Annotated in this window: 55 protein-coding genes (2 of these 55 running past the window's edge); 16 read left to right on the top strand and 39 right to left on the bottom strand. The window is 66.4% G+C overall.

Annotation, left to right across the window (positions count from 1 at the left end):
* Positions 1–326: the 3' portion of an FMN-binding glutamate synthase family protein gene (locus ACYVB7_RS09990; RefSeq protein ID WP_460506953.1), read on the top strand. It extends 1,333 nt beyond the left edge of the window; only the last 326 of its 1,659 coding nucleotides appear in the window; its start codon lies off the left edge, out of view; its stop codon occupies positions 324–326.
* Positions 327–726: 400 nt separating this feature from the next.
* Here the strand turns inward: ACYVB7_RS09990 and ACYVB7_RS09985 are convergent, their stop codons facing one another.
* The 4 genes from ACYVB7_RS09985 to ACYVB7_RS09970 all read right to left on the bottom strand — a co-directional run bounded on the left by ACYVB7_RS09985 (position 727) and on the right by ACYVB7_RS09970 (position 4,627).
* Positions 727–1,821 carry a sulfate/molybdate ABC transporter ATP-binding protein gene (locus ACYVB7_RS09985; protein WP_460506951.1) on the bottom strand — a complete coding sequence of 365 codons (1,095 nt, stop codon included), beginning with the start codon at positions 1,819–1,821 and terminating at the stop codon, positions 727–729.
* A 65-nt stretch (positions 1,822–1,886) separates the two neighbouring features.
* Positions 1,887–2,801 carry a sulfate ABC transporter permease gene (cysW, locus tag ACYVB7_RS09980; RefSeq protein ID WP_460506949.1) on the bottom strand — a complete coding sequence of 305 codons (915 nt, stop codon included), beginning with the start codon at positions 2,799–2,801 and terminating at the stop codon, positions 1,887–1,889.
* On the bottom strand, positions 2,798–3,628 hold the full coding sequence (cysT, locus tag ACYVB7_RS09975) for an ABC transporter permease (RefSeq protein ID WP_460506947.1): 831 nt from the start codon (positions 3,626–3,628) through the stop codon (positions 2,798–2,800). Before cysT ends, cysW begins: the two co-directional genes overlap by 4 nt.
* Positions 3,629–4,627: a sulfate ABC transporter substrate-binding protein gene (locus tag ACYVB7_RS09970; protein ID WP_460506945.1), complete on the bottom strand. Its 999-nt coding sequence runs from the start codon at positions 4,625–4,627 to the stop codon at positions 3,629–3,631.
* A 406-nt stretch (positions 4,628–5,033) separates the two neighbouring features.
* Between ACYVB7_RS09970 and ACYVB7_RS09965 the strand changes: the two genes are divergently transcribed.
* Entirely contained in the window at positions 5,034–5,597 is a 564-nt protein-coding gene (locus tag ACYVB7_RS09965; protein ID WP_460506944.1) for a hypothetical protein, read from the top strand.
* A gap of 319 nt (positions 5,598–5,916) precedes the next feature.
* Here the strand turns inward: ACYVB7_RS09965 and ACYVB7_RS09960 are convergent, their stop codons facing one another.
* The 3 genes from ACYVB7_RS09960 to cysK form a co-directional block, all read right to left on the bottom strand.
* Complete coding sequence (locus tag ACYVB7_RS09960) at positions 5,917–6,849, bottom strand: Tim44 domain-containing protein (RefSeq protein ID WP_460506942.1); 933 nt, start codon at positions 6,847–6,849, stop codon at positions 5,917–5,919.
* A gap of 104 nt (positions 6,850–6,953) precedes the next feature.
* The gene (locus tag ACYVB7_RS09955; protein WP_460506939.1) at positions 6,954–7,526 is read right to left on the bottom strand and encodes an RBBP9/YdeN family alpha/beta hydrolase; all 573 of its coding nucleotides are present in this window, start codon (positions 7,524–7,526) and stop codon (positions 6,954–6,956) included.
* Between the two features lies 1 nt (position 7,527).
* Positions 7,528–8,508, bottom strand: coding sequence for a PALP domain-containing protein (cysK, locus tag ACYVB7_RS09950; protein ID WP_460506937.1), 981 nt, complete (start codon positions 8,506–8,508; stop codon positions 7,528–7,530).
* A gap of 212 nt (positions 8,509–8,720) precedes the next feature.
* On the opposite strand from cysK, the gene ACYVB7_RS09945 reads away from it, so the two are divergent.
* Entirely contained in the window at positions 8,721–10,079 is a 1,359-nt protein-coding gene (locus ACYVB7_RS09945; protein WP_460506935.1) for an LLM class flavin-dependent oxidoreductase, read from the top strand.
* A gap of 219 nt (positions 10,080–10,298) precedes the next feature.
* Here ACYVB7_RS09945 and ACYVB7_RS09940 read toward each other — a convergent pair whose 3' ends face one another.
* From ACYVB7_RS09940 to ACYVB7_RS09895, 10 genes are all read right to left on the bottom strand, one after another.
* Positions 10,299–10,514 carry a TOBE domain-containing protein gene (locus ACYVB7_RS09940; protein WP_460506933.1) on the bottom strand — a complete coding sequence of 72 codons (216 nt, stop codon included), beginning with the start codon at positions 10,512–10,514 and terminating at the stop codon, positions 10,299–10,301.
* 50 nt (positions 10,515–10,564) lie between these two features.
* Positions 10,565–11,392: a P-loop NTPase family protein gene (locus ACYVB7_RS09935; protein WP_460506931.1), complete on the bottom strand. Its 828-nt coding sequence runs from the start codon at positions 11,390–11,392 to the stop codon at positions 10,565–10,567.
* Between the two features lie 10 nt (positions 11,393–11,402).
* Positions 11,403–12,344, bottom strand: a complete 942-nt coding sequence (gene ssuC / locus ACYVB7_RS09930) for an ABC transporter permease (protein WP_460506929.1) — start codon at positions 12,342–12,344, stop codon at positions 11,403–11,405.
* Positions 12,345–12,383: 39 nt separating this feature from the next.
* Positions 12,384–13,529, bottom strand: coding sequence for an FMNH2-dependent alkanesulfonate monooxygenase (gene ssuD / locus ACYVB7_RS09925; protein WP_460506927.1), 1,146 nt, complete (start codon positions 13,527–13,529; stop codon positions 12,384–12,386).
* A 55-nt stretch (positions 13,530–13,584) separates the two neighbouring features.
* Complete coding sequence (locus tag ACYVB7_RS09920; protein ID WP_460506925.1) at positions 13,585–14,616, bottom strand: type 2 periplasmic-binding domain-containing protein; 1,032 nt, start codon at positions 14,614–14,616, stop codon at positions 13,585–13,587.
* A gap of 26 nt (positions 14,617–14,642) precedes the next feature.
* Positions 14,643–15,614, bottom strand: a complete 972-nt coding sequence (locus tag ACYVB7_RS09915; protein ID WP_460506923.1) for a sulfonate ABC transporter substrate-binding protein — start codon at positions 15,612–15,614, stop codon at positions 14,643–14,645.
* A 106-nt stretch (positions 15,615–15,720) separates the two neighbouring features.
* Positions 15,721–16,305 (bottom strand): NADPH-dependent FMN reductase family protein, encoded by a 585-nt coding sequence (gene ssuE, locus ACYVB7_RS09910; RefSeq protein ID WP_460506921.1) that lies wholly within the window; start codon positions 16,303–16,305, stop codon positions 15,721–15,723.
* A gap of 14 nt (positions 16,306–16,319) precedes the next feature.
* The gene (locus ACYVB7_RS09905) at positions 16,320–17,342 is read right to left on the bottom strand and encodes a sulfate ABC transporter substrate-binding protein (protein WP_460506919.1); all 1,023 of its coding nucleotides are present in this window, start codon (positions 17,340–17,342) and stop codon (positions 16,320–16,322) included.
* A gap of 109 nt (positions 17,343–17,451) precedes the next feature.
* Positions 17,452–18,360 (bottom strand): DMT family transporter, encoded by a 909-nt coding sequence (locus ACYVB7_RS09900; protein ID WP_460506917.1) that lies wholly within the window; start codon positions 18,358–18,360, stop codon positions 17,452–17,454.
* Positions 18,357–19,247 (bottom strand): delta(1)-pyrroline-2-carboxylate reductase family protein, encoded by an 891-nt coding sequence (locus tag ACYVB7_RS09895; RefSeq protein ID WP_460506915.1) that lies wholly within the window; start codon positions 19,245–19,247, stop codon positions 18,357–18,359. Before ACYVB7_RS09895 ends, ACYVB7_RS09900 begins: the two co-directional genes overlap by 4 nt.
* Positions 19,248–19,330: 83 nt before the next feature.
* Between ACYVB7_RS09895 and ACYVB7_RS09890 the strand changes: the two genes are divergently transcribed.
* The 6 genes from ACYVB7_RS09890 (at position 19,331) to ACYVB7_RS09865 (ending at position 24,698) form a co-directional block, all read left to right on the top strand.
* A complete protein-coding gene (locus ACYVB7_RS09890) occupies positions 19,331–19,567 on the top strand; it encodes a cysteine-rich CWC family protein (protein WP_460506914.1) in 237 nt (78 codons plus the stop codon).
* A gap of 23 nt (positions 19,568–19,590) precedes the next feature.
* A complete protein-coding gene (locus ACYVB7_RS09885) occupies positions 19,591–20,355 on the top strand; it encodes a class II glutamine amidotransferase (protein ID WP_460506912.1) in 765 nt (254 codons plus the stop codon).
* 28 nt (positions 20,356–20,383) lie between these two features.
* A complete protein-coding gene (locus ACYVB7_RS09880) occupies positions 20,384–21,409 on the top strand; it encodes a type 2 periplasmic-binding domain-containing protein (protein WP_460506910.1) in 1,026 nt (341 codons plus the stop codon).
* A 2-nt stretch (positions 21,410–21,411) separates the two neighbouring features.
* Positions 21,412–22,227, top strand: coding sequence for an ABC transporter ATP-binding protein (locus tag ACYVB7_RS09875; protein WP_460506908.1), 816 nt, complete (start codon positions 21,412–21,414; stop codon positions 22,225–22,227).
* Between the two features lie 7 nt (positions 22,228–22,234).
* A complete protein-coding gene (locus ACYVB7_RS09870) occupies positions 22,235–23,062 on the top strand; it encodes an ABC transporter permease (RefSeq protein ID WP_460506906.1) in 828 nt (275 codons plus the stop codon).
* Between the two features lie 217 nt (positions 23,063–23,279).
* Positions 23,280–24,698, top strand: a complete 1,419-nt coding sequence (locus ACYVB7_RS09865; protein WP_460506904.1) for a reverse transcriptase family protein — start codon at positions 23,280–23,282, stop codon at positions 24,696–24,698.
* Positions 24,699–24,703: 5 nt separating this feature from the next.
* Here ACYVB7_RS09865 and ACYVB7_RS09860 read toward each other — a convergent pair whose 3' ends face one another.
* The 6 genes from ACYVB7_RS09860 to ACYVB7_RS09835 form a co-directional block, all read right to left on the bottom strand.
* Positions 24,704–25,021, bottom strand: coding sequence for a hypothetical protein (locus ACYVB7_RS09860; protein WP_460506902.1), 318 nt, complete (start codon positions 25,019–25,021; stop codon positions 24,704–24,706).
* A 196-nt stretch (positions 25,022–25,217) separates the two neighbouring features.
* Positions 25,218–26,198, bottom strand: coding sequence for a glutathione synthase (gshB, locus tag ACYVB7_RS09855; protein ID WP_460506900.1), 981 nt, complete (start codon positions 26,196–26,198; stop codon positions 25,218–25,220).
* Positions 26,199–26,316: 118 nt separating this feature from the next.
* Entirely contained in the window at positions 26,317–28,704 is a 2,388-nt protein-coding gene (locus tag ACYVB7_RS09850) for a polysaccharide deacetylase family protein (protein ID WP_460506898.1), read from the bottom strand.
* A gap of 87 nt (positions 28,705–28,791) precedes the next feature.
* Positions 28,792–30,660 (bottom strand): potassium transporter Kup, encoded by a 1,869-nt coding sequence (locus ACYVB7_RS09845; protein ID WP_460506896.1) that lies wholly within the window; start codon positions 30,658–30,660, stop codon positions 28,792–28,794.
* A gap of 138 nt (positions 30,661–30,798) precedes the next feature.
* Positions 30,799–32,082, bottom strand: coding sequence for a glutamate--cysteine ligase (gene gshA, locus ACYVB7_RS09840; protein ID WP_460506894.1), 1,284 nt, complete (start codon positions 32,080–32,082; stop codon positions 30,799–30,801).
* 65 nt (positions 32,083–32,147) lie between these two features.
* Positions 32,148–33,455, bottom strand: coding sequence for a glutamate-5-semialdehyde dehydrogenase (locus tag ACYVB7_RS09835; protein WP_460506892.1), 1,308 nt, complete (start codon positions 33,453–33,455; stop codon positions 32,148–32,150).
* Between the two features lie 86 nt (positions 33,456–33,541).
* On the opposite strand from ACYVB7_RS09835, the gene ACYVB7_RS09830 reads away from it, so the two are divergent.
* A complete protein-coding gene (locus tag ACYVB7_RS09830; RefSeq protein WP_460506890.1) occupies positions 33,542–33,937 on the top strand; it encodes a YHYH domain-containing protein in 396 nt (131 codons plus the stop codon).
* 100 nt (positions 33,938–34,037) lie between these two features.
* Here the strand turns inward: ACYVB7_RS09830 and ACYVB7_RS09825 are convergent, their stop codons facing one another.
* Positions 34,038–35,231 carry an AGE family epimerase/isomerase gene (locus tag ACYVB7_RS09825; RefSeq protein ID WP_460506888.1) on the bottom strand — a complete coding sequence of 398 codons (1,194 nt, stop codon included), beginning with the start codon at positions 35,229–35,231 and terminating at the stop codon, positions 34,038–34,040.
* A 168-nt stretch (positions 35,232–35,399) separates the two neighbouring features.
* Between ACYVB7_RS09825 and ACYVB7_RS09820 the strand changes: the two genes are divergently transcribed.
* The gene (locus ACYVB7_RS09820) at positions 35,400–36,326 is read left to right on the top strand and encodes an MBL fold metallo-hydrolase (RefSeq protein ID WP_460506886.1); all 927 of its coding nucleotides are present in this window, start codon (positions 35,400–35,402) and stop codon (positions 36,324–36,326) included.
* Between the two features lie 3 nt (positions 36,327–36,329).
* Here the strand turns inward: ACYVB7_RS09820 and holA are convergent, their stop codons facing one another.
* The 7 genes from holA to ACYVB7_RS09785 form a co-directional block, all read right to left on the bottom strand.
* A complete protein-coding gene (holA, locus tag ACYVB7_RS09815; RefSeq protein ID WP_460506884.1) occupies positions 36,330–37,385 on the bottom strand; it encodes a DNA polymerase III subunit delta in 1,056 nt (351 codons plus the stop codon).
* Between the two features lie 16 nt (positions 37,386–37,401).
* On the bottom strand, positions 37,402–37,998 hold the full coding sequence (locus ACYVB7_RS09810) for an LPS-assembly lipoprotein LptE (protein ID WP_460506882.1): 597 nt from the start codon (positions 37,996–37,998) through the stop codon (positions 37,402–37,404).
* A gap of 5 nt (positions 37,999–38,003) precedes the next feature.
* The gene (leuS, locus tag ACYVB7_RS09805; protein ID WP_460506880.1) at positions 38,004–40,709 is read right to left on the bottom strand and encodes a leucine--tRNA ligase; all 2,706 of its coding nucleotides are present in this window, start codon (positions 40,707–40,709) and stop codon (positions 38,004–38,006) included.
* Between the two features lie 63 nt (positions 40,710–40,772).
* Complete coding sequence (locus tag ACYVB7_RS09800) at positions 40,773–41,189, bottom strand: ExbD/TolR family protein (RefSeq protein ID WP_460507039.1); 417 nt, start codon at positions 41,187–41,189, stop codon at positions 40,773–40,775.
* 47 nt (positions 41,190–41,236) lie between these two features.
* Positions 41,237–41,908 carry a MotA/TolQ/ExbB proton channel family protein gene (locus tag ACYVB7_RS09795; protein WP_460506878.1) on the bottom strand — a complete coding sequence of 224 codons (672 nt, stop codon included), beginning with the start codon at positions 41,906–41,908 and terminating at the stop codon, positions 41,237–41,239.
* Positions 41,909–41,930: 22 nt separating this feature from the next.
* Positions 41,931–42,734: a 4-hydroxy-tetrahydrodipicolinate reductase gene (gene dapB / locus ACYVB7_RS09790; RefSeq protein ID WP_460506876.1), complete on the bottom strand. Its 804-nt coding sequence runs from the start codon at positions 42,732–42,734 to the stop codon at positions 41,931–41,933.
* A 6-nt stretch (positions 42,735–42,740) separates the two neighbouring features.
* Positions 42,741–43,319, bottom strand: coding sequence for an outer membrane protein assembly factor BamE (locus ACYVB7_RS09785; RefSeq protein WP_460506874.1), 579 nt, complete (start codon positions 43,317–43,319; stop codon positions 42,741–42,743).
* A 142-nt stretch (positions 43,320–43,461) separates the two neighbouring features.
* On the opposite strand from ACYVB7_RS09785, the gene fur reads away from it, so the two are divergent.
* Positions 43,462–43,887: a ferric iron uptake transcriptional regulator gene (gene fur, locus ACYVB7_RS09780; protein WP_460507037.1), complete on the top strand. Its 426-nt coding sequence runs from the start codon at positions 43,462–43,464 to the stop codon at positions 43,885–43,887.
* 27 nt (positions 43,888–43,914) lie between these two features.
* Here the strand turns inward: fur and hprK are convergent, their stop codons facing one another.
* The 3 genes from hprK to hpf all read right to left on the bottom strand — a co-directional run bounded on the left by hprK (position 43,915) and on the right by hpf (position 45,810).
* The gene (hprK, locus tag ACYVB7_RS09775; protein ID WP_460506872.1) at positions 43,915–44,865 is read right to left on the bottom strand and encodes an HPr kinase/phosphorylase; all 951 of its coding nucleotides are present in this window, start codon (positions 44,863–44,865) and stop codon (positions 43,915–43,917) included.
* Positions 44,862–45,332 (bottom strand): PTS sugar transporter subunit IIA, encoded by a 471-nt coding sequence (locus ACYVB7_RS09770; RefSeq protein ID WP_460506870.1) that lies wholly within the window; start codon positions 45,330–45,332, stop codon positions 44,862–44,864. The genes hprK and ACYVB7_RS09770 overlap by 4 nt, the downstream gene beginning before the upstream one ends.
* Positions 45,333–45,480: 148 nt before the next feature.
* A complete protein-coding gene (gene hpf, locus ACYVB7_RS09765) occupies positions 45,481–45,810 on the bottom strand; it encodes an HPF/RaiA family ribosome-associated protein (RefSeq protein WP_460506867.1) in 330 nt (109 codons plus the stop codon).
* Between the two features lie 221 nt (positions 45,811–46,031).
* Here hpf and ACYVB7_RS09760 point away from each other — a divergent pair, with 221 nt between their 5' ends.
* Positions 46,032–47,273: a patatin-like phospholipase family protein gene (locus ACYVB7_RS09760; RefSeq protein ID WP_460506865.1), complete on the top strand. Its 1,242-nt coding sequence runs from the start codon at positions 46,032–46,034 to the stop codon at positions 47,271–47,273.
* Positions 47,274–47,310: 37 nt separating this feature from the next.
* Positions 47,311–47,712, top strand: coding sequence for a DUF3717 domain-containing protein (locus ACYVB7_RS09755; RefSeq protein WP_460506863.1), 402 nt, complete (start codon positions 47,311–47,313; stop codon positions 47,710–47,712).
* Between the two features lie 30 nt (positions 47,713–47,742).
* Here ACYVB7_RS09755 and ACYVB7_RS09750 read toward each other — a convergent pair whose 3' ends face one another.
* The 3 genes from ACYVB7_RS09750 to purB form a co-directional block, all read right to left on the bottom strand.
* On the bottom strand, positions 47,743–48,516 hold the full coding sequence (locus tag ACYVB7_RS09750; RefSeq protein WP_460506861.1) for an oxygen-binding di-iron domain-containing protein: 774 nt from the start codon (positions 48,514–48,516) through the stop codon (positions 47,743–47,745).
* 39 nt (positions 48,517–48,555) lie between these two features.
* A complete protein-coding gene (locus tag ACYVB7_RS09745; RefSeq protein WP_460506859.1) occupies positions 48,556–49,116 on the bottom strand; it encodes a YaeQ family protein in 561 nt (186 codons plus the stop codon).
* Between the two features lie 64 nt (positions 49,117–49,180).
* Entirely contained in the window at positions 49,181–50,593 is a 1,413-nt protein-coding gene (gene purB / locus ACYVB7_RS09740) for an adenylosuccinate lyase (protein ID WP_460506858.1), read from the bottom strand.
* Positions 50,594–50,718: 125 nt separating this feature from the next.
* Between purB and ACYVB7_RS09735 the strand changes: the two genes are divergently transcribed.
* The gene (locus ACYVB7_RS09735) at positions 50,719–51,336 is read left to right on the top strand and encodes a glutathione S-transferase C-terminal domain-containing protein (RefSeq protein ID WP_460506856.1); all 618 of its coding nucleotides are present in this window, start codon (positions 50,719–50,721) and stop codon (positions 51,334–51,336) included.
* A 228-nt stretch (positions 51,337–51,564) separates the two neighbouring features.
* On the opposite strand, the gene ACYVB7_RS09730 is transcribed toward ACYVB7_RS09735, so the two are convergent.
* Together ACYVB7_RS09730 and glnE are read right to left on the bottom strand one after the other, a co-directional pair.
* Complete coding sequence (locus ACYVB7_RS09730) at positions 51,565–52,173, bottom strand: rhomboid family intramembrane serine protease (RefSeq protein ID WP_460506854.1); 609 nt, start codon at positions 52,171–52,173, stop codon at positions 51,565–51,567.
* A 14-nt stretch (positions 52,174–52,187) separates the two neighbouring features.
* Positions 52,188–54,959 (bottom strand): bifunctional [glutamate--ammonia ligase]-adenylyl-L-tyrosine phosphorylase/[glutamate--ammonia-ligase] adenylyltransferase, encoded by a 2,772-nt coding sequence (glnE, locus tag ACYVB7_RS09725; RefSeq protein WP_460506852.1) that lies wholly within the window; start codon positions 54,957–54,959, stop codon positions 52,188–52,190.
* Between the two features lie 61 nt (positions 54,960–55,020).
* On the opposite strand from glnE, the gene ACYVB7_RS09720 reads away from it, so the two are divergent.
* Positions 55,021–55,290: the start of a YhdP family phospholipid transporter gene (locus tag ACYVB7_RS09720; protein WP_460506850.1), read on the top strand. It continues 3,864 nt past the right edge of the window; 270 of the gene's 4,134 nt are visible here — the first part of the coding sequence; it begins with the start codon at positions 55,021–55,023; its stop codon lies beyond the right edge, outside the window.

Genomic DNA, 55,290 nt, shown 5'->3' with positions numbered 1-55,290 from the left:
TGACCACGCAGGACCCCGTGCGCCAGCGGGCGCTGGACGTGGGCAACAAGACGCAGCGGGTGTTCAACCTGCACCAGAACACCCTCAAGGCCCTCAAGGAGCTGGTGGAAGCCGCCGGGCTGACCCACCCCAACCAGATCGGCCCGCAGCACATCGTGCGCCGGGTGGACGGCCAGCAGGTGGCCCAGCTGGACCGACTGCTGCCCCGCGTGGCCCCGGGCGCGCTGCTGGCCCCCGACGCCGAGGTGGCCGCCAACACCGAGCTGCACCCGGTGTTCAGGCTCTACTGGGGCAGCGCAACGGCGCGGGCGTTTGGGCAGGTGTGAGGCCAGACTCCACCGGGGCCGCAGGGGCCGCGCCCAGGCCCGGGCCGTGGCCCTCGCCGGTGGTCCGCTTTGCGGACTGCGCTGCGGTGCTCGACCGCGGGGCGGTGTCGCGGAACTCACGCCGCTTTGCTGCGCAAAGCTCTGTTCAAACAACCGCGACAAGCCAGAGCTTGAGGGTGCGCTTTCGCGCACCCGCCCCGCAGTCTGTGCGCCTCGCCACCGGCCAAGGGGCCACGGCCCGGGCCTGGGCGCGGCCCCTGCGGCCCCGGTGGGGACAGACAGGGTTGGTGAAGATGGCTGCGAACCGGCGAATTCTTTCAATGAAAACTGCCTCTACCGCTTGTATTTAAAGCACAAGCAGCTACAAAATTTAAAGCACCCCTGCAACTCAATCCGCCCCTTAAATCCCCCGCCCTTCGTCCAGAAACACCCGTGCCCGCCGGGGGCTGACCACCACGGTGTCACCCTCGCGCAGGCCCAGCTCGCGCAGGCGTTCGGCGGGCATGTGGGCTTCGATCACCGGGTCTTGCCCTCCGGGGGTCAGGGGCTCCACGGGCAGCAGCTCCAGACGGGCCAGCGGGCCCACCACGTTGACGCGCTGCAGCGCGGCCACAATGCCCTCCGCACCGGGGGTGTGGCGCTGCACCTCCAGGTCGTGCGGGCGCACGTAGGCAAAGGCGCGGGCGTCTTGCGCCAGGGGGTGCTCGGGTGCGGCCAGCGCCACACCCTCGCCCAGGTGCAGCTGGCCCTCGTGGGCGCGGCCATGGAACAGGTTGACGTCACCCAGAAAGCCGTACACAAACGGGCTGGCCGGGTGCTCCCACACCGCCTGCGGGGTGCCGATCTGCTCGATCTGGCCGCGGTTCATCAGCACCACGCGGTCGGCCACTTCCAGGGCTTCTTCCTGGTCGTGGGTGACGAAGATGCTGGTCACGTGCAGCTCGTCGTGCAGGCGGCGCAGCCAGCGGCGCAGCTCTTTGCGCACCTTGGCGTCGAGTGCGCCAAAGGGTTCGTCCAGCAGCAGCACCTTGGGCTCCACCGCCAGGGCGCGGGCCAGGGCAATGCGCTGGCGCTGCCCGCCCGACAGCTGCGAGGGGTAGCGGTCGGCCAGCCAGTCCAGCTGCACCAGCTTCAGCAGGTCGGTCACCTTGGTTTTGATCTGCGCCTCGCTGGGGCGCAGGCCTCGGGGCTTCATGCGCAGGCCAAAGGCCACGTTGTCGAACACCGTCATGTGGCGAAACAGCGCGTAGTGCTGGAACACAAAGCCCACGTTGCGGTCACGCACGTGCACGTCGGTGGTGTCTTCACCGCTGAACAGGATGCTGCCGGCGTCCGCCGTTTCCAGCCCGGCGATGATGCGCAGCAGCGTGGTCTTGCCGCAGCCCGAGGGGCCCAGCAGGGCCACCAGTTCGCCGGATTCAATGTCCAGGTTAACCTGGTTCAGCGCCTGGAAGGCCCCGAACTGCTTGCTGACGTTGCGGATGGCGATGCTCATGAGGTCACTCTCAATTCAATAGCTGCTTGCGCTTATATAAAAAGCGCTAGAGGCCAATTTCTTCATCAAACCGCAGCCCCAGCGGGCGCGGTGGAGGCGGGGGTGGAGGGCGCGGGGGCCAGGGGCTCGGGCGGCAGCTCGGCGGCGGCGTGGCGCTCGCGCTCGTGCCGCCACTCCACCCAGGTCTTCAGGGCCAGGGTGACCAGGGCCAGCAGCGCCAGCAGCGAGGCCACGGCAAAGGCGGCGACCGACTGGTACTCGTTGTACAGAATCTCCACGTGCAGCGGCATGGTGTTGGTGTGCCCGCGGATGTGGCCCGACACCACCGACACCGCCCCGAACTCACCCATGGCCCGTGCATTGCACAGGATGACGCCGTAGACCAGCCCCCACTTGATGTTGGGCAGCGTCACGTGCCAGAAAGTCTGCCAGCCGTTGGCGCCCAGCACCTGGGCGGCCTGCTCCTCGTCGCTGCCCTGGGCCTGCATCAGCGGGATCAGCTCGCGGGCAATGAAGGGAAAGGTCACGAAGATGGTGGCCAAAATGATGCCGGGCACCGCAAACACCACTTTGATGTCGTGCGCCGCCAGCCACGGCCCAAGCCAGCCTTGGGCGCCGAACACCAGCACGTAGATCAGCCCCGCCACCACCGGCGACACCGAAAACGGCAGGTCGATCAGGGTGATGAGGAAGGCCTTGCCCCGGAACTCGAACTTGGCCACGGCCCAGGCCGCCGCCACGCCAAACACCAGGTTGAGCGGCACGGCCACCGCCGCGGTGAGGAAGGTGAGGCGGATGGCCGACCATGCATCGGGCTCGCGCAGCGCCTCCCAGTACACGTCCCAGCCCTTGCGCAACGCCTCGGTGGCCACGGCGGCCAGCGGCAGCACCAGGAACAGCGCCATGAAGGTCAGCGCCAGAACAATCAGCAGCACCCGCACCCAGCGGGCCTCGGTCGTCACGATGGTGCGATGTGTCATACAGCCCCCGAACGGCGGCGCTGCCAGCCTTGCAGCGCGTTGATGACCAGCAGCAGCACGAACGACAGGCCCAGCATCACCGTGGCCACCGCCGTGGCCCCGGCGTAGTCGTACTGTTCCAGCTTGCCGATGATGATGAGCGGGGTGATTTCCGATACCAGCGGCACGTTGCCCGCAATGAAAATCACCGAGCCGTATTCACCAATGGCCCGTGCAAACGCCATGGCAAAACCCGTGACCAGCGCGGGCGCAATGGCCGGAAAAATCACGTTCACAAAGGTCTGCCAACGGGTGGCACCCAGGCAGGCGGCGGCCTCTTCCAGCTCCTTCTCGGTGTCTTCCAGCACGGGTTGCACCGTGCGCACCACAAACGGCAGGCCGATGAAGATGAGCGCAATCACCACCCCGTTGGGGTTGAACGCCAGTTGGATGCCGTGCGGCTCCAGGTACTGGCCCACCCAGCCGTTGCCCGCCAGCAGCGCGGTGAGCGAAATGCCGGCCACCGCGGTGGGCAGGGCAAAGGGCAGGTCCACCAGCGCGTCGGCCAGGCGCTTGCCCGGAAAGTCATACCGCACCAGCACCCAGGCCACCAACAGCCCGAACACCACGTTGACCAGCGCCGCCAGGAAGGACGCGCCAAAGGTCAGCCGGTACGAGGCCAGCACACGCGGCGCGGTCACCGCCTCCCAGAACTGAGGCCAGGTGAGCGAAAAGGTTTTGAACAGCAACGCCGACAGTGGGATGAGCACGATCAGCGCCAGGTAGAACAAGGTGTAGCCCAGCGTCAGGTGAAAGCCGGGCAGCACCCGTTTGGCAGAAGCGCTCATTCACTTGCCCACGGTGTAAAGCTTGTCGAACTGGCCACCGTCGTTGAAGTGCACCTTCTGCGCCTCGGCCAGCGAGCCAAAGTAGTCGGACACCGCAAACAGCTTGATGGGGCGCAGCGCCTGGCTGTACTTCTTCAGCACCGCCTCGTTGCGGGGGCGGATGTTGTGCTTGGCGGCAATTTCCTGCCCCTCGTCGCTGTACAAAAAGTCCAGGTAGGCCTTGGCCTCGGCGGCGGTGCCCTTCTTGGCCACGGTGCGCTCCACCACGGCCACCGGGTTCTCGGCCACGATGCTCACGCTGGGGTGGATGGCATCGACCTTGCCCGCGCCAAACTCCTTGTCCACCGACACCACCTCGCTCTCAAACGTGACCAGCACGTCGCCAATGTTGCGCTGCAGGAAGATGCCGGTGGCATCCCGCCCGCCGCGGGCCAGCACCGGCACGTTCTTGAACAGCTTGCCCACGAACTCGGCCGCCTGGGCGTCGGTGCCGCCCTTGCTGCGCACATAACCCCAGGCGGCCAGGTAGGCCATGCGGCCGTTGCCGCCCGTCTTGGGGTTGACCACCACCACCTGGATGCCGGGCTTGATCAGGTCGTCCCAGTCCTTGATGCCCTTGGGGTTGCCGTTGCGCACCAGAAACAGCATGGTGCTGCTGGTGGGCGCGGCGTTGTTCGGGAATTTCTGCCGCCAGTCCTTGGCCACCACACCCTTGTCGGCCAGGAAATCGACGTCGGTGGTGGTGTTCATGGTCACCACGTCGGCGTCCAACCCATCGGCCACGGCCCGCGCCTGGGCGCTGGAGCCAGCGTGCGACTGCTGCACCGCAATGTCCTTGCCCGTGGTCTTCTTGTACTGGGCCACAAAGGCGGTGTTCAGGTCCTTGTAGAACTCGCGGGCCACGTCGTAAGACACGTTGAGCAGCGAGGTCTGGGCCTGGGCCAGGCTGCCCGCCAGCAGGGCCAGGGCCACACAGGTGGAGCGGAAGGGAATGCGCATGTCGTTCTCCGGTGTTCGGGGGGATGCGGCATTCTCAAAGTCAGCCCACAAAACACAAACGACTTTATTTTTCTATTTTTATTCCACAGGGGAATATGCGGCGCTCGCATGGAGGTGGCGGCTCGGGGCAGGGGCAACAGCCAGAACCCGGGTTGGTGGACAGCCACCGTCTCGGTCTGTAGGCTGTGGTGCAGGTGGCGAACCCGTTCGCGCACCTGATCCAGCCGCTTGACGGACCGGGGAGGGCCCTGTCAGATTGCGGGATCTGCGATGCCTGCACATGCATTCAGAATTTTGCGGCACAGGTTTGATTTCAAACACTTTTTTAGAATGCCATGCCGCTTTTTTTGCGACGACAGTTGTGGGTATCCGGTGTTTGGTTGGATAAACCACAAGTTAGACCTCTATGGACGCCCTCCCTGTTTTCCTGCGCCAAGTCAGAAATCGGTCGAAAGAGCACGAACGCGCAATGCAGGTTCTGGCGCGTGAAGGACTCGCTGGTCAAATGGTCGCCGTTCTCCGCCAAGAACTCGACTCAATGGTTCGCGTCATCTACCTACTGACGCAAAACACCGAGCGACGTACTGCATTAATCGAAGCTTCTGTTCGCGGGGACAAGTGGACCCAAGCAGCCTCACGAGCTTCCGTAACCGACAAAGAAATGGTCGATCTCGCTCAAGACCTTCAAGGTTGGACACGCTCGGTTTACAAGTTTGGCTGTGCCTTCATTCATCTTTCCGGTCTCCACGATTACAACGACCGCGACCCATTGCAACAACTACCGCCACAAGAGCGAGAAGACATTCTTGAACATTGCTGTCACTACCATGGCGGTCCTATTGGTGGCGATGCAAAGTTCGCTGAACTTGTGCCGTACCTGCCAAGCGTTCTCTCAAAAATTGCAGGGAATCTTGAGTGCTACCTCGAAGACCTTGAGCAAGGCCATGTTCATGTTGCGTCCGAGGTCTAAGATGATGGCCGTCCTCGCCCCTTCATTCATTGAACGCCGTGCAATGAAGCCGCATAGCGCCAGCCGCCACGCTTGGCCATTCAAACCCCATACCAACGACCCACGATGACCCGCAATCACATCGCTCTCATTCTGTGGGCGTTTGCAGGCTGCGGAGTCGGTGCCCTTGTTGCTCAACACTCCGGCATCACGTCCTGGTCTGAAGCGAAGCTCTACCTTGCTGTAGGTGTGGCTGGAGGAATCGGCATTGGCACGATATCCACCAGGCTCTTCAAGTGAGAGGTCTAACGTCCCCTCACCCACACGGAAGCGCCGAACGTCAACCCCCCTGCTGAATCCCCGCCAGCAACCAGCCACTGTGGCCAAAGCGGGACTTGCTGAGGTGCCAGAACTCGTCCAACGGCTCGGGCACGCCCCGGTCTTCCACCACCGTGGCGGTGAAGCGCACCGTCACCACATGGCCGTTGGCATCTTCCTGCACGTCCACCACGGTGGCCTGGAGGTCGCGCACCTCGGTGGCCGCCTGGGGGCCGCGGTCGGCCACCTCGTGGCGCAGGGCGTCGTACATCTCGTCGGTGGTGCAGCGGCGGATTTCGGCCAGGTTGGCGGCGTCGTGCGCGGCCTGCAAGGCCAGGAACTGCTGGCGGGCGTTGGCTTCGAACGCGGCGGCGTCAAAGCCCTGCGGCCACACCCGGCCCGCCGTTGCGCCCCCGGCCAGGTTGGAGCCAATCAGCGAACCACCCGCACCCATGCCACCCGCCGCACCGAGCTGGCCGCGGTCATCAGTGTTGTAGCGGGTGGGCTCCACGCCTGCCCCTGCACCGGCCCCCGCCCACGCGGGTTGCGGCTGCGCCGACGCCAAACGCTTGCGCATGAACCAGCCCGCCACGGCGAGCACCGCCACGCCGATCAGGGCCAGCATCATGAAGGTGGCCAGTTCCTGCCCAAAACCCAGGTGGGAGGCCAGGGCCGCCAAACCCAGACCCGCGGCGATGCCCGCAATGGGGCCCAACCACGAGCGCTTGGGTGCCGCAGCAGCGGCAGGCGCGGCGGCGGCGTTGGCCGGTTTGGGGGCTGAAGCCACCGAGGGGTTGGACGACGGTGCGTTGGGCGTGTGTGGCTGCGTGACCGACTCACGCTGCATGCCGGTGGACCGGCCACCGCCCAGGCGTTTGGCGGCATGGGCATCGCCCACCACCAGCGCCAGCCCGAGCGTTGCGCCCAGGACCATCAGGGATAACGTTTTCAACATGGTTGGAACCTTCAGAAAGAAGTCAGAAGGTCCCGACTGTGGGTGAACAAACGCTTCGATGGAAGCGGATTTTTAATGAGGAACCATCCCTTTTTACAAGAGGCTCAAGCCGCCAGTGCTTCCTTGGTGGCCGCACCGGGAATGCCCGCCGCGCCACACTCGCTCAGCAGGCCTTGCAGCAGGCCCCAGCCCAGCGGCCAGTCGCCATGGCCGGAATCGACGTTGATGTGCCCGGCACCATGCAGCTTGACGAAATCGCTGCCCCAGGCCCGCGCATAGGCCGCGGCCAGGCGCACGGGGCAGAAGGGGTCGTTGTCGCTGGCCACCAGCAGGCTGCGGTAGGGCAGCGGCTGGTAGGGCACGGGGGCAAAGTCGGCCAGTTGGCCCCGCCGCTCGGGGTCCGCCGGGGCCACCAGCAGGGCGGCCCGCACATGGGCGGCGGCTTCGGGCGGCAGCTCCACGCTGGCAATGCAGCCCAGGCTGTGGGCCACCAGCACCACGGGCTGCGGTGACGACAGGATGGTGTCCGCCAGCCGCGCCACCCAGGCGCGGCGGGTGGGGGTGATCCAATCGTCCTGCTCCACACGCTGGGCGTTGGGCAGGCGGGACGCCCACAGGCTTTGCCAGTGGCGGGGGCCGGAGTTGCGCCAGCCAGGAACGATGATCACGCGGGGCATGTCAGGCAGCCAAGCCGGTGGCCCCGTCAAACACCCCTTCGAACAGCACCGAGCTGAGGTAACGCTCGCCCGAGTCAGGCAGGATGACCACGATGGTCTTGCCCGCGTTTTCGGGCTTGTGCGCCCAGCGCACCGCTGCGGCTGCGGCTGCCCCGCAGGAGATGCCGGACAAAATGCCCTCTTCCCGCGCCAGGCGGCGGGCGAACAGCACCGCGTCGTCGTTGCTCACCTGCTCGATGGCGTCCACCAGCGACAGGTCCAGCACGTCGGGCACAAAGCCGGCACCAATGCCTTGGATTTTGTGGGGGCCGGGTTTCACTTCTTCGCCATTGCGCGTCTGTGTCAGCACCGGGCTGGCCGCGGGCTCCACCGCCACCGAGGTGATGGCCTTGCCCTTGGCCTTCTTGATGAAGCGCGAAATGCCGGTGATGGTGCCGCCCGTGCCCACGCCGGACACCAGGATGTCGATGCCACCGTCGGTGTCTTCCCAGATTTCGGGGCCGGTGGTGGCCTCGTGGATGGCGGGGTTGGCCGGGTTCTTGAACTGTTGCAGCAGCACGTACTTGGCGGGGTCGCTGGCGGCAATTTCCTCGGCCTTGGCAATGGCCCCCTTCATGCCCTTGGCCCCTTCGGTCAGCACCAGCTTGGCACCGTAGGCCAGCAGCAGCTTGCGCCGCTCGATGCTCATGGTGTCGGGCATGGTGAGGGTGATGGGAATGCCCCGCGACGCGGCCACAAACGCCAGCGCAATGCCGGTGTTGCCGCTGGTGGGCTCCACGATTTCCTTGCCCGGGCCGAGCACGCCGCGCTTTTCGGCGTCCCACACCAGGGCGGCGCCAATGCGGCACTTGACCGAGTAGGCGGGGTTGCGGCCTTCGATCTTGGCCAGGACGGTGGCCGCGGCCCCGTCGGTGATGCGGTTGAGCTTGACCAGCGGGGTGCGGCCAATGGACAGCGAGTTGTCGTCGAAGTAGCGGGTCATGGGGAATCGCTCCAATGCGTGGGTGTTTATGCGGTGGACTGTAGGACCACACGCCCCCAGTGCCAACGAATAAAAAATTGGAACCTTAGAACGCACAAACATATAGAACCCCCGGCATTTTCCGCAGATGCATATGCAAAAGGCATCGTTCACGCGCCCTCGGCCCGTGCCTAGAGTGGGACGCCTGTTCCACACCGTTGAGGAGTTTTCCCATGAGCCGACAACTTCGCCTGGGGGCGTTTCTGCCCGGCGCAGGCCAACACATTGCCGCGTGGCGGCACCCCGGGTCCAACGCCTTCGGGCCGCTGAACTTCGAGCACTACAAACGCCTGGCCCAGACCGCCGAGCGCGGGTTGTTCGACGCCTTCTTCCTGGCCGACGGCCTTGGCGTGAACTTCAGCGGCGTCATCGGTTCGGGCTCCAGCGCCAAGGCGGTGGACTTCGAGCCGGTCACGCTGTTTTCGGCGCTGTCCACGGTGACCCGCCGCATCGGTTTCATTGCCACGGCCTCCACCACCTACGAAGAGCCCTACAACCTGGCGCGCAAGTTCGCCTCGCTGGACGCGCTGAGCGACGGGCGTGCGGGCTGGAACGTGGTCACCACCATCGGGGACGAAACCGCCAAGAACTACGGCTTTGAGCAGCAACTGGCCGCCACCGACCGTTACGAACGCGCCAACGAGTTCGTGGACACCGTGACCGCCTTGTGGGACAGCTGGGAAGACGACGCCTTTGTGCGCGACACCGCCAGCGGGCGCTATTTCGACCCCGCCAAGGTGCACCCCCCGCGCCACCAGGGCAAACACTTTGCGGTGGCCGGGGCGCTCAACGTCTCTCGCTCGCGCCAGGGCCACCCGGTGGTGGTGCAGGCCGGTCAGTCCGAACCCGGGCTGGAGCTGGCCGCCCGCACCGCCGAGGTGGTGTTCACCGCCCAGCAAAGCCTGGAAGACGCCCAGGCCTTCTACAAGAACCTGAAAGGGCGGCTGGCCAAGTACGGCCGCTCGCCCGACGAGCTGAAGATCATGCCCGGCGTGTCGGTCTACGTGGGCCGCACCGAGGAAGAAGCCCGCGCCAAGTTGCAAGAACTGAACGACCTGATCGCCCCCGAAGACGGCCTGGACCTGCTGGCCCGCCTGTCGGGCGGCGTGGACCTGTCGGGTCACCCGCTGGACGGCCCCCTGCCCGAACTGCCCCGCACCGAGGGCTGGGTGAGCCGCCAGCAGATGATGAGCGACATCGCCAAGAAGCACGGCTTCAGCATCCGCCAGCTCTACCAATGGGTGGCCACCGCCCGTGGCCATTGGACGCTGGTGGGCACCCCCACCCAGATTGCCGACCAGTTGCAGCTGTGGTTTGACAACGGTGCCGCCGACGGCTTCAACGTGCTGCCCCCGGTGCTGCCCGCCAGCCTGGACGAGTTTGTGGACCTGGTCATCCCCGAGCTGCAACGCCGCGGCCTGTTTCGCACCGCCTACACCGGCACCACGCTGCGCGAACACCTGGGGCTGGCCCGCCCGGAAAACCGCCACACCTTGCAACGCCAGGCGCAAGAACAGCAGCGGGCCGCCTGAGGCGGACGGGCAGGCCCTTCAAGCGGGCAGCCCCTTCAGGCCAGGGGCTGCAAGGCCCTCAACACCTCGTCGCGTGTGAGCGACGGGGCTTTTTTGTTGCCACGTCCCCCGCGGAACAACGGCAAGGCCGCAGTGCACCATGCACGGCGGCCCCAAACTCAAGCAATCAAATCGATAGCACTTACATCAAACAATGAAAGCGCTAGTTGCCATTTTTTCTCACAACTTGGCAATGGACACCTCGGTGGACTTGACCAGGGCCACCACCTCGGAGCCCACCTGCAGGCCCAGGTCGTTGACCGAGCGGGTGGTGATGACCGAGGTGACGACGCCCCAGGGCGTCTCGACATCGACCTCGGACACCACGTCGCCGCGGATGATTTCTTTGACCTTGCCTTTGAACTGGTTGCGCACGTTGATGGCTTGGATGGACATGGTGTTTCTCCTTGAAACGAGGGGTTGAAAATCGGGTGGATGCGGGAAAGTCAGACGGCCCAGCGCAGGCCGTGGGCGGGCACGCCCCAATGCGGGTCGGGCGGGTCGGCCACGTCGTCGGTGCCGGGGCGTTGCAGCACCCGGTCCAGAATGCGTTTTTCCAGCGCAGCAAAGGCGGCGTCGCCGTGGGCACGGGGGCGGGGCAGGTCCACCACCTGGTCGAGCGCAATGCGCCCGTCTTCGATGAGGATCACGCGGTCGGCCAGGGCCACCGCCTCTTGCACGTCGTGCGTGACCAGCAGCGCGGTGAAGCCGCTGGCGCGCCACAGCCCTTCGATGAGGCGGTGCATCTCGATGCGGGTGAGCGCATCCAGTGCGCCCAGGGGTTCGTCCAACAGCAGCAGGCGGGGCTGGTGCACCAGGGCACGGGCCAGGGCCACACGCTGGCGCTGGCCGCCCGACAGGCGGGCAGGCCACTCGGGGCCGCGGTCGCCCAGGCCCACGCGGCTGAGCACATCCAACGCGGCCTGCCGTTGCGCAGGTTTCAACCCCAGCGCCACGTTGTCCAGCACCCGTTTCCAGGGCAGCAGGCGCGAGTCCTGGAACATGATGCGTGTCTGGCCCGACAGGCCCTGGATGCGCTGGCCATCGGCCTCGATGTGGCCACTGGTGGCCTCTTCCAGCCCGGCCACCAGGCGCAGCAGCGTGCTTTTGCCGCAGCCGCTGCGGCCCACGATGGCCACAAACTGGCCCGGTTCAATGGTCAGCTCGGTGTCGCGCAACACGTCGCGGCGACCGTAGCGCTTGCCCAGGCCGCGCAGCACCAGGCGCACGCCGCCCGCGGCGGTGGGGGTGGGGTTGTTCACGGGGGTGTTCATGGGGTGCCTCTCAGGACTTCTGGGCGTTGGTGCCCTGGTAACCGGGGTGCCAGCGCAGCCAGTGCCGCTCCAGCGCCTTGGCGAACACGTCGGCCAGCTTGCCCAACGCGGCGTACAGCAGGATGCCCACCAGCACCACGTCGGTCTGCAAAAACTCGCGGGCGTTCATGGTCAGGTAGCCAATGCCGGCCTGGGCCGAAATGGTCTCGGCCACGATCAGAATCACCCACATCAGCCCCAGCGAGAACCGCAGCCCCACCAGGATGGACGACAGCGCACCGGGCAGCACGATCTGGGTGTACAGCTGCCAGCGGTCCAGGCCGTAGGTGCGGCCCATTTCCACCAGCCCGGGGTCCACGTTGCGGATGCCGTGGAAGGTGTTGAGGTAGATGGGGAAGAACACCGACACGGCGATGAGGAACAGCTTGGCCTCTTCCTCGATGCCGAACCACAGGATCACCAGCGGAATGAGCGCCAGCGCCGGGATGTTGCGCACCATCTGCACGCTGGAGTCCAGCAGCGTTTCGGCCAGCTTGCTGGAGCCGGTCAGCAAACCCAGCACCAGCCCCAGGCCGCCACCGATGGCCAGGCCGGTCAAGGCCCGCCAGGCGCTGACCTTCACGTGTGTCCACAACTCACCGCTGCTGGACAGGGCCCAGAACGCTTCCACCACCTGCCAGGGCGAGGGCAGCACCCGGGTGGACAGCCAGCCCAGGCTGGACGCGGCCTGCCACACCACCAGCAGCAGCACCGGCACCAACCAGGGCAGCACACGCTGCACCGCGGCCCGCCACCAGCGGCCCCAGGCCAGCCAGACGGCGGACGGGGTGGCCGACGCGAACGACTCGGACAAGGTGGACGGCCCGGCCGACCAGGCGAGGCCGGAGGACAGCTCGGGGCTGAGGTCGGCCACCGCGGCCGCGGGGGGAGAGGAAGAAAGGCTTGAACGCATGGAAGGGCTCCTGGGGTGGCGGGGTCAGCTGTTGGCGGGTCAACTCTGAGCGGCCTGCCGGGCGGGCACCAGGGTGTTGCCCACCACCTCGCCAAAGGGGCTGACCAGGTTGGGCTGCTCGGTGGTGCCGGGGGCCTGCACGCCGATGTGCGGGAACACCAGCTCGGCAAAGCGGTAGGCTTCCTCCAGGTGGGGGTAGCCCGAGAGCACGAAGGTGTCGGCCCCCAGGTCCTGGTATTCCTTGAGGCGGCGGGCGATGGTTTCGCCATCCCCCACCAGGGCGGTGCCTGCACCGCCGCGGGCCAGGCCCACCCCGGCCCACAGGTTGGGGCTGATTTCGAGCTTGGAGCGGTTGCCCCCGTGCAGGGCGCGCATGCGGCGTTGCCCCTCCGAGTCCATGCGGGCAAAAGCCGCCTGGGCCTTGGCCACGGTGTCGTCGTCCAGGTACTTGATGAGGTCGTCCGCCGCGGCCCAGGCCTGGTCGTTGGTTTCGCGGGGGATGACGTGCAGCCGCACCCCGAACTTGACCTTGCGGCCCAGCGCTTCGGCGCGTTTGCGCACGTCGTTGAACTTCTTTTCCACCTCGGCGGGCGGTTCGCCCCAGGTCAGGTACAGCTCCACCTTTTCGGCGGCCAGGTCGTGCGCGGCGTCGGACGAGCCACCGAAGTACAGCGGCGGGTGCGGACGCTGCACCGGCGGGAACAGCTGCTTGGCCCCTTTGACGTGGATGTGCTTGCCCTCGTAGGTCACCTCCTCGCCCGCCAGCAGGCGGGTCCACACGTCCAGGAACTCGCGGGCGTGTTCGTAACGTTCGTCGTGGCTCAGGAAGGTGCCGTCGGCCTCCAGGTCGCCCGCGTCACCACCGGCCACCACGTTGACCAGCAGGCGGCCTTCGCTCAGGCGGTCCAGCGTGGCGGCCTGGCGGGCCGACACCGTGGGGGAAATGGTGCTGGGCCGCAACGCCACCAAAAACTTGAGCCGTTTCGTGACGGGGATGAGGCTGGAGGCGACGATCCACGAGTCCTCGCACGAGCGCCCGGTGGGGATCAACACGCCGCCATAACCCAGCCGGTCGGCGGCCTGGGCAATTTGTTGGAGGTAGTGGTGGTCCACCGCACGCGAGCGGTGGGCGGTGCCCAGGTGGTGGCCGTCGCCGTGGATGGGCAGGAACCAGAAAATGTTCATCATTTACTCCTGAATTAATAGCTGCTTGCGCTTTTTGAATAAGCGCTAGATGGGTTTATTTCTTCAAACTTCCGCGCCACACCGCCTCACTCACCTTCACCGGTTTGGGGATGAGGTTGAGCCGGGCAAAGGCATCGGCCACGCGCTGCTGGTCGGCCTCCGTGGCGGGCTGGAGCGCGAGCACCGGCGACGCCGGGCGGCGCTGCAAAAACAGGCTGACCACCCCGGCGTCCAGCCCCGCAAAGTCGGCAATCAGCCTGATGGCGGCGGGGCGCTGCTGCTGCACAAAGCGGTCGGCCAACGTCAGTTCGTCGAACAGGGCATCCAGCACCGCGGGGTGCTGGGTCACCAGGGCACGGGAGGCCAGGTAGAAGGAGTTGTTGCCCGACAGGCCCTCACCCGTGGTCAGCACCCGGGTGGGCAGGGCCAGCTCGGTCACGGCGTAGAACGGGTCCCAGATGGCCCAGGCGTCCACGCTGCCGCGCTCGAAGGCGGCACGGGCATCGGCAGGCGCCAGGTACACGGGCTGGATGTCGGCCCACGCCAACCCGGCCTTTTCCACCGCCCGCACCAGCAGAAAGTGCGCACTGGAGCCCTTTTGCAAGGCCACCTTGCGGCCCTTGAGGTCGGCCACGGTCTGCACTGGTGAGTCCTTCAGCACCAGGATGGCCGAGCTTTTGGGTTTGGGGGGTTCGGCCCCCACGTACAGCAGGTCCTTGCCCGCGGCCTGGGCGAACACCGGGGGCGAGTCGCCCGTCAGCCCGAACTCCAGGCTGCCGGTGGCCAGGGCCTCCAGCAGCTGCGGCCCGGCGGGAAACTCCAACCAGGTGATCTTGGCCTCGGGGTAGCGTTTTTCCAGCGCCCGCGTCTGCTTGACCACCACCAGGTTGACCGCCGCCTTCTGGTAGCCAATGCGCAACAGCTTGAGCGGCTGCGCATCGGTCACCGGAGCCTGGGCCTGGGCCCATGCGTCGCGCATCACCACCGGCCCGGCCAGACACCACTGGGCCGCCGTGAGCGCCATCAGGCGCAGGGTCTGGCGGCGGTGGTTGGGGTGCGGGGCGGGCTGGGGCGTGGGGTGGTTCATGGCGGACTCCGTGAGGCCAAGGGCCTTCAGTTCAGGTTGACCGGCGCGGCGTGGCGCAGGTTGAGCGGCTTGGGAATGAGCTTGAGCTGGTAGAAGGTGTCGGCAATGGCCTGCTGCTCGGCCAGGATGTCGCCGTTGACCGGCACCAGGCCGTGGTCGGTGCGCTGGAGGAAGGACTCGGTGACCGACACGTCCAAGCCCAGCACCTTGGACAGCTCCTGCGCAGCCTCGCGCGGGTTCTTGGCAATCCAGGTGTCCACGGCCTTGATTTCCTCCAGGGCCACCTTCAGCACGTCGGTGTGGCGGGTGGCGAAATCGCGCGAGGTGAAGTAGTACGCCCGGTTGTTGGCCACGCCGCTGGCGTCGGCCAGCACGCGGGCGTCCAGCGACTTTTCGGCAGCGGACAGGAAGGGTTCCCAGATCAGCCAGGCGTCCACCGAGCCCTTCTGGAACGCCGCCCGGGCGTCGGGCGGGGGCAAAAAGACGGACTGCACGTCGCTGTACTTCAGGCCGTGTTTCTCCAGCAGCTTGACCAGGAAGTACTGCACGTTGGAGCCCTTGTTGTAGGCCACCTTCTTGCCCTTGAGGTCGGCCACCGACCGGATGGGCGAGTCCTTGGGCACCAGCAGGGCTTCCAGCCGAGGGCGGGGCACGGTGGCCCCGGCGTACACCAGCGGCGCGCCCGCGGCCTGGGCGAAGATGGGCGGGGCTTCGCCCACGTCGCCAAAGTCGATGGAGCCCACGTTCAGCGCCTCCAGCTGCACCGGCCCGGCCACAAACTCGGTCCAGGTGACGTTGACGCCCAGCGGGGTGAGGCGTTTTTCCAGGGTGCCCCGGTTCTTCAGGATGGACAGCCAACCCTTCTGGTAACCGATGCGCAAGGTGCGGGTGGTTGACTGCGCCGCGGTCTGGGCTTGTGCGGTGGCGGGCAGCAGCGACGAGGCAGCGGCCCCGGCAACGAAGGTGGACACAAAGTGGCGGCGGCTCCAGGCGGTCATGTTCAGGTTCTCCAATCGAGACAAATCAGGTGAATTCGGGCAAGGCCTCCCCCGGCCGGGTTGCACGGCACTTCAGTGGGGAAGGGGTCAGGGGGTGGTGGTGCGGTCAGACGCTGCAGCGCACCTGACCAAAGGGAATGGGCGCAAACCCCGGGGTGATGGGTTGCCGCAAGCCCTGGGTGGCCACCAGGTGGGCGGCTTCGTCCAGGCGGCGGGACACGTCCTCGTCAAAGTCGTACCCACCTTCGGCGTTGCGGGGCAGCTGTTTTTCGCTGGCGTACACCCCGGGCAGGATGTGCAGCGCCCCCAGCGACTGCAGCACCGGGCGCAGCGCATAGTCCAGCGCCAGCATGTGGTGCGGGCTGCCGCCGGTGGCCAGGGGCAGCACCGTCTTGCCCTTGAAGGCGTCTTGCGGCAACACGTCCAGAAACACCTTGAGTGCGCCGCTGTAGGCGGCCTTGTACACAGGGGTGCCCACCACAATCACCTCGGCCCGCTCCACCTGCAAGGCGGCTTTGATGATGGCGGTGTTCCCCGCGTCAGCCAGCAGCAGCGCCTGCGGGGGTAGGGAACGCACGCTGAGGCGGTCCACAAAGGTCTGGCGCGGGTTCAGGCGCTGGGCAATGCCTTCGGCCAGCGCCACCGAGCGGGATTGGTCGGACGGGCTGCCGTGGATGAGCAGGACGGACATGATGGTTTCTCCCTTCACTTCTTGGTGTAGATCTGGTCAAAGCTGCCACCGTCGGCAAAGTGCACCTTGGTGGCCTGCGTCCAGCCGCCAAACGCCTCGTCGATCTTGAACAGGTTCAACTTGGGAAACTGCTTGGCGTACTTGGCCTGCGCCTTGGGCGATGTGGGGCGGTAGAAGTTCTTGCCCGCAATGTCCTGGCCCTCGTCGCTGTACAGGTACTCCAGGTAGGCGGTGGCCACGGCCCGTGTGCCCTTCTTGTCCACGTTCTTGTCCACCACCGTCACCGCCGGTTCGGCCAGGATGGAGATGGAGGGGTAGACCACGTCGAACTTGGAGCCGAATTCCTTTTCCAGCAGGTAGGCTTCGTTTTCCCAGGCGATGAGCACATCGCCCTGGTTGCGCTGGGCAAAGGTGATGGTGGAGCCCCGGGCCCCGGTGTCGAGCACGGGCACGTTGGCGTAGAGCTTGGCCACAAACTCCTTGGCCTTGGCGTCCCCGCCGTATTTGCGTTTGGCAAATTCCCAGGCGGCCAGGTAGTTCCAGCGCGCACCGCCCGAGGTCTTGGGGTTGGGGGTGATGACCTTCACGTCGGCGCGGATGAGGTCGTCCCAGTCCTTGATGTTCTTGGGGTTGCCTTCGCGCACCGCCAGGATGATGGTGGAGGCGTAGGGCGTGCTGTTGAGCGGCAGGCGTTTTTGCCAGTCCTTGGGGATCCAGCCGCCGTGCTCGTTCAGGGCGTCGGTGTCACCGGCCAGGGCCAGGGTGGCCACATCGGCTTCCAGGCCGTCGATGATGGAGCGGGCCTGCTTGCCCGAGCCGCCGTGGCTTTGCTTGATGCTGACGTCCTGCCCGGTCTTGGCCTTCCAGTGCTTGGCAAAGGCGGCGTTGAACTCGACGTAGAGCTCGCGGGTGGGGTCGTAGGAGACGTTGAGCAGCTCGACCTTGTTTTGCGCCCAGGCCATGCAGGACGCAGCCACCAGGGTCAGGGCACCCAGGGTGCGGAGGGCTTGGCGCAGGGCGTGGCGGCGGGGGGTCATGAAGCGTTCCTTTCGATGGGTGAGGCAGATGGCCCGCATCATCGAAACAAAGCTTCAGATTGGGAACGAATTAGATTTCAGTTGTTTATACCGAAAACATCTATATCTCTCAATCCAACGACTCAGGCACCGCGGGCGGGGCGCTGACGGCCCGCACCAGCACCACCCCACCAGCCACCACCAGGGCGGCGCCGGCCCAGGTCCAGCCGTCGGGCCACACCTGCCACAGCACCGCGTCGAACAGCACGCCCCAGGCCAGGGCCGAGTATTCGAAGGGGGCCACCACGGCGGCGTCGCCATGGCGGAAGGCTTCCACAATGCAAATCTGCCCTGCCATGCCGGTGACCGCCAGCAACACCAGCCAGGGCGCATGGGCCCACAACACCGGCTGCCAGTCCGGCAGGGCCAGGGCCAGCGCACCGATGGACAGGAAGGTGGTGGTCCAGAACACCAGCGAGGCCGAGCTGTCGGTGCGCGACAGCACCCGCCCCGCCACCGCGGCCACGGCATACCCCGCGGCGGCGGCCAGCACCGCCAGCGAGGCGCTGGAGCGCCACAGGTCGTCCCAGAAACCGGCCCCGGGCCGCAGGGCCACCCACACGCCGCCAAAGCCCAGCACCACCGCCCACACGCTGGCGCGGGGCACTTTTTCGCCCAGCACCGGTCCCGACAGCAGGGTGACCAGCACCGGCGCAATGAAAAACAGCACGTAGGCCGAGGTGAGCGACAGCGTTTGCACCGCGTGCGAAAACAGGGTGATCATGCCCACCGTCAAGCCGCCGCGCAGCAGGTGCAAGGGCCAGCGCACCCGCCACAGGGTGTGCCCCTGGCGCTGCCACAGCACATGGGCCAGCACCAAGGGCCAGGCGGTCAGGCCACGCAGGGCCGCCACCTGCAAAGGCGCGTAGTGGGCCGACAGGGTCTTGAGGGACGTGTCCATCAACGAGAAACACCCCATGGCCAGCAGCATGGCCACGATGCCGCGGCGGGTGATTTCGGCGTGGCTCCCGGCGCTCATGCCCGGCCCTCCACCACCAGCCGCGCCGCGGCCAGGTCCCACCCGGCCCAGCCGCAGCTTTTGAACAGCACAGGACCAGGGATGTGCGGCACGCCGCCTTGAACCACCTCGCGCAGCGTGGGGAAGGTGGCGGGGTCCAACCCGGCCTGGAGAAGGTCTCCGGCCTCGTGGTGGGCCAGGTCGGTGTCCACCACCACCCGGCCCTGGGCGGCCATGTGGCGGCAGAGCTCAGGGGCCAGTTCCACCATGGTGGGGGTGAAGGCCCCCACCGCAGCCACAAAGTGCTGCGGGCCGGGCAAGGCCGACAGCACCACGCCCTGGGCCGGGGTGCAGGTGACCACCAGCGGGCAATCGGGCAGCGCGGCGTTGGGGTCGGGCACCACACGGGCGTCCAGCCCCAGGGCGTGGGCATGGTCCACCAGCGCCTGGGCACTGCGGGCGCTGCGCGAGGCCACCCACACCTCGCGGGTGCCCAGGCCCGCGGCAAACGCCTCCAGGTGGGCACGCCCCTGCACACCGGCCCCCACCACCAACAGGCGGCCTTGGGGCTGGGGTGCCAGACGCTGCGCCGCCAGCAGCGACACCGCCGCGGTGCGGCGGGCCGTGACGGTGGGGCCGTCCAGCACCGCCACGCGTTGACCGGTGGCCACGTCAAACACCAGCACATCGCCCTGGATGGTGGGCAGGCCCCGCTCGGCGTTGCCAGGGGTGAAGGTGATGAGTTTGGTCATGGCCACACGGGCGTCGTGCGCGGGCATCACAAACAGGGTGCCGCCTCCGGGCAGGGGCTGCACCAGGCGCGGGGGCACCGCCACCGCAGGGTCGGTCAACACGGCGGCGATGGCCCGGGCCAAGGCGGGGTACGGCAGGAGGAGAGCGGTGGTCATCTGCCCCGATTCTCGCCAGGGAATGCCGCGGACGCGGCACTTGGCGGCATTGGCTCCATGCTGCGGGCGTAAACTGGTGCGCTGTGTCCGCCCAGCCCTCTGCCCCACCCGACCTCGACCCCAGCCGTTGCCCGCTGTGCGGCGGCCCCAACGGTTGCGCCCTGTGCCCGGGCGAACCGCGTGCCCGCGGCGAGGGCAGCCCGCCGTGCTGGTGCACCCAGGCGCACTTTCCCGCCAGCCTGCTGGCGCAGGTGCCCGCCCACGCGCAACGCAAGGCCTGCATTTGTGCCCGCTGCGTGGCCGCCCACCCCCATCCCTGAACGCCCCCCAAGCCACCCCGCCCATGTGCCAGTTGCTCGGCCTCAATTGCGCCACCCCCACCGACGCCACCTTCAGCTTCACCGGTTTCTGCCAACGCGGCGGGGCCACCGACCACCATGCCGATGGCTGGGGCATCGCCTTTTTTGAGGGCAAGGGCCTGCGCCACTTTGTGGACCACGAATGCGCGTCGCAATCGGCCATGGCCGATTTCCTCAAGCGCTATCCTTTAAAGAGCAAAAACATCATTGCCCACGTGCGCAAGGCCACCATCGGCTCTGTGTGCCTGGAGAATGCCCACCCGTTTGTGCGCGAGCTGTGGGGCCGCCATTGGGTGTTTGCCCACAACGGGGACCTGAAGGACTACCACCCCAAGCTGCACACCCACTTCCAGCCAGTGGGCACCACCGACAGCGAACGGGCGTTCTGCTGGCTGATGCAGGAGCTGGCCAAGTCCCACGCCGCCCTGCCCAGCGTGGCCGAGCTGACCCACACCCTGCACGAGCTGGTGCCCCAGGTGCGGGCGTTTGGCACCTTCAACTTCTTGCTGAGCAACGGCGACGCGCTGTGGGCGCATTGCAGCACCAAGCTGCACTACCTGGTGCGGCAGCACCCCTTTGCCCAGGCCACGCTGATGGACCACGACTGGACCGTCAACTTTGCCGAGCTCAACCAGCCCGACGACCGGGCCGCCGTGATCGTCACCACGCCGCTGACCGCCAACGAATGCTGGACAGCGTTCGAGCCCCACCAGCTCAAGGTGTTTGTGGACGGTTTGCCGCTGGACTGAGCCCGCCCATTTCAACAGGAGACACACCATGAAGCGACGCACCCTGATCGGCACCGGCCTGGCCGTGGCCGCCCTGCCCACCCTGGGCCTGGCCCAGAGCCTGGAAAAGCCCAAGCTCACCATCGCCGTGGGTGGCAAGAACCTCTTCTACTACCTGCCGCTGACCATTGCCGAGCAACTGGGCTACTTCAAGGCCGAGGGGCTGGACGTGACCATCGTGGACTTTGCGGGCGGTGCCAAGGCCCTGCAGGCGGTGGTGGGCGGCAGTGCCGATGTGGTGTCGGGCGCGTTCGAGCACACCATCAACATGCAGGCCAAGGGCCAGGCCATGCGGGCCTTTGTGCTGCAGGGGCTGGCCCCGCAGATCGTGCTGGGCGTCAACCCCAAGACCATGCCCAATTTCAAGTCCATCGCGGACCTGAAGGGCAAGAAGATCGGCGTGACCGCACCGGGCAGTTCCACCAACGTGCTGGTGAACTACGTGCTGGCCAAGGCGGGCCTCAAGCCCAGCGACGTGAGCATCATCGGCGTGGGGGCGGCCAACGGCGCGGTGGCGGCCATGCGCTCGGGCCAGATCGACGCCATCAGCAACCTGGACCCCGTCATCACCCTGCTGCAACGCTCGGGTGACCTGAAGATCGTCACCGACACCCGCATCGTGTCCGAGGCCGAGAAAGTGTTCGGCGGCCCCATGCCCGCGGGCTGCCTGTACGCGCCGCAGCCTTTCCTGGACAAGAACCCCCAAACCGCCCAGGCCCTGACCAACGCCATGGTGCGCGCCAACAAGTGGATCCAGGCCGCAGGCGGCGGCGACATCATCAAGGTGGTGCCCGAAAGCTACCTGCTGGGTGACCGCGCGGTGTACATCGACGGCTTCCTGGCCGCGCAAAAGGCGCTGTCGCCCGACGGCACCATCCCGCCCAAAGGCGCGGAAACGGCTCTGCGCGCCCTGGCCAGCGTGGACGACAAGCTGGCCAGCGCCAAGCTCAACCTGGACGCCGTCTACACCAACGAGTTTGTGAAGAAGGCCAACGCCAAATACCCCAAGGCGTGACCATGAGCGCCCCCGCCATCGACATGCAGGGTGTGGCCTGCACCTTCGTCAGCAAGGACAACCCCGGCCAGCGCTACACCGCGGTGCAACACGTCACGCTCACCGTGGGCGCGGGCGAGTTCGTCAGCGTGGTGGGGCCCACCGGCTGCGGCAAAAGCACCCTGCTCAACGTGGCGGCGGGCCTGCTGCAACCCAGCCAGGGCACGGTCAGCGTGTTCGGGCAGCCGCTGGCGGGCATCAACACCCGGGCGGGCTACATGTTCCAGGCCGAAAGCCTGATGCCCTGGCGCACCGCGCTGGAGAACGTGATGGCCGGCCTGCAGTTCCGCGGCGTGCCCGACGCCGAGGCCCGCGCCCAGGCGCAGGACTGGCTGCGCCGCGTGGGCCTGGGGGCCTTTGGCGACCGCTACCCCCACCAGATGAGCGGCGGCATGCGCAAACGCGCCAGCCTGGCGCAAACGCTGGTGCTGGACCCCGACATCATCCTGATGGACGAGCCCTTTTCGGCGCTGGACATCCAGACCCGCCAGCTCATGGAAAACGAGGTGCTGGCGCTGTGGCAAGCCAAGAAAAAGGCCGTGCTGTTCATCACCCACGACCTGGACGAGGCCATTGCCATGAGCGACCGCGTGGTGGTGATGAGCGCAGGCCCGGCCAGCCGCCCCATGGGCGAATTTGCCATCGACATCCCCCGCCCACGCGACGTGGCCGAGGTGAAGGTGACGCCCCGCTTCCTGGAGCTGCATGCCGCCATCTGGGGCGTGCTGCGCGAAGAGGTGCTCAAGGGCTACCAGCAGCAATTGCAGAAAGTGGCTTGAGTTGTCTATGTGGAAATGGATCAAACCGCGTGCCGCCACCCTGCGGCTGTGGCAACTGGCGCTGCTGGTGCTGCTGTTCGTGTTCTGGCACGTCATGACCCGCCCGGGACTGATCCCGCCCTTCATGTTCGACAACGAGCAGCAGGCGGCCTTCTTCTTCGGCCAGCCCATCCAGGTGCTGCAACGCATCTGGGCCTGGTTCGTGACCGACGCCGACATCTACCAACACCTGGGCGTGACGCTGATGGAAACGGTGATGGCCTTTGCCATCGGGGCCGTCACCGGCCTGTGGGCGGGGCTGTGGCTGGCGCTGTCGCCCATGGCCTCGGCCATTCTGGAGCCCTACATCAAGGCCATGAATGCCATGCCCCGCATCATCCTGGCCCCCATCTTTGCGGTGTGGTTCGGGCTGGGCATGGGCTCCAAGGTGGCACTGGGGGTGACGCTGGTGTTCTTCATCGTGTTCTTCAACGTCTACCAGGGCGTGAAGGAGGTCAGCCCCGTGGTGCTGGCCAACGCCCGCATGCTGGGGGCCAGCCAGCGCCAGCTGCTGCGCCACGTGTACCTGCCCAGCGCCACCAGCTGGGTGTTCAGCTCGCTGCACACCAGCGTGGGCCTGGCCTTTGTGGGCGCGGTGGTGGGTGAATACCTGGGCTCCAGCCAGGGGGTGGGCTACCTCATCCTGCAGGCCGAAGGGCAGTTCGACATCAACACCGTGATGGCCGGCATCCTGGTGCTGACCAGCTTTGCCCTGGCCCTGGACGGCCTGGTGGGCCGCATCGAGCGGCGGCTGATGACCTGGCAACCCAAGGCGGGGGAAACCGAGCGGCTGTGAGCCGTGTGGGTGCCCTCTCTACAATGCCCTCGCTCCCCTTCCCAGCCAAGTGTTGCAAGGCATGCGTGCTTCCTTCGGGCGGTTTCGCAGGTGTTGCGCCGTGGGGCACCCCCACGGTGTTGTGTTTGGTTCAGGCATTGCAGGGGGTGAGCCGCGTGCTTGTTCCAAGCAGTTGGCTCACCCATGACCCGCAGGTTGGCTGCGCGAGGGGGGCCTTGTGAACACCGCCATGCGGGCGCTGGCCTTCGCCTGGCTGGCGGAGGCCGACACCCCTGACGCCGACCCCTCCCTGGGTTTGCATGAACGCCTCTGGCACCAGGCCCTGGCCGTGCTGGGCCCGCTGACCGCGGTGCAAACGCACTGGTTGCAGCAGCAGCTGATTCCCGGGGTGTCTCAGGCGCTGCTGATGCAATGGGATGTGGACGCGCTGGCCCAGCATCTGGCCCAACGGTGGCGCCAGCATGTGGACACGCTCAACCCGCCGCCATCGGAAGACGAAGACGAGTGGGACCTGCCGCCGTTCATCGACCCCGGTCGCTGGCGAGTTCGACAGTGGCAGGTGGCCCCATCCCACATGCGCACACCCTGGCCCCTGCGGGCCCTGACCGCACACCACGGCCCGTTGAACCTGCCGCCCTGGCACCACGAGGAAGACCTGGCCCGCGACCTCGGCCTGCCCCTGCCACAGCTGATGTGGCTGTCGCCCGCGCCCTGGCAGACCCGCCCGCACCATCACCGTGCGGTGTTGCGGCAAAAGGCCCGCGGTGGCCTGCGGTTGTTGGAGGTGCCCAAGCCACAGCTCATGCAGGTGCTGCGGCACTTGCAGCAGGTGCTGAGCCGTGTGCCCACCCACCCCGCCGCACACGGCTACGTGAAGGGCCGCAGTGTGCACAGCCACGCCGCTGGGCATGCCCAGCAGGACGTGGTGCTGAAGTTCGATTTGAAGGACTTCTTCCACCACATCCGGGCGGCGCAGGTGGCCGCCGTCTGGCGGTCGCTGGGTTACCCCGATGGCGTGGTTCGGTGCCTCACCGCGCTGTGCACCTGCACCACCCGAGCGGATGTGCTGGCACGGCTTCGCGACGACGGTGGGCTGACGTGGTACCAGGCCAAGCGGCTGGCCGCCCCCCACTTGCCCCAGGGCGCGCCCACCTCACCCGTGCTGGCCAACCTGTGCGCCCACGCACTGGACGCCCGCCTGCAAGGCGTGGCCACCCTCCTGGGGGCCCACTACAGCCGTTATGCCGACGACCTGGTGTTTTCCGGCCCACGCGCCTTGCTGGCGCAAGCCGGTGCCTTGAAGCGGCTGGTGAACACCGTGGTGGAGGATGAAGGTTGGGCCTTGAACCCGACCAAAACCCAATGTGTGCCCGCGCACCGGCAGCAGCGCGTCACGGGCCTGGTGGTCAACCTCCACCCGCAGCCCGAACGGGCCACGTTCGATGCGCTCAGGGCGTGTCTGCATCAGTGTGTTTTGCATGGCCCGCACACCCAGACCACCCTCCCGCAATCAACGTTCAAAGCCCAGCTTCAGGGCCAAATGACGTGGGTGGCAGGCACCAGTGACTCACGCAAGCGGCGGCTGCAACGGCTGTTCGACCAAATCGACTGGGCCACCCCCGCCGGGGCGGTCTGAGCGACTCAATCGCTCCAGTCGGCGTACTTTTCGCAGAGCTTGTTGGTTTGTTTGCCCTTGGCGCTTTCGGAGAACTTCACCAGGTTGCCGCCAAAGTCGTCGGGGGTTTCGTTCCACATGCAGGTGCACCAGGCTTGCAGCTTGTTCTGCCCTTTGATGGGGCTGGGCTCTTCGCCGCCGTCGTACCGCTTGGAGGCCCACGACAGGCACTGGCGGTATTGCACGTCGTTGGACGGGGGGCGGTTGTATTCGTCGGCCGCCAGGGCGTTCAGGCTGGCCACGACAGCCAGCGCGGCCAAGGTGGCGGGCATCCAGGTTTTCATGTTGAGTGTCCTGTGGGTTGAAGAAGGAAGCTTGCGGACCGGCTGGCCCACCCGGACAGTGTGCGCCAGCGTCCGCGTTCCGGCCACATGGAGGGGGTCCATCGGAGCGCTGCGCAGGCCAGGTTTGGCGCCGTCACAACACCCCAAAACATCAAATCAAAACAGCCTCTAGCGCTTTTTATGAAAGCGCAAGCAGCTATTGTTTTTGCACCTCCGCCTCCAAGGCATCCACGAAGCGGGCGGCCACGTCAAAACCGGTCTGCTGCATGATTTCCTGGAAGCAGGTGGGGCTGGTCACGTTCACCTCGGTCAGGCAGCCCCCGATCACGTCCAAGCCCACCAGCAGCAGGCCGCGCTCGGCCAGGGTGGGGCCCAGGGCCTCGGCAATGCGGCGCTCGTCGTCGGTCAGCGGCATGGCCACGCCCTTGCCCCCCGCGGCCAGGTTGCCACGCACCTCGGTGCCCTGCGGGATGCGGGCCAGCGCGTAGGGCACGGGTTTGCCGCCAATCACCAGCACGCGTTTGTCGCCCTCGGCAATGGCGGGCAGGTAGCGCTGCACCATCAGCGTCTGCTCGCCGTCGCGGTTGAGTGTTTCGGTGATGGCGCCCAGGTTCAGGCCATCGGCACGCACGCGGAAGATGCCCATGCCGCCCATGCCGTCCAGGGGCTTCAAGATGATGTCGCCATGCTCGGCGTGGAAGGCCCGCACGTCGTCGGCGCTGCGCGTCACCAGCGTGGGCGGGGCGAACTCGGCAAACTGCATCAGCGCCAGCTTTTCGGGGTGGTCGCGCAAGGCCGAAGGTTTGTTGAACACCCTTGAACCCTCGCGCTCGGCCTGCTCCAGCAGGTGGGTGGCGTAGATGAACTCGGCGTCAAACGGCGGGTCTTTGCGCATCAGCACCGCATCGAACGCATGCAGCGGGCGCACGTCGGCGGGCTGGGTTTCCCCGAACCACGGCTGCGTGGCCTGGGTGGCCCCGTAGCCGGGCGTGATGTCCAGCAAGCGCAAGTGGCGCACCCGCGCCACCACGGGCTGGCCACTGCGCCACGACAGGTCGGCGGGCAGGCACACGGCCACGGCATGGCCGCGGCGCTGGGCCTCGCGCATCATGACGTAGGTGGTGTCCTTGTGGATCTTGAACGACTCGACGGGGTCGGCAACGACAAGCAGGTTCATGGCAAGGGCCGCGGGTGACGCGGCTGAGGTCGGGCAAGGCGGTCAGCTTAGCAGCGGTGCGGATGGCGCGTGGCAGGGGCCACCCCATCACGGTCTGCCAGCAAGCCCATTCAGCCCCTCAAGCGGGCACATACGTGGGATTGGGCAAGGCCCGGAACCGAAGCTGTGTCACCCCCGCCGCCTTGACCAGCCAGACCGTGCCGCCGTTGACCACCGAGCCCCCTCCGGCGGTGACCACCACAGGCTTGGCGTAACGCGCCTTGGGGAGCATCCACACCATGTCAGCCAAGCTGGTGGGGTGGCTCACGTCGAAACGCGTGGCCCCTGTGGCCAGAATGCTTTCCGTCCACACCACCTGCCGACGTTGCGCCATGAACTTCGCCAAACGGGGCATGGTGTACCAACGGAACGCGGCCCCCTTGCCCGCGGCATAGGCCAAGAGGTTGTTCAGCACATCGGACCACTGGTTGGCCCCCGGGGGATGGGCATACACCAGGCGGCTGCTGTTGTGCGCAATGCTGAAGTCAATCAGGGCGTGGTACCAATCGATGACGTCGGTTTTGGGCACTTGGTAGATCTGAAACTCCTCGAACGTGGCGTACATCCCCTGGGGTGTGACGGGGAACACCGACAGGGCCGGGTTCTTCAGCACGCCGTCGCGGTATTGGCGGGTGGCCCCCAACCCGGTGTGCCCGCCAAAGTAGGCCCCTTCAATGCCTTGCTGCTCCAACCAGTCCATGGCCCACAGGGGGTTGTTGCCCTGTGGGGCCGAGTAGCTCCGCGCAGGTTTGCCCACCGCACCGTCCACCGCCGCCTGGTTCCATTGCAGCAGGGGGGAGAACTCCGCCGCGTTGTCTTCTGTCGCGAAGTTTCCAAAGTGGTCGTGCACCCAGCCCCCGTGTGAGCCCACGGCGTGGCCCAAGGCATCCATGCGCTGCAACAGCTGCTGGGCCACGGGGTTGAAGTTCAGGTTCCACCCCAGGCCATCCCCCGGTACCACCGCATCGGGGCCCGCGGTCATTTCCATGGAGAACGGCCCCTGGTTGAACACCCCGGCGGTTTCCAGCGCCAGAGAGGGGGCTTGTGCCGACATGGAGTCCAGGTGCCAATCGAAGGTCAAGCCGGCCACCCCGTTGGGCATGGCGGACAACCGGGGGCTTTGCAGCATGTGCTGCACGAAGTAGCTCAAGAACCCATGCATGGGCAGGGCATCGGTGCGCCCCTTCAGGTAGCCCAGCGGCAGGTTGACGAACAAGACCTGCCCGGTGCCCACCGCATGCACCCCGGCCACCAAGCCAAAGTCGGGCGAGGTGGCCAACGGCGTTCCGCTGAACACGCCGGTGGTCACGTAGCTGGGGTAGATCAGGTGGCCCAACAGGTAGCCGTGGTATGCCTCCAGGGCATCAGGAGCCACGGCCTGCGCCTTCTCAACGGGCGAGGCCACCGCCCCGCCCTCCGGCGTGAACACGTCTGCGGCGGGCGCTCGCACGGGGCGAGTCCCGCTGACCTGCGCCACTTTGGGGGCCTTGAAGGCCTTGCCCAGCTGCACGGGCACCTGACGCGGAACGACGCGGCTCACGCCGCGCTGCTGACGCTCTTGCAGCGAGGGCAGTGGGACGTTCTGAAACTGCTGGGGGTCAAAGCCCCTCACCCCGCCGGGATCACCCACGGCCACCGGCAAGTACAGCGCTTGGTTGCCGCCCTGACCCACCCGGTCCAGCAGCGTGGGCGGATGGACAGGAACACGGGCGGTGACGGCTGGGCTGGGGGCAGGATTGGAGACCGCCAGGCCCACTTGCCGTGCCACGGGCGCCGGATAGGGCATGCTTTTGCCAGGGGGCACCAGCAGTTCGCGCAGCATGCTGCGCATGGCGGTCACGGGTCCCAAACCCACGGTGCGGTCACGCAGCTCGTCGTACAGAACGTAGTCCACCCCCGCCAAGTCGCTCAGGCGGGAGCGGGGAATGGGGTACACCGGCTGCTGCGCCCCGTTGAGGGTGAGCGCCCCAAAGTCAAACGTCAGGAAGGTGCGCCCGCCCTGCTGGGTGTAGTCCCGCACGGCTGAAACGATGGTGTCGGTGGCCACGGCATGCAGTTGGTCGGGCAACACCAAGCCGCCATAGCGCCGGGCCTCGACGGGGCCCATGGCCAAAAACTGCGCATCCGTCACCACGGCCATGCGTGCCCCCACCTCGTGGGCGGCATCGATCCAGGCGGTCACCCGATCGTCGGTCGGGGATGGGTCGTCGGGGAGGAGGAGGAGCAACAGGTCGGGGTCCGGGGTGGCTCCGGCCAGCACAGACAGCGGGACCTGCAAAGGTGACAACACCTCGTCGACAGAGGCCGTGGGCTGCAATGGGGCTGCACTGGGGCTGTCCACCAGCCCACCACCACAGGCGACCAACACACACACAGCCCCACAGGCCACCGACCATCGCCAAAGTCGCTTGCGCAACGGGTGCAGCACGGGCAACGGAATGAAGTGGCGGGACAAACAGTTGGGCATGTGAGGCTCCGGTGATGGAGCACCCATTGGGCGTCACCGGAACGGACTGCACTGTTCGCCAGCACACAGTGCCTGGACGCTCACCCCTCAGATTTCGACCTTGGAGCCCAGCTCCACCACCGCGTTGCTGGGCAGGTTGAGGAAGTCAGCCGCACCGCTGGCGTTGCGGTGCATCTGGGCAAAGATCTTTTCGCGCCACAGTGCCATGCCACCGCCCAGCGTGGGGATGACGGTGTCGCGCGACAGGAAGTAGCTGGTGGTCATGTCGTCCAGCTCCACGCCGTGCTCCTTCATCAAGGCCAGGGCCTTGGGCACGTTGGGGTCGTTCTTGAAGCCGTAGTGGATGACCACCTGCCAGCAATCGTGCCCCAGGTCTTCCACCACCAGGCGCTCGTGCATGGGCACCCAGGGCAGCTCGTGGTGCTGGACCGACACAAACAGGTTTTGCTGGTGCAACACCTTGTTGTGCTTGAGGTTGTGCAGCAAGGCGTTGGGCACGGTGCCGGTTTCAGCGGTCAGGAACACGGCGGTGCCATCCACCCGGGCCGGTGGGGCCACAAAAATCGCCTCCAAAAAGCTGAACAGGTCCAGCGAATCCTGGCGCAGCTTGTCGGACAGCAGCGCCCGCCCTTCCTTCCAGGTGAGCATCAACGCGAACACCGCCCCGCCAATCAGCAGCGGGAACCAGCCACCGTCCAACAGCTTCATGAGGTTGGACGCCCAGAACGCGAAGTCCACCACAAAGAAAAAGCCCGTGGCCAGCAGGCACAGCCACAGCGGGTATTTCCACCCGTAGCGGATGACAAAAAACGTGAGCACCGTGGTGATGAGCATGTCGGTGCACACCGCAATGCCGTAGGCCGCCGCCAGGTTGCTGCTGGACTTGAACATGCCCACCGCCAGCACGATGGCCACGAACAACCCCCAGTTGACGAAGGGGATGTAGATCTGCCCCGTGTCCTTCACGCTGGTGTGCAGCAGTTGCAAGCGGGGCAGGTAGCCCAGCTGCACCACCTGCTTGGTGACGCTGAACGCCCCCGAAATGAGGGCCTGCGACGCGATCACCGTGGCCATGGTGGCCAAGCCCACCAGGGGCAGCAGCAGCCAGCTGGGGGCCATCATGAAGAAGGGGTTTTTCACCGCCTCCGGGGTTTGCAGCAGCATCGCCCCCTGGCCGAAGTAGTTGAGCGTGAGGGCGGGCATGACGATGCTGAACCACGCCAAGCGGATGGGCTTTTTGCCAAAGTGCCCCATGTCAGCGTACAAGGCCTCGCCCCCGGTCACGCACAACACCACCGCGCCCAGGATGATGAAGGTGGTGCCCGGCTGGTTCCAAATGAACTTGAGGGCGTAATGCGGGCTGATGGCCCACAAGATGGCCGGGTTCTCGGCAATGTGCCAGATGCCCAAGGCTGAAATGGCGGCAAACCACACCAGGGTGATGGGGCCGAAGAACTTGCCAATGCCCGCCGTGCCGCGCTTTTGCACCGCGAACAGCGCAAACAGAATGACCAGCGTCAGCGGAATCACGCCCTTCTTGAAGGTGGGCGAAATCACCTCCAACCCCTCCACCGCCGACAGCACCGAAATGGCCGGGGTGATGACCCCATCGCCATAAAACAGGCAGGTGCCAAAAATGCCCACAAACAGCATCTTGCGCCGCAGTGCGGGGCGGTCCTTCACCGACTGCGAGGCCAGCGCCAGCATGGCCACCAAGCCGCCCTCGCCATGGTTGTCGGCCCGCAGCACCAGGGTGACGTATTTGAGCGAGACGATGGTGGTCAGCGTCCAGAACACAATGGACAACACGCCATACACGTTGTCGGGCGTGAACGGCACATGGCCAGAGCCGAAAATCTCTTTGATGGCGTACAGCACGCTGGTGCCAATGTCGCCATACACCACGCCAATGGCGCCCAAGGTGAGCGCGGCCAGGGATGATTTGGAAGCGGACAAACGGGACACCCACCGCCCGGTGGCAGCGGGATTTCAGAGTCGCGAAGCCGCGCATTGTGCGCTTTCAGCCCTGCAAGGCCCTATCCCAAGGGGCATCAGGATTTCATCAGTGTGGCGGTTTGACAACGCCACCCGGCGTCAGTCGTACTGCTCGGCGTCGGGGTCGGTGGCTTCCAGCTCGTAGCTGGCGGCCAGCATGGCCAGGCGCCCGATCACGCCGTACATGTAAAACCGATTGGGCGCACTGGCCCCGGGCTTGACGCCCGGTTGCGGCAGCTGGGCCGACTGGTCGAACGCCAGCGGCACAAACCGTGCACCGGGGCCGTTGAGGTGTTCGTCGTCCCCGCGCTCGGCATGCACGCGGTAGAAACCGCCCACCACGTAGCGGTCCATCATGTAGACCACGGGCTCGGCCACCGCGTCGAGCACGCGCTCGTGGGTCAGCACCCCTTCCTGCGCCACCCACTCGCCCACCAGCCGGGTGGCCCGGGCTGGGTTCAAGGCCTTGAGGGCCGCGGGCAGGTCCTTGGCATCGCGCAGCACGAGGGGGCAGAAGTCCATGCGCCCATCGTCCGCCTTGAGCACGGCAAACGCTTTTTCGTTGATGCCGTATTCCTTGTACTTGCGCCGGGTCTTGGACAGCACCGCATCCACCTGGGTTTGCGCGGCGTCCAGGCCCTGGGGCGAGCCCAGGTCAATGCGCCCCGTGGCCCCGAAGGCCGGGTGGATGAGCCAATGGTCCATGCCCAGCAGCTTGCCAAAGCGTTTGGCCACCTCTTCGTACAGGCCGAAGTGTTTGCTCATGCGCCGCGTGGGCCAGCCCGCGTGCAAGGGCGGCAGCAGGTACTGCTCGTGCAGCTCTTCCAGGATGCCGGGCACACCGGCACCCAGGTCGGTGTTGAGCAGGATGGTGCAGGGGTCGAAATGCTTCAGCCCCAGCCGCCGCTTGCTGCGCTGCAAGGGCTCCAGCGTGAGCGACTCGCCCGAGGGCAGCACCAGCGTCTGAGGGGCTTTCAGGTCGGGGCTGAGCGACCCCAGCCGCACATTCAGCCCGGCCAGCGTGAAGATGTGGCTCAGCCGTTGCAGGTTGGCCAGGTAGAAGCTGTCGTTGGTGCGCCCATCGGGCACCAGCAGCAGGTTCTTGGCCTCGGGGCAGATCTTTTCGATGGCGGCCATGGTGGCCTGCACGGCCAACGGCAGCATTTCGGGGCTGAGGTGGTTCCACCCGCTCGGGAACAGGTTGGTGTCCACCGGGGCCAGCTTGAACCCGGCGTTGCGCACGTCCACCGCGCTGTAAAAGGGGGGCGTGTGCTCCATCCATTCGAGCCGGAACCAGCGTTCGATGACCGGCATCGACTCCAGGATGCGCTGCTCCAGCTCGTTGATGGGGCCGGTCAGCGCGGTGACAAGGTGGGGGACCATGGGGTGGCGTCAGATGAGGGAATACCCCAGTGTAATGGGGGCGCCACCCACCCCTTTCAAGGCCCTCAGCCGCGCACCTCGCCCTCGCCCAGCACGATGTACTTGAGCGAGGTCAGCCCCTCCACACCCACCGGCCCACGGGCGTGGAACTTGTCGGTGGAAATGCCGATTTCCGCACCCAGCCCGTACTCGAAACCATCGGCAAACCGCGTGCTGGCGTTGACCATGACGCTGGCCGAATCCACCTCGCGCAAAAAGCGCTGGGCGTGGCGGTGGTCGTTGGTCAGGATGGCGTCGGTGTGGTGGCTGCTGTGGCGGTTGATGTGGGCAATGGCCTCGTCCACCCCCTCCACCACCTTCACGCTGATGACGGGGGCCAGGTACTCCTCGCCCCAGTCGGCCTCGGTGGCCTCTTTCAGCAGCGCCGCCGGGGCCACGGTGGCCAGCAGGCGCAGCGACTCGGGGCACCCCCGCATCTCCACGCCCTTGGCGGCAAACACCGCACCGATGCGCGGCAAGAAGTCCGCCGCCACGCCACGGGCCACCAATAGGCTTTCGGTGGCGTTGCAGGGGCTGTATTTCTGCGTCTTGGCGTTGTCGGTCACCTTGACGGCCAGCGCCAGGTCGCAGGGGTCGTCCACATAGGTGTGGCAGTTGCCGTCCAGGTGCTTGATGACGGGCACCTTGGCCTCGGCGCTGATGCGCTCGATCAGGCCCTTGCCGCCGCGGGGGATGATCACATCCACAAACTGCGGCATGGCAATCAGGTGGCCCACGGCAGCACGGTCGGTGGTGGGCACCAGCTGCACCGCGTCTTCGGGCAGGCCCGCCTCGGCCAAGGCGCGGCGCACCAGCGCGGCCAGGGCCTGGTTGGAGGCAATGGCCTCGGAGCCGCCGCGCAGGATGCAGGCGTTGCCACTCTTGATGGCCAGGCTGGCCGCCTCAATGGTGACGTTGGGGCGGCTTTCGAAAATCATGCCGAACACGCCGATGGGCACGCGCATCTGCCCCACGCGGATGCCGCTGGGCACCTGCTTCATGCCCACGATCTCGCCAATGATGTCGGGCATGGCCGCCAACTGCTCACAGCCCTGGGCGCAGGTTTCCAGCACCTTGGGGGTGAGCTTGAGGCGGTCCACCATGGGTTCGCTCAGGCCGTTGGCCCGGGCACGCGTCAGGTCCTGGGCGTTGTCGACCTGCAAGGCCTCGGTCTGCTCGCGCAGCAACCGGGCCAGCGCCAGCAATGCTTTGTTTTTGATAGCTGCTTGCGCTTTTGCAACCAGCGGAGAAGCCACTTTTGCCTGAGAACCCATGCGGTGCATCAGGTCGGCGACAGAGAGCTGGGCAGTGGAGAGGTCGGTCACGGCGTTCATGCCGGGGATTGTCTCTCAGGCGCAGAGGGCTTGCAGCGGGGTAGGTCGGGCTTGCGGGGAGAGGCGGGCGGGCTGCTTTTCTTGGTATGGTCCGCAGATCGCCCTCCACAAGCGCCATGACTGCCCCAAACAGGGGTTGCCCTGGCTGGGCACGCCAGGGAGACAAAGAGAACATGCCATGCATCAAACCCGCAACACGCCTTGTCCTGGCGTTGACCTGCTCCGCGGCCATGGCACATCCTGGTGGCGTCAACTCGGAGGGATGCCACAACAACAGAAAAACGGGTGAATACCACTGCCACGGACACACCACCCCGTCGAAAACCACGCAAGTCACCCACACCGCGCCCCCTCGAGAGCCTCAGGGGCCTTCAGAGGTGAAGCCCCCTCCACCTACCTTGCCTTCGGGTTGCCACGTGGGTCCGCGTGGTGGGACATACACCATCACCAAAAGTGGCAAGAAGAATTACGGTGGCTGCTAGCCACGAACCAACACCGTTTCCGGCCTAACAGCCTTGGTAGCAGGCTGCGGAGGTGCCTGACGCTGAAGTTTGCACCCACCCAGCGCCGCGCATCGCGGGTTCAACCTTCCGCCAGCCCGCCCACATCCAGCACATCCCAGCAGGCACCCATGGTGTGGTAATCCACCTTGCCGGGGGGCGATTTGGTGTCTTCCAGCTTGCGGCCATCGGCGCTGAGGATGCGGAACCACGCCCCGTGCTGGTGGTCCACCAGGTGTTGCCAGCTCCAGGCCCAGGTGTCGCGGTACTGCTGCAGAAACACCGGGTTGCCGGTGGCCCGCCACAGCCGCCAGGCGCTGGCGAACGACTCGGCCTGCACCCAGAAGTACTTGTCGGTGTCGCAGGGTGTGTGGTCGGGCGCAAAGCCGTAGATCAGCCCGCCATGCTGGGCGTCCCAGCCGTGGCGGTAGGCGGCCAGGTGCAGCGCGGCGGCCCGCTCCACCCAGCGCGGGTTGGGCTGGAAGCCGTGGGCGATGAGCAGCAGCTTGGCCCATTCGGTCTGGTGGCCGGTCTGGAAGCCCCAGGGTTTGAAGATGTTGCCGGGGTTGTCGCGGTTGTAGTCCCAGTCGGGGGTCCACTGCGTGTCGTAGTGCTCCCACACCAGGCCGCCGGTGCGGTCGGCCAGCTCGAAGGCAAAGCGTTCGATCAGCGTGACGGCTCGCTCCAGGTAACGTGCCTCGCCGGTGAAGGCATGGGCGGCCAGGCAGGCTTCGCACATGTGCATGTTGGCGTTCTGGCCGCGGTAGTCGATCAGCGTGCCGTCGGGCGTGCGCTCGTCGGCGTAGGCGCGGTCGGCCGGGTGGTAGAAAGCCTGCGCCATGCGGTCGAAGGCGTCGGCCACGTCGGCGGCGCTGGCCAGCCCCACCCGGTGGGCATGGGCCTGGGCCAGCAGCACAAAGGCCTGGCCATAGGCCATGGCGGTGGCGTCGTCCAGCGCACCGTCTTTCAGGGTCCAGCCGTACAGGCCCTGGTTGGGGCCTTGGGGGATGCGAAAACGGGCCAGCTCGGCCAGGGCGCGCACCGTCCAGTCGCGGTAACTGTCGCGCCCGGTGTGCACCTGGGCCATGGCCCCGTTGAACACCAACCGCGTGGCGCTGACCAGGTGGCGCAGGCTGCGGTCGTAAGGGGTGCCGTCGTCCTTGAGGCAATGGAAGAAGCCCCCGGCGGGGTCGAAGGCGTGGCGCTCGTAGAAGCGCAGGGTGTCGTCCACATGCTGGACAAGGAAGGACGCACGGTCAAACTGAGGTAAAGGCATGGTCTTGTGCGGGATGTTCGGCAACGGGCCGGGGTTGCGACAAGAATACCGTGGCCCCCTTGAACCGCACACCGACCCAGCCCGAAAAATCATCAAAATCAATAGCTGCTTGCGCTTATGAATAAAGCGCCAGAGGCACTTTTTTCATCAAATCCCCTACCCACCCCCATGCCTCAAGCCGCCCTGCTGCCCCCTGGATTGACCGTGTTCGAGCGGGGCTGGCTGTCGGCCAACAACGTGCTGTTGGTGGACGATGAGCAGGCCGCGCTGGTGGACACCGGCTACTGCACCCACGCCGCCCAGACCCTGGCCCTGGTGGCCCACGCGTTGGGGCCACGCCCGCTGGACCGCGTGCTCAACACCCACCTGCACAGCGACCACTGCGGCGGCAACGCCGCGCTCCAGGCCCGCTACCCGGCGCTGGACACCGCCATTCCCCCCGGCTTGGCCGATGCCGTGGCCCGTTGGGACGACACCGTGCTGGGCTACCACGCCACCGGACAGGCCATGGTGCGCTACGGGTTCAACCGCCTGCTGCAACCCGGCCAGACCGAGCGCCTGGGCGGGCGGCCCTGGCAGGTGCACGCCGCACCGGGGCACGACCCGCATGCGGTGCTGTTGTTCGAGCCCGAGTCGCGCACCCTCATCAGCGGCGATGCCTTGTGGGCCAACGGCTTTGGCGTGGTGTTCCCCGAGCTGGATGGCGAGCACGCCTTTGCCGACGTGGCCGCCACGCTGGACCTGATCGAACACCTGGCCCCCGCCGTGGTGGTTCCGGGCCACGGTCCGGTGTTTGCCGATGTGGGCGCCGCCCTGGCCACGGCCCGCGAGCGGTTGGACGGTTTTGTGCGCCAACCCCAGCGCCACCTGCGCCATGCCGCCAAGGTGCTGCTGAAGTACAAGCTGCTGGAATGGGGCCAGGTGCCGCTGGCCGAGCTGCACCGCTGGGCCGCCCAGACCCCGCTGCTGGCGGGCATCCACCCGCAGGTGGAGGGGGCACCGGCGTTGTTGGCGGCGTGGGTGGATCAGTTGCTGGCCGAACTGGCCCGTTCAGGCGCGGCGCGGGTGGATGCCGACAGCGTCACCAACCTCTGAGCCTCAGCCGCGCACGGCGCAGGCGCGGGCCACGTCCACCGCCAAACGGTGCAGGGCTTGCCAGGGGTCGGTGGGCCAGCCGGGAACGCTCAGGCCCTTGACGATGCCATCAACCCCATGGGCGTCCTGCACCCAGCGCCGGGTCTGGGCGCTGTCCAGGTGGGGGGCCACACGCTCCACCAGTTTTTCCTTGGGGCCCCACACCCGCTGTTCGCGCAACACCATGGGCAGGGGGCGGCCCGCGTCCAGCGCCTGGCGCACGCGGGCCAGCAGGCGGATGTCTTCGGCCAGCGCCCAGTGCACCAGCACCGGGGCCTCGCCCTCGGCCTGCACGCCGTCGAGCATGCGCTGCACCCGGGCCAGTTGACCCGACAGCACGGCCTCGGCCAGCTTGAAGGCGTCGTACCGGGCCACGTTGAGCACCGCCGCCTCCACCTGCGCCCACGACAGCTCACCCTCGGGGTACAGCAGCGCGAGTTTTTGCACCTCCTGGTGGGCAGCCAGCAGGTTGCCTTCCACCCGGTCGGCAAAAAATTGCAGGGTGCGCAGCCCTTCGTCGCCCGACTTGACGCGCTGGTTCTGCTGCGCCAGACGCTGGGCAATCCACTGCGGCAGGGCCTTGCGGTCCACGGGGTCGAGCTTGAGCAAAACGCCATGGGCGTCGAGCGCGGCAAACCAGGCGGACTTTTGCGCGGCAAAGTCCAGCCGGGGCAGCAGCACCAGGGTCAACACGGCGTCGTTGTGGGCGGCAGCCTCGGCCAGTTGCTGCAGGGCGGTGCTGCCGTCCTTGCCCGGCTTGCCGGAGGGGATGCGCAGCTCCACCACCTGGCGGTCGCCGAACAGGCTCATTTCGCTGCCCGCGGCCAGCACGGCGCTCCAGTCGAAATGTGCGCCTTGCACGGTGAACACGCTGCGCTCGGTGTAACCCGCCTGCCGGGCGGCCTGGCGGATGGCGTCGGCGGCCTCCTGCGCCAGCAGGGGCTCGTCGCCGTGCAGGGTGTAGAGCGAACGCAGCCCCTTGCTCAGGTGCGCCGAAAGCTGGGCAGCGGCCAGTTGCATGCGGTGCCGTGGCCGGTCAGAGCGAGCGCACCGCTGCCAGACGGCGCAGCGTCTGCTGCACGATGTCGGCCTGCATGTCGCGGTACAGCTCGGCCTCTTCGTCGGCCTTGGACAGGGCGATGGTTTCGCTGTAGCTCAACTCGCGCTGCAGCAGGATTTCGGCATCGGGAATCAGCTCCTTGCCCCGTGGCGTGCTCAGGCGGAACTTGAAACGGGTGCGCAGCTGGAACTCGCGCACCTGCCCGGCTGCGGTGGAGCCCACCACCGAGCGCTCGCGCTGGTCGGTCAGCACCGTGAGCACCGCGTCCACGGTGGACGGGCGCACCGTGCCATCGGCCGCGGTCTGCGGTGCCAGGGCCGTGGCGGGCAGCACCTCCACGCCCGCGTTCAGCAGAGCCGTGTGCAACGCACGCTGCAGCGGGGAGCCGTCGGACAACGAAGCCACCAGGGTCTTGAACGCAAACTGCGGGGCCTGCCGCAGGCGAAAGCCGCAGCCCGTCAACGCACCACCGGCCAGCGCCCCGGCCACCACGCCCAGCCACCTGCGACGGGACGCCACCAGGGGCCACACGGCAGGCTCACCGGACACAGACACGGGTGCGGGCTGCGTCATGGCGCTCAAACCACCACGTTGACCAGACGGCCCGGCACCACCACCACCTTTTTGGCGGGGGCTCCGTTGGCGGCTTTGAGGAAGGCTTCGCTGGCCAGCGCGGCGGCCTCGATGGCGGCCTTGTCGGCCCCCGCGGGCACCCGCACCTCGCCACGCAGCTTGCCGTTGACCTGCAGCACCAGGGCGATTTCGTCCTGCACCAGGGCCGACTCGTCCACCTTGGGCCAGGGCGAGTCCAGCAGATCCCCCAAACGGCTGGCGTAGCCCAGGTCCTGCCACAACACGTGGGCGATGTGGGGGGTGGCCGGGTACAGGCAGCGCAGCAGCAGCGAGAAGCCTTCGATCAGCGCCACGCCGTCACCGGGTTCGCCGGTGGACTTGAAGTCCTCCAGGGCGTTGAGCATCTTCATGCAGCCCGACACCACGGTGTTGTATTGCATGCGCTGGTAGTCGTAGTCCACCTGCTTGAGCACGGTGTGCATCTCCAGGCGCAGGGCCTTGGCGGCCTTGCCAAATGGAATGCTTTTCAGGCTGTCCACGCTTGCTGCCAAAGCGTCGTCCGCTTCAAAATTGAAAGCAGCCAGCTTGACACCGAAGTTCCACACGCGGCGCAGGAAGCGGTAGCTGCCTTCCACGGCGGCGTCGTTCCACTCCAGCGTGGCCTCGGGCGGCGCGGTGAACATGGTGTACAGGCGGGCGGTGTCGGCACCGTAGCGCTCGATCAGGTCCTGCGGATCCACGCCGTTGTTCTTGGACTTGGACATGGTGCCCACGCCCTCGTAGTCGATGGGCGTGCCCACGGGCAGTTCGCCGTCGGCACTGGCCACGGCCTTGGTGAGCTTGGCGCCCACGACCTTGCCCGCCTCGTCGAACACATGCTCCACGTCCGACGGCCAGAAGTACTCTTTGCCGCCCTTGGCGGTGCGGCGGCTGTAGATGTGGTTGAGCACCATGCCCTGCGTCAGCAGCTTGGTGAAAGGCTCGTCCACCTTGACCAGCCCCAGGTCGCGCATGACCTTGGTCCAGAAGCGTGCGTACAGCAGGTGCAGGATGGCGTGCTCAATGCCGCCGATGTACTGGTCCATCGGCATCCAGTAGTCGGCACCTTCCGCAACCATCTTGTCAGCGTTGGTGGGGTCGCAGTAGCGCATGAAGTACCAGGACGAGTCCACGAAGGTGTCCATGGTGTCGGTTTCGCGGCGGGCGGGTTTGCCGCACACGGGGCAGGTCACCCCGGCGTGGAAACCTTCGTGCTTGTGCAGCGGGTTGCCCGAACCGTCGGGGATGCAGTCTTGCGGCAGCACCACCGGCAGGTCTTTTTCGGGCACGGGCACGGCCCCGTGTTCATCGCAATGGATGATGGGGATGGGCGTGCCCCAGTAGCGTTGGCGGCTGATGCCCCAGTCGCGCAGGCGCCAGGTGGTTTTCTTTTCGCCCAAGCCCTTGGCGGCCAGCAGCTCGGCCACCTTGGTCACAGCGGCCTTGTGGCTCAGGCCGTCCAGCTCGCCAGAGTTGACGCACACGCCGTTTTGCTTGTCGGCGTACCACTCGGCCCACACCTGGTTGTCAAACGTCTGGCCCGCCACCGACACCACCTGTTGGATGGGCAGGGCGTACTTGAGCGCAAACGCAAAGTCGCGCTCGTCGTGCGCGGGCACGCCCATCACGGCACCGTCGCCGTAGCTCATGAGCACGTAATTGCCCACCCACACCTCCACCTGTGCGCCGGTCAGCGGGTGGGTGACGAACAGGCCGGTGGCCATGCCCTTCTTCTCTTGGGTGGCCAGCTCGGCTTCGGTGGTGCCGCCGGTCTTGCATTCTTCGATGAAGGCGGCCAACGCGGGGTTGCTGGCCGCCGCGTGCAGCGCAATGGGGTGCTCGGGGGCCACCGCGGCAAAGGTCACGCCCATGATGGTGTCGGCACGGGTGGTGAAGACGTACATCTTGCCGTCACCGATCAACGCACCGTCGGCACCCGCAATGCTGTGCGTGAAGGCAAAACGCACGCCTTCGCTCTTGCCGATCCAGTTTTCCTGCATCAGCCGGACCTTGTCGGGCCAGCCGTTGAGCGTGGCCTTTTCATTGTCCATCTGGACGTGGTCCAGCAGTTCCTGGGCGTAGGCGGTGATGTTGAGGTAGTAGCCAGGGATTTCGCGCTTTTCCACCGGTGCGCCGGTGCGCCAGCCGCGGCCGTCAATCACCTGCTCGTTGGCCAGCACGGTCTGGTCCACCGGGTCCCAGTTGACGATCTGGGTCTTGCGGTAGGCAATGCCCTTTTCCAGCATCTTCAGGAACAGCCACTGGTTCCACTGGTAGTAGGTGGGGTCGCAGGTGGCCACCTCGCGGCTCCAGTCGATGGCCAAGCCCATCGCCTGCATCTGCTTCTTCATGTAGGCGATGTTTTCGTAGGTCCACTTGGCCGGGGGCACGCCATTCTTGAGGGCGGCGTTTTCGGCGGGCAGGCCGAAGGCGTCCCAGCCCATGGGCATGAGCACGTTCATGCCCTTCATGCGCAGGTTGCGCGTGAGCATGTCGTTGATGGTGTAGTTGCGCACGTGGCCCATGTGCAGCTTGCCACTGGGGTAGGGCAGCATGGAGCAGGCGTAGAACTTGGGCTTGCTGGCGTCTTCGGTCACGCGGTAGGCGTCACGGGCGGTCCAGTGGCTTTGCGCGGCGCGCTCCACGTCTTGGTGGCTGTATTTGTCTTGCATGGGTGTGGCAACCAATAAGGGGCACCGGAGGGGTCCGGTCGTGCCCGAAGTGAACGGACGATTTTAGGGCGCAGCCGGGGCTTCGGCCACAAAGCCCACCCGGTACAGGCCTGCCTGCTGGGCCAGGCCGATCAGCTCGACCACCTGCCCGTAGGGCACACCGGCGTCGGCCTTGAGCTGCACCTCGGTGTCGGCGCTGGCCTTGGCCTCGGCTTGCAGGCGGGCCAGCAGCGCGGCACGGGACAGCACCTGGTCCTCCACCCGCAGGGTGCCCTGGGCGTCCAGCACCACCGCAATGTGTCGGGGCGATTCGGACGGGCGGGCGGCCGCGGTCTGGGGCAGGTCCAGGCGCACCGAGCTGACCAGCAGCGGGGCGGTGACGATGAAGATGACCAGCAGCACCAGCATCACGTCCACCAGCGGGGTGACGTTGATCTCGCTCATGGGGCGGTGGTAACCCGGCGCGTGGGCGGGCGTCATCCCGGCGGCAGGCCGGGCACCCGATGAGCTGAAGGTGTGAAAGCCCATCAGGCCTCCGCGTCGGGCGGGCCTTCGGGGTTCAGCGCCAGCGCACGCAGGTCGTGGGCAAACGCGTCCAGCAGCGCCTCGGTGCCGGCCGCCCAGCGGCCCAGCACGTTGTAGGCCAGCACGGCGGGGATGGCCACCGCCAGCCCGGCGGCGGTCATGACCAGGGCCTCGCCCACAGGACCGGACACCTTGTCCAGCGTGGCCTGCCCTTCGGCGGCCATGCCTTGCAGGGCGTGGTAAATGCCCCAGACCGTGCCCAGCAAGCCCACAAACGGGGCCGTGGCCCCCACGGTGGCCAGCAGCACCTGTCCCCATTGCAGTCGGGCCTGGGCGGCGCTCAAGGCGTCACGCAGATGGCGGGTGAGGCGCTGCTCCAGACCGGCGCGGGCCCGCAAACCGGAGGCGGGGGTGTCACTGGCTTGCCGGGCGGCCTGCACCAGCGGCCACACCCAGGCCCGGGTGTCGATGGCTTGCAACGTCTGCTCTGCCGCGTCCAGGCGGTCCGATTGCCAGAACGTCGCCACCGATTGCGCCACCGCAGGTGCCGCCTGCCGCAGCAGCCACACCTTGGCCAGGATGACCACCCAGGAGGCAATGGACATCACCAGCAGCAGCAGCACAACCAGCCGCGTCAGCCCGTCGCCCTGAACCCAGTGTTGCCAGAGAACCATGGCGCGCCCGCGGCTCCTGCGTTCAACGCAGGTTGAGCACGTCGAACATGTCGTACAGGCCGGTGGGCTTGTCGGCCAGGAAGCGGACCGCCCGCAGGCTGCCCTGGGCGTAGCCCGCCCGGCTGCTGCTCTTGTGACTGATTTCGATGCGCTCGCCCGTGCCCGCGAACAGCACGGTGTGGTCGCCCACGATGTCGCCACCGCGGATGGTGGCAAAACCGATGCTGGACGGGTCACGCTCACCGGTGACCCCCTCACGGGCGTACACCGCGCAGTCTTTCAGGTCGCGCCCCAGCGCCTCGGCAATGACCTCACCCATCTTGAGCGCCGTGCCCGAGGGGGCATCCACCTTGTGGCGGTGGTGGGCCTCGATGATTTCGATGTCGTAGCCGGTGGACAGCGCCTGCGCCGCCATCTGCAACAGCTTGAACGTGACGTTGACCCCCACACTCATGTTGGGCGCCATGACGATGGCAATGTGCTCGGCCGCGCGGGCGATTTCGGCTTTTTGCTCGTCTGAGAAACCGGTGGTGCCGATCACCAGGTTCACCCGGTGCGCCACGCAGGCCTTCAGATGGGCCATGGTGCCTTCGGGCCGGGTGAAATCGATGAGGCAATGCGCCCCGCCCAAACCTTGGGCCAGGTCGGCGGTGATGGATGCGCCCGTGGTTTTGCCCAGGAAGGCGGCGGCGTCCTGCCCCAAGGCCGGACTGGACGAGACGTCCAAGGCGCCACTGAGGTGGCAATCGTCGGCCGCACACACGGCTTCGACCAGCATGCGGCCCATGCGGCCACTGGCCCCGGCCACGCAAATGTGGTGTGTCATGAAAAATCAGCGGGCTGGAGCTTCCAGCGGAGGGTAGTTGACGATGGGCGGGGCCAGCGGTGCATCGCTGGCCGGGGTGGGCCGGGCGGAACGGTTGCGCTCGGCAAACTCTTTCAGGCTTTCCTCGCTGGCCTCCAGCACGGGCGGTTTGCCTTCGCGTTTGCGGCCATCGAGCGAGGCCACAAATTCGGCCTCGGTCGGCAACTCGTCCGATTCGATGTGGTCGAGCACATCACCCTTGAAGAAGGCTGTCAGCTTGCGCTGCTGGGGCGGCAGGCCCGGCTTCTTGTAGGTGAACACGTAGTCCCAACGGTCGGCATGGAACACGCTCACCAGCAGCGGCGTGCCCAGGATGTCGCGCACCTGGGTGCGGGGCATGCCCGGCTTGACCGCCTGAGCCTGCTCGCGTGACACGAAGTTGCCCTGGATGATCTCGATGCGGTAAGGCGTGACCCACTGGCCCACCGACCCCACCGAATCCACAGCCGATTTGAGGCTGGAACAGCCCGACAGGGCCACAAGCACAAGCCCAACGGCCAGCCCGTGCAGGCGTCGGTCGCGTGTCTGGTTTGACGAATCGAGCATCGGTCTGATCGGGAAGAAATCCTGCACGGGGCAGGGACAAGCCCCAAGAGCGCATCGGCCCTGCGGCGATATGATCGGACCATTGTACTGGCGGGTCTGCGTGGCCCGTGCGCCTCTTCAACCGACCTCCCTCATCGCCCCCGTGACCAACATCGACGAACTCAAGAGCAACGGGCTCAAGGCCACCTTGCCCCGCCTCAAGATTCTGGAAGTGTTCCAGCGCGGATCCCAACGGCACATGACGGCCGAAGACGTGTTCCGCGTGCTGCTGGAAGACCGTTCCGACATCGGCTTGGCCACCGTCTACCGCGTGCTGATGCAGTTTGAGCAGGCGGGCCTGCTGTCGCGCAGCCACTTTGAATCAGGCAAGGCCGTCTACGAGCTGAATGAAGGCCAGCACCATGACCACATGGTGTGTGTGGACTGCGGTCGGGTGGAAGAGTTTTTCGACGCCGAAATCGAGCGTCGCCAGCATGCCATTGCGGCAGAAAAAGGCTTCAAGTTGGAAGACCACGCCTTGTCGCTGTACGCCCGCTGCGTCAAGGACAACTGCCCGCACCGCAACTAGGCCACTCAAGGCCCCGGCCACCGTCGGTCAGTGGCCCTGCTCCATGGCACGGCGCTGGCGCTGCACAAACTCCTGGTAGGTGTCCACGCCCCGCAGTTGCAGGATGGTGTTGCGCACGGCTGCTTCCACCAGCACGGCGATGTTGCGTCCGGCCACCACCTGGATGACGGTCTTGCGCACCGGAATGCCCAGAATGTCCTGGTACAGGGGCTCGTGGGGCATGCGCTCGTAGTCGCGCTCCATGGTTTCGCGGCGAACCAGGTGCACGATGAGCTTGAGCCGCATGCGGCGGCGCACCGCCGTCTCGCCAAAAATGGCCTTGATGTCCAGCAGACCGATGCCACGCACCTCCAGCAGGTTTTGCAGCAGGTCGGGGCAACGCCCTTCGATGGTGGTCTGGTTGATGCGGTACAGGTCCACCGCGTCGTCGGCCACCAGGCCGTGACCGCGGGAAATCAGTTCCAGGCCCAGCTCGCTTTTGCCCAGGCCGGACTCGCCGGTGATCATCACCCCCATGCCCAAGATGTCCATGAACACACCGTGCATGGACTGGCGTTCGGCAAAGTGCTTGGACAGGTAGGCCCGCAGCACGTCGATCACGAACGCCGCCGACTCGTGGGTGGAAAACAGCGGAATGTGTGAACGTTCGCACAGCGACACCAGAGCGTCGGGGGCCACCTGGTTGTCGGCCACGATCAACACCGGAGGCTCCAGCGTGACGATGCGGGCCACCCGGCGGGCGCAATCTTCCGCGGTGGCGCTGGCCAGGTAGGACACCTCGCGCTCGCCGATCACCTGCACCCGATAGGGGTGGATGTAGTTCAGGTAACCCACCAGATCGGCACCGGAGCGGGCGGCACGCACCGCGAGGTCGTCAAACCGGCGCTCGGACGCCCCCAGGCCCGCCACCCACTGCCACCTCAGCGACTCCCGATGATCCTCGAACAGGACGTCGGCGCTGATGACGGACGGTTTCATGCGCTGGCGTGGGCCGACTGCCAAGCACCGATCAGGCCGTGCAGGGCCTCGGCGTCCGGAGCCGATTGCATGCGGTCGCGCAGGCTGCTGTCACTCAGCAACTCGGCGATTTCCGACAGGATTTCCAGGTGTTTCTGCGTGGCGGCTTCAGGCACCAGCAGAAAAATCATGAGGTTGACCGGTTTTTCATCCGGTGCATCGAATCCGATGGGGTTGGCCAGCTGAAACACCGCCGCCATGGGCTGTTTGAGCCCCTTGATGCGTCCGTGCGGGATGGCCACGCCGTGCCCCAGCCCCGTGGACCCCAGACGCTCCCGGGCAAACAGGCTGTCAGTGATCAATGCCCGGTTCAACCCGTGCTGGGATTCGAACAAAAGCCCAGCCTCCTCGAATGCACGCTTTTTGCTCGTGGCGTCCACGTGGACAAGCACCTGCGTGGCAGGCAGGATGGCAGAAAGACGGTTCATGGCAATCGGATGGATGCAGACCTAGGAGGCGCGATTATGCATACCGACCTCATGGGCTGTCACAACAGTGGGATAAAAAAAGCCGCCAGATTCTGGCGGCTTGGCGTCAATGCGACAGTCGGTTGAACTGCCGCATGCACAAAAAACATCACATCAGTCGCTTGGCGGAATCGTGATGGTGCTCCTGGGCCTTGTCCTTGTAGCGAATGACCTGGCGGTCAAGCTTGTCGGCCAGCTCATCCAAGGCCGCGTACAGGTCCTCATGGGCACTCTCGGCAAACAGGTCTTTGCCCTTCACATGGATGTTGCACTCGGCACGCTGCCGGGCTTCCTTTTCCTTGTGGTTGTCCACCGTCAACAGCACCTTGACGTCCACCACCTGATCAAAGTGGCGGGTGATGCGATCCAGCTTGGACGAGACGTAGCTGCGCAGGGCAGGCGTCACTTCGAGGTGGTGTCCGCTGATGGTGAGATTCATACTAACTCTCCGTTTCTCCAGGTTGACAAAGCATCCGTCAGACCTTGGTCCGACGGATCCAGTGAAGCGCGCTTGAGTCCACTATGCCGCCGTTCGGGCGGGCTGACAAGCGGATCAGGTCAGATTTCTGCGGTTTTTTTTTGCTTCGCCAAACCGGCCAAAATGGCCACTTCGGTGGCACCATGGTGAGTGGTTCACCAGCAGCCCGAGAAAGCATCGGCATGTCCCTGGACACCTTGATCAGCAGCAGCCTGCTCCAGCCCCGAACGCCCACCCCCACCACGGGAAGCACCGCCTTGGTCCTGATGGGCGGCGGGGCCCGAACGGCCTACCAGGCGGGCGTGCTCAAGGCACTGCACCACATGCTGGCCCGAGAAACACCGCAAGGCGGCGCGGCAACATTTCCATTCCAGATTCTGCTGGGCACGTCCGCCGGGGCCCTGAATGCCACCTACCTGGCCAGCGTGGCCGACAAAGGCCTCGCCGCCCTGTCTTCGCTGGGCGATTTCTGGTCCACCCTGAAGTCCGAGCAGGTCTACGACCTGGCCACGCCGACGTGGGCGCGATCCGGACGCCTGCTGGCCGGATGGGCGCTCAGCCGCCAGGTCAAGAAGCACCGGGCCCTGCTGGACAGCACCCCGCTGGTGAACACGCTGCACAACGCCATCGACCTGATGCGCCTGGAAAGCAACCTGCAGCAGGACGTGCTGCGGGCCGTGGCCGTCACCGCCTCCAGCTACACCACGGGCGTGCACTGGACCTTCTGCCAAGCCAGCCCTCACCATCCGTTGGAACCCTGGGGTCGCCCCGATCGGCGGGCTGACATGCAGCCCATCACCATCGAACACCTGATGGCCTCGGCCGCCATTCCGTTCCTGTTCCGGTCCGTGCCCTTGTGGGTCAACGGGCACAAGGAGTTTTTTGGCGATGGCTCCATGCGGCAGTCCTCCCCCTTGTCACCGGCCATTCACCTGGGGGCCCGCAAGGTGCTGGCCATCGGCGTGGGACAACCCCAGCGGGCGGGCATGGTTCGGCAGAACGAAGACGAGCCCAGCGTCGGCACCATCGCCGGCCATGCGATGGCCAGCGTGTTCAACGACACCCTGCAAACCGACGTGGAGCAGGCCCAACGCGTGAGCCGGACCCTGCGCAGCCTGCCTTCGGAATTGATGCAGGCCCTGCCCTACCAGCCGGTGGATGTGCTGGTCATCCAACCCACCCAGTCCATGGACGAACTGGCCTTGCGCCATGTCCAGGCGCTGCCCGAAAGCACCCGGCACATGCTGGAGGGACTGGGGGCCCTCAGCACCACCCGGGGCACGGCCAGCAGCGCCGCCGCACTGGCCAGCTACCTGTTGTTCGAACGGCCTTTTGTCCAGGCGTTGATGGACATGGGTGAATACGACGCCAGCATGCGGCGCGATGAGTTGCTGGATTTTTTCCGGCGCGGCGACACCCGCTGACGTTTGCGGGTACCCTCACGGCCCCATGCCTGTGCCCATGCCCGCCATTCACATCACCGACATCGAAGCCGCCATCAACCACTGGCGCACCCTCAAGCCGTCACCCGACGGTGTGGCCCTGGCCCCCGAGCTGCGGGCGCTGGCCGAGGTGTACGCCTTGATGATCTGGCACCAGCAAGACCTGGCCGAGGAAGCCTCCATGCCCCAGGCCGCCCGCGAGGCCTGGCTGGCGTGGTACGACACCACGCCCGACACGCCCTGCATTGCCATTTGCTCCACCTCGCAAGGCGACGAGGTGTGCAAAGGCTGTGGCCGCACGTTTGAAGAGGTCCAACGCTGGACCGAAATGACGCCCGCTGAAAAACGGGCCACTTGGCACCGCATCACCCAGGAAGGCGAGGCACTGCGGTTCAACCGCTACGCCGAGCGGGCCATCTGAGGCCTGAAGCCGCCCCAGGGGTTCGCGGCTTCAGGCCGCAGGAATGGCGTAGTGGCCTTGCCCCAACAGGTCCACGCCGCAGCTGAGAGTCTGGATCCAGTCGATGAACTCCCAGACCGCCTGCCCTTTGAGGGGGGCGCCGTGCTGCGGCACGATCATGTCGATGGGCAGGTCCCGCACCATGTTGGCCCACAGGCGAAGCACCTTGGACGACACCATGTAACGGCGGTGGAAGCCCTCCATCTTGGGAATGTGCGCCGCCAACGAGGTGATGGGCACCCCGGCATCGGCCGATGCCATCAGGGACACGCCCAAGTCACCCGTGAACAGGATGCGGCTGACCGGATCCCAGAACTGGAAGTTGCCTTCCGAGTGCATGAAGTGCGCGGGCAGGGCCACCAACTCGGTGTCCCCCACCCGGATGTGCATGCCCGGGTCGGGGATGCCGACGATGCGCCCCACCGTCTTGCCCGGCTTGCAGAAGTGCGGGGCAAACCGCTCCCACAGCCGGGAGATGTACAGCGTGGCCTGGGTGCTGGTCATCCAGCGGTCCAGCGACGCGATGATGTCCGGGTCGGCGTGCGACGCCAGGATCTTGTCCAGCTTTTGAGGCGGGAAGAACCGCCCGATGGTCAACAACAGCTCGTTGTAGGCCACGTTGCCACCCGGGTCGATGATGCAACCGGTGTCTTTGTGGATGACCAGGAACTGGTTGGCCTGCACCGCCTCACCGCCTCCCTCGTCAGACAGGTGGGTGAACATCAGGCACACATGGCCTTGATGGTTGTACAGCTCAATGGCCATGCTTCAAACTCCAGGGAATAAAGACCAACAAATCGTCCATCACAGCCACCGCACACACTCCAGGTGCACGCTGCTTTGCGCATTGCCCAGCGTCAGGCCACCCTCTTGCACCGTGGCTTGGAGCTGCATGCTGCGCTCGGCCAGGGCGGCCAATGGGGCCACCGCATCGAACGGGATGCGCCAGACCTCCAGATTTTGAGGGCGAGTCAGCTTGTTGGCGATGCTTTTCCACCACACCTCGGCGGCATGACCGAAGGCATACACCGCCACCCGGTCGGCTTTGTTGCAGGCCTTGAGGATGGGTTTCTCCTCGGGCTGCCCCACCTCGATCCACAAACGGGTCTGGCCCGTGAAGTCGCGCAGCAGCACATCGGGCTCGTCGGGGTCAGACAGGCCGGCACCGAAGGTCAGCGTGCCATCCCCCCCGCAGGTGGTGTTGAGGTGATGGGCGTTGAGGGCCAGCGCCACCAGTCGGACCATCATGCGCTCGTCGGTTTCGCTGGGGTGGCGGGCCAGCGTGAGCGCATGGTCGGCGTAGTAGCCGTGGTCGATGTCGGCCAGCTGCACGCTGGCCTTGAAGATGGTGGATTTGGTGGCCATTGTTATGCTTTTGATAGCTGCTTGCGCTTATGTAAAAAGCGCTAGAGGCCATTTTTATTATCAATCAGACGCGACGTGCCAGTTCCGCGGCCTTGCCCACGTAGCTGCCCGGGGTCATGGCCAGCAGGCGGTCTTTCTCGGCTTGTGGAATGTCGAGCGAGGCGATCAGGCCGTGGAGGGCTTCGGCGGTGACGGTCTTGCCGCGGGTCACTTCCTTCAACTTCTCGTAGGCACCCTGCACGCCAAAGCGGCGCATCACGGTCTGGATGGGTTCGGCCAGCACTTCCCAGGCAGCATCGAGGTCGGTGGCCAGGGCTTCCTCGTTCAACTCCAGCTTGTTCAGCCCGGTCATCAGCGACTGGTAGGCCAGCACGGCGTAGCCCAGGGCCACGCCCATGTTGCGCAGCACAGTGCTGTCGGTCAGGTCGCGCTGCCAGCGGCTGATGGGCAGCTTTTCGCTCAGGTGGCGCAGCATGGCGTTGGCCAGGCCCAGGTTGCCTTCGGCGTTTTCGAAGTCGATGGGGTTGACCTTGTGCGGCATGGTGGACGAACCGATCTCGCCCGCCTTGAGCTTTTGCTTGAAGTAGCCCAGGGACACATAGCCCCACACGTCGCGGCTGAAGTCGATGAGGATGGTGTTGACCCGGGCCACGGCGTCGAACAGCTCGGCCATGTAGTCGTGCGGCTCGATCTGGATGCTGTAGGGCTGGAAGGTCAGGCCCAGGCCCAGGGGCTCGGGCGTTTCCACCACTTTCTTGCTGAAGGCTTCCCAGTCAAAGTCGGGCCAGGCCGACAGGTGGGCGTTGTAGTTGCCCACGGCACCGTTCATCTTGCCCATGATCTTGACCGCGGCAATGCGCTCCACCCCGGCTTGCAGGCGCATGACCACGTTGGCGATTTCCTTGCCCACGGTGGTGGGGCTGGCGGTCTGGCCGTGGGTGCGGCTGAGCATGGGCACCTCGGCAAACGCATGGGCCATTTCGCGCAGTTTCAGCAGGATTCGGTCCAGTGCGGGCAGCACCACCACGTCACGGCCGGCGCGCAATTGCAAGGCGTGGCTGGTGTTGTTGATGTCTTCGCTGGTGCATGCAAAGTGCACGAATTCGGCGGCGGCTTCCAGCTCGGTGCGGGCCTCGAACTTGGACTTGATCCAGTACTCCACGGCTTTCACGTCGTGGTTGGTGGTTTTTTCGATGTCCTTGATGGCGTTGGCATCGGCCTCGGAGAAATTCTTCACCAGCCCCAGCAGGTAGGTCCGTGCGCCGGGCGACAGTGGCTTGAACTCGGCAAACCCGGCATCGGACAGGGCGATGAACCACGCCACCTCCACCTGCACCCGGCGATGCATGTAGCCCTGTTCGCTCATGAGCGGACGCAGGGTGGCCAACTTGGCGGCATAACGACCATCGAGGGGCGACAGCGCGGCCACGGCGGACAGAGAAGAGGGGGAAATGGGGGCGGTTTTGGCGGCAGACATGGGCGGAATTGTAGGCAAGGCCCGACCTCGCCACCGCAAAGGCAGACCAACCCGCTGGGTGCCAGGGCCAAAAGCGGCTGGCTACAATGAATTTCAACAGCCCGCCGGGCACTGTACACATTTACATGAAACTCATTGGCAGCCTGACCAGTCCCTATGTGCGCAAAGTGCGCGTCGTGATGGCAGAGAAGAAGCTGGACTACCAGTTCATTCAAGAAGACGTCTGGGCCGCCGACACCCAGATGGACCGCTACAACCCCCTGGGCAAGGTGCCCTGCCTGGTCATGGAGGGAGGAGAAGCGGTGTTCGACTCGCGGGTGATCGTGGAGTACCTGGACACCCTTTCGCCCGTGGGCAAACTCATCCCCAACACCGGACGCGAACGCGCCGAAGTCAAGACCTGGGAAGCGCTGGCCGACGGCGTGCTGGACGCTGCCTTGCTGGCCCGCATGGAACAGACGTGGTCACTGCGTGCGGAGCACGAACGCTCCCAGGCCTGGGTGGATCGGCAGTTGGGCAAGATCCACGCGGCCCTCAAGGCGATGTCGCTCGGCCTGGGCGACAAACCCCATTGCTGCGGGGTTCACCTGAGCCTGGCGGACATTGCCGTGGGCTGTGCCCTGGGTTACCTGGACTTCCGCTTCCCCGCCATCGACTGGCGAGGCCCTTACCCCAACCTGGCCAAGCTGGCCGACAAGCTGGGCCAGCGCCCCAGCTTTGTCGACACCCGACCCCCGGTCTGAGCACCGGGAAAAGAAAAGAGCCGCGAAGCGCCCCGACACGAAGAAGGGAGGGAGGGAGGAGGAGAACCGTCCCGGGATTTCTGGGGTCCGTGGCGGACACCGCAGGCTTCGCGACCTGAAAACCTTTGCTCCGGTCAGACCCCGGGCGCACCGCACAAGTTCCCCCGCTTGAAAAAATTAAAACAATAGCATCAATCGCTTATAAATAAAGCGCCACATGCCATTTTTTCATTCAATATTGAGAGATACCCTCGCACGCCGAGTCAGCACCCGCATGGCCCCCCAGGTCAGCAGCGCCCCTGCCACGACCCCCACCAGGTGCGCCGACTGAACCACCGAAATACCCAGGCCGTCGCTCCACACCACGGGCCGTGTCCACGCCTGCTCCAACCCCAGCTTCACGCCCAGCCCCAGCGCCAGCACCCACCCCCAGCGCCGGACCTGAGGGCCTCGCTCAACGCCCAGCAGCAACTGGACGGCCACGACCGCCACCGCCGCATGGACCAGCCCGGACAAACCCACGTAATGCCCCACCAAAGGCCACCCGACCTGACACAAGGGAATCAGCGGCCAGGCCAACACCCAGGCCAGGCTGGCACGGCCATCGGGCCGCAGCACCCAGGCCATGGCGGCCAACGCCCCCACCGCCAACTGGTTGCTGATGAGGTGCGGGGTGTTGCGGTGCACCCAGGCGCTGGTCCACAGCGTCCAGGGCCGCTGAAGCCAGTCGTCGGCCCGCCAGGTCATCCACGCCCCCAGGCCGTCGCCCATCCACCACACCAGCATGCTGACCACCGCATGGCCCACACACAGACCCAACCAATACCGGGAACGCATGCCGTTGCGCGGCCTCAGCGGTTGCCCAGCACCTGCGCCCACAGGCGCTGGATGGCGGCCCGTTCTGCGGCCACCGCGTCGGGGTCCACGTGGGTGGGGGCCTCGTCCAGCCGGGCCCGGTGCTGGATCTGGCGCAACACCCGGTAGGCATCAGCCGCCGCAACCCCCACGCCAGCGGGCAGCAGCCCCACGGCCTCGGCCCGTTGCAGCAAGGCGATGTTGCCCACGTTGTCCTGCAACAGCGTGTGCCGCCCCGACTCGGCCAGCACCAGGTGCTGGACCACGAACTCGGCATCCACCATGCCGCCGGGGCTGTGTTTCACGTCAAAACGACCACTCGGCACCGGATGGGCTTGCGACACCTTGGCCCGCATGGCGCGGATTTCCCCGGCCAGGGCCTGGGCGTCGCGCGGGGCGGTGATGACCGTCTGCCGCACCGCGTTGAAGCGCCCCTCCAACGCCACATCGCCCAGCACACAACGGGCGCGGGTGATGGCCTGGTGCTCCCAGGTCCACGCGGTGTTGCTGCCCCGGCCCTCCTGGTAGCTGGCATAGGCTTCAAACCGGGTGACCAGCAGGCCGGAGTTGCCGTTGGGTCGCAGCGCCGTGTCGATTTCGTACAGGTCGCCTTCGCCGGTGCGCACTGTGAGCCAGTTGATGAGCTTGCGGATGAGCTGGGCATAGGTGTCCGGGGCGTCCGGGTGGTCGTCGTCGTAGACGAACACGATGTCCAGGTCGCTGCCGTAACCCAGCTCCTTTCCGCCCAGCTTGCCGTAGCCGATGATGGCCACCGACGGGTGCTCGCGGTGGCGCTGCTTCAGCCGCTGCCAACACCACTGCACGGTGACCCGCAGCACCGAATCGGCCAGGGCGCTCAGGTCGTCGGCCACCTGCTCCACGGTCAGCACCCCCTCGACGTCGCGGGCCAGGGTGCGGAACACCTCGGCATGGTGTGCGCGGCGCAGCAGGTTGAGCAGGCTTTCCTCGTCGTCTTCACAGGTGGAGCGCAGCGCGGCCAGCCGGGAGGCCAAGTCGTCCTCGAACTGGCGGGCATCAAAGCGCTCCTGGAACAGCTCGCGCCCAGCCAGCTCGTCGATCACGCCGGGGTGCGCCAGCAGGTACTTGGCGGGCCAACGGGCCGCCCCCAACAGGCGCAGCAGGCGCTCGTGCACCGACGGGCGCTCTTGCAGCAGCGCCAGGTAGCTTTCGCGGCGCAACAGGGGTTCGATCCAGTCGGCCATGCGCAGGGTGGCGGCCTCGTTGCAGCGGCCCTCGTCCAGCCAGGCCGCGGTGCGCTGCACCAGGCGAACCAGCCGCTGGCGGGCGTCGTCACGCAAGGCCAGCACACGCGGGTGGGTGCTCCAGGCGGCCACGCGCTCGGCAAACGCCGGGGGCAAGCCCAGCAGCAAGGCCGCCAGGTCGGACTCCGGTGGGTCGGCACGCCCGGCGCACCCCTTGCCCCGGCACCCCGGGGTGGGCGCACCCAGCAAAGTATCGAATTCTTGCGCCACCACCTCGCGGTGGGCGTCCAGCGCATGCAGGAAGGGGCACACACCGTCAAAACCCAGGGAGCGGGCCACCCAGGCCAAGTCGTCGTCGCGGGTGGGCAGCAGGTGGGTCTGCTGATCGTCCAGGTACTGGATGCGGTGCTCCACCCGGCGCAGAAAGCGGTAGGCGTCGGCCAGGGCCGCGGCGGTCTGCGGCGGCATGAGTCCGGCCTTGGTGATGCGGGCCAGCGCGTCCAGCGTGGGGCGGGTGCGCAGCTCGGGGAACTGCCCACCCCGCACCACCTGGAGCAGTTGCACGGTGAATTCGATTTCCCGGATGCCCCCGCGCGACAGCTTCACGTCGTTGGCCCGCTCCGGGTGCCCCGCGGCCCGCTTGCTGGCGTGGTCGCGGATCTGGCGGTGCAGGGTGCGCAGCGCGTCGAACACGTTGTAGTCGAGGTAGCGCCGGAACACGAAGGGCAGCACCACGCCACGCAAGGCCTGGGCGCTGCCATCGGCCACGCTGGCCGTGGGGGCCACCACACGGCTCTTGAGCCAGGCAAACCGCTCCCACTCCCGCCCCTGCACCTGGAAATACTCTTCCAACGCCCCCAGCGACACGGCGGGCGGGCCGGAATTGCCATTGGGGCGCAACGCCAGGTCCACCCGGAACACAAAGCCGTGCTCGGTGGTCTCGCCAATGAGCTGCTGCACATGCCGCACCAGCTTGCCAAAGTACTCGTGGTTGGAAATGCGCGAGCGCCCCTGGGCGTTGCCCGCGGTTTCGCCGTCGTGGTCGTAGACGTAGATGAGGTCGATGTCGCTGGACACGTTCAGCTCGCGGGCGCCCAGCTTGCCCATGCCCATCACCCACACCTGGGCCACCGCGCTGCCGCCGTCCACTCCGCTGGTGGGCCGCAGGGGCGCACCATGCAGCTCGTCGAGGGTGGCCTTGGCATGGGTGACTGCCGCATCCAGCGCCAGCTCGGCCAATTCGGTCACCCCGCGGGTGACCACGGCCAAATCGGCCTGCCGGTCGCAGTCCAGCACGGCCAGCCGAGCCATCAGCAGCTGCCGGGTGACCCGAAGCGCAGCCCCCAGCGCCAGCCCGCGGGCCTGCAAGGCCTCCAGGGCCTGGCCGAGGGTTTCGCGGGTGGGGGGACCTTCGGGCAGCAGCGTCAGCCAATCGGCGTACCGCCGGTGCACGCGCTGCACCAAACGAGAGTGCTCGGACAAGGGGCCGGAGGCCAGGGAGGCCGCCGGGACAGATTCAACACAAGGCTGATGGGGCACGGACATCCGGGAGGTCTCGGGCAAGAAAGTCGGGCAACGCGGACAGAAGGCGATAATTTGTGCATCGATGAGCCGTTTGTTCCCCGCCCCTTACCGCCTCCTTGCATGGGGCGCCGCCCTGGCCAAAGCCATGTTGTGGCTGGTGGCTGCGGGCTGGTTGCTGGCGGGGCTCACGCTGGGCGCGATCCACGGAATCATTGTGCCGCGAATCGCCCAGTGGCTTCCCGACCTGGAAGTGCTGGCCACACGGGCAACCGGGATACCGGTGCGCATCGGCCACATCCAGGCCCACAGCCAGGGCTGGATTCCCTCGTTTGAACTGTCCGATGTGCGCCTG

The sequence above is a fragment of the Hydrogenophaga soli genome, assembly GCF_054777695.1.
Note: the sequence above shows the minus strand (reverse complement) of the source record. Positions and strands in the feature narration are given on the sequence as shown.

Excerpts from the sequence above, each read along its gene's own strand:
- hpf (WP_460506867.1), bottom strand. The coding sequence starts at position 45,810 with ATGAATCTCACCATCAGCGGACACCACCTCGAAGTGACGCCTGCCCTG.
- ACYVB7_RS09745 (WP_460506859.1), bottom strand. The coding sequence starts at position 49,116 with ATGGCCACCAAATCCACCATCTTCAAGGCCAGCGTGCAGCTGGCCGAC.
- ACYVB7_RS09870 (WP_460506906.1), top strand. The coding sequence starts at position 22,235 with ATGTGGAAATGGATCAAACCGCGTGCCGCCACCCTGCGGCTGTGGCAA.
- ACYVB7_RS09915 (WP_460506923.1), bottom strand. The coding sequence starts at position 15,614 with ATGACCGCCTGGAGCCGCCGCCACTTTGTGTCCACCTTCGTTGCCGGG.
- ACYVB7_RS09835 (WP_460506892.1), bottom strand. The coding sequence starts at position 33,455 with ATGAACGCCGTGACCGACCTCTCCACTGCCCAGCTCTCTGTCGCCGAC.
- ACYVB7_RS09965 (WP_460506944.1), top strand. The coding sequence starts at position 5,034 with ATGGACGCCCTCCCTGTTTTCCTGCGCCAAGTCAGAAATCGGTCGAAA.
- ACYVB7_RS09750 (WP_460506861.1), bottom strand. The coding sequence starts at position 48,516 with ATGGCCATTGAGCTGTACAACCATCAAGGCCATGTGTGCCTGATGTTC.
- ACYVB7_RS09985 (WP_460506951.1), bottom strand. The coding sequence starts at position 1,821 with ATGAGCATCGCCATCCGCAACGTCAGCAAGCAGTTCGGGGCCTTCCAG.
- ACYVB7_RS09830 (WP_460506890.1), top strand. The coding sequence starts at position 33,542 with ATGGTCCGCAGATCGCCCTCCACAAGCGCCATGACTGCCCCAAACAGG.
- ACYVB7_RS09755 (WP_460506863.1), top strand. The coding sequence starts at position 47,311 with ATGCCCGCCATTCACATCACCGACATCGAAGCCGCCATCAACCACTGG.
- ACYVB7_RS09820 (WP_460506886.1), top strand. The coding sequence starts at position 35,400 with ATGCCTCAAGCCGCCCTGCTGCCCCCTGGATTGACCGTGTTCGAGCGG.
- ACYVB7_RS09920 (WP_460506925.1), bottom strand. The coding sequence starts at position 14,616 with ATGAACCACCCCACGCCCCAGCCCGCCCCGCACCCCAACCACCGCCGC.
- ACYVB7_RS09795 (WP_460506878.1), bottom strand. The coding sequence starts at position 41,908 with ATGGTTCTCTGGCAACACTGGGTTCAGGGCGACGGGCTGACGCGGCTG.
- purB (WP_460506858.1), bottom strand. The coding sequence starts at position 50,593 with ATGTCTGCCGCCAAAACCGCCCCCATTTCCCCCTCTTCTCTGTCCGCC.
- ACYVB7_RS09960 (WP_460506942.1), bottom strand. The coding sequence starts at position 6,849 with ATGTTGAAAACGTTATCCCTGATGGTCCTGGGCGCAACGCTCGGGCTG.
- holA (WP_460506884.1), bottom strand. The coding sequence starts at position 37,385 with ATGCAACTGGCCGCTGCCCAGCTTTCGGCGCACCTGAGCAAGGGGCTG.
- ssuC (WP_460506929.1), bottom strand. The coding sequence starts at position 12,344 with ATGCGTTCAAGCCTTTCTTCCTCTCCCCCCGCGGCCGCGGTGGCCGAC.
- glnE (WP_460506852.1), bottom strand. The coding sequence starts at position 54,959 with ATGTCCGTGCCCCATCAGCCTTGTGTTGAATCTGTCCCGGCGGCCTCC.
- ACYVB7_RS09905 (WP_460506919.1), bottom strand. The coding sequence starts at position 17,342 with ATGACCCCCCGCCGCCACGCCCTGCGCCAAGCCCTCCGCACCCTGGGT.
- cysT (WP_460506947.1), bottom strand. The coding sequence starts at position 3,628 with ATGAGCGCTTCTGCCAAACGGGTGCTGCCCGGCTTTCACCTGACGCTG.
- ACYVB7_RS09880 (WP_460506910.1), top strand. The coding sequence starts at position 20,384 with ATGAAGCGACGCACCCTGATCGGCACCGGCCTGGCCGTGGCCGCCCTG.
- ACYVB7_RS09730 (WP_460506854.1), bottom strand. The coding sequence starts at position 52,173 with ATGCGTTCCCGGTATTGGTTGGGTCTGTGTGTGGGCCATGCGGTGGTC.
- ACYVB7_RS09885 (WP_460506912.1), top strand. The coding sequence starts at position 19,591 with ATGTGCCAGTTGCTCGGCCTCAATTGCGCCACCCCCACCGACGCCACC.
- ACYVB7_RS09955 (WP_460506939.1), bottom strand. The coding sequence starts at position 7,526 with ATGCCCCGCGTGATCATCGTTCCTGGCTGGCGCAACTCCGGCCCCCGC.
- ACYVB7_RS09940 (WP_460506933.1), bottom strand. The coding sequence starts at position 10,514 with ATGTCCATCCAAGCCATCAACGTGCGCAACCAGTTCAAAGGCAAGGTC.
- ACYVB7_RS09860 (WP_460506902.1), bottom strand. The coding sequence starts at position 25,021 with ATGAAAACCTGGATGCCCGCCACCTTGGCCGCGCTGGCTGTCGTGGCC.
- dapB (WP_460506876.1), bottom strand. The coding sequence starts at position 42,734 with ATGACACACCACATTTGCGTGGCCGGGGCCAGTGGCCGCATGGGCCGC.
- ssuD (WP_460506927.1), bottom strand. The coding sequence starts at position 13,529 with ATGAACATTTTCTGGTTCCTGCCCATCCACGGCGACGGCCACCACCTG.
- ACYVB7_RS09875 (WP_460506908.1), top strand. The coding sequence starts at position 21,412 with ATGAGCGCCCCCGCCATCGACATGCAGGGTGTGGCCTGCACCTTCGTC.
- hprK (WP_460506872.1), bottom strand. The coding sequence starts at position 44,865 with ATGAAACCGTCCGTCATCAGCGCCGACGTCCTGTTCGAGGATCATCGG.
- ACYVB7_RS09785 (WP_460506874.1), bottom strand. The coding sequence starts at position 43,319 with ATGCTCGATTCGTCAAACCAGACACGCGACCGACGCCTGCACGGGCTG.
- cysW (WP_460506949.1), bottom strand. The coding sequence starts at position 2,801 with ATGACACATCGCACCATCGTGACGACCGAGGCCCGCTGGGTGCGGGTG.
- ACYVB7_RS09945 (WP_460506935.1), top strand. The coding sequence starts at position 8,721 with ATGAGCCGACAACTTCGCCTGGGGGCGTTTCTGCCCGGCGCAGGCCAA.
- ACYVB7_RS09895 (WP_460506915.1), bottom strand. The coding sequence starts at position 19,247 with ATGACCACCGCTCTCCTCCTGCCGTACCCCGCCTTGGCCCGGGCCATC.
- ACYVB7_RS09800 (WP_460507039.1), bottom strand. The coding sequence starts at position 41,189 with ATGACGCCCGCCCACGCGCCGGGTTACCACCGCCCCATGAGCGAGATC.
- ACYVB7_RS09760 (WP_460506865.1), top strand. The coding sequence starts at position 46,032 with ATGTCCCTGGACACCTTGATCAGCAGCAGCCTGCTCCAGCCCCGAACG.
- ACYVB7_RS09770 (WP_460506870.1), bottom strand. The coding sequence starts at position 45,332 with ATGAACCGTCTTTCTGCCATCCTGCCTGCCACGCAGGTGCTTGTCCAC.
- ACYVB7_RS09970 (WP_460506945.1), bottom strand. The coding sequence starts at position 4,627 with ATGCGCATTCCCTTCCGCTCCACCTGTGTGGCCCTGGCCCTGCTGGCG.
- ACYVB7_RS09825 (WP_460506888.1), bottom strand. The coding sequence starts at position 35,231 with ATGCCTTTACCTCAGTTTGACCGTGCGTCCTTCCTTGTCCAGCATGTG.
- ACYVB7_RS09935 (WP_460506931.1), bottom strand. The coding sequence starts at position 11,392 with ATGAACACCCCCGTGAACAACCCCACCCCCACCGCCGCGGGCGGCGTG.
- cysK (WP_460506937.1), bottom strand. The coding sequence starts at position 8,508 with ATGACCCGCTACTTCGACGACAACTCGCTGTCCATTGGCCGCACCCCG.
- ACYVB7_RS09900 (WP_460506917.1), bottom strand. The coding sequence starts at position 18,360 with ATGAGCGCCGGGAGCCACGCCGAAATCACCCGCCGCGGCATCGTGGCC.
- ACYVB7_RS09735 (WP_460506856.1), top strand. The coding sequence starts at position 50,719 with ATGAAACTCATTGGCAGCCTGACCAGTCCCTATGTGCGCAAAGTGCGC.
- ssuE (WP_460506921.1), bottom strand. The coding sequence starts at position 16,305 with ATGTCCGTCCTGCTCATCCACGGCAGCCCGTCCGACCAATCCCGCTCG.
- leuS (WP_460506880.1), bottom strand. The coding sequence starts at position 40,709 with ATGCAAGACAAATACAGCCACCAAGACGTGGAGCGCGCCGCGCAAAGC.
- ACYVB7_RS09810 (WP_460506882.1), bottom strand. The coding sequence starts at position 37,998 with ATGACGCAGCCCGCACCCGTGTCTGTGTCCGGTGAGCCTGCCGTGTGG.
- ACYVB7_RS09850 (WP_460506898.1), bottom strand. The coding sequence starts at position 28,704 with ATGCCCAACTGTTTGTCCCGCCACTTCATTCCGTTGCCCGTGCTGCAC.
- gshB (WP_460506900.1), bottom strand. The coding sequence starts at position 26,198 with ATGAACCTGCTTGTCGTTGCCGACCCCGTCGAGTCGTTCAAGATCCAC.
- gshA (WP_460506894.1), bottom strand. The coding sequence starts at position 32,082 with ATGGTCCCCCACCTTGTCACCGCGCTGACCGGCCCCATCAACGAGCTG.